The organism is Pseudoalteromonas sp. NEC-BIFX-2020_015, assembly GCF_012952265.1.
Lineage (GTDB): Bacteria > Pseudomonadota > Gammaproteobacteria > Enterobacterales > Alteromonadaceae > Pseudoalteromonas > Pseudoalteromonas neustonica.
The window spans coordinates 230687-288357 of the sequence record NZ_JABCJL010000001.1 but is presented as its reverse complement, the minus strand read 5'-3'; the positions used below and the strand labels follow the sequence as shown (position 1 = coordinate 288357).

Sequence of the window (57671 nt, the reverse complement as noted above, 5' to 3'; positions counted from 1 at the left end):
TAGTGCACTTTATATACTAAATTTTTCTGTCTTAGCCCTTATTGAATCTAAGCATAACTTGAAAGTAGCATCAAAAAAGAGTGCTAAATTGCTGCTTTTGGCATTGCCTATCGCTGTTTTTTTACTCTTATTTTTACCTAAACTTCCCGCTTTTTGGCAATTGCCTGGACCCAAATTGGCTAAAACAGGTTTGTCTGAAAGCGTAAATCCTTTCGATATTGCTAAGCTATCAAATTCAGATGAACTCGTTTTTAGAGCTCAATTTAATGATGAAAAGCCACCACAAGGCCCCTATTATTGGCGGGCAATTATCCATGATGAGTTTGATGGTAAAACGTGGCTGATATCTGATACTTTAAAACAAACACAAACTCATAAACCGATTAAGCATAATGTAGCGAATGAGTCATTACAGCGCTATCAGATATTCGCAGAACCGTCTTCGCAGCCTTGGTTATATGGATTAGCAGTGGCGACCTCTGAGCACGGCGATATTAAAGTTACTGAAGATGGCCTATTACTTCGTAGCCAATTTTTAAGCAACAGTATAAATTACAGCGTTAAAAGCGGCCCACTATCATCAATGCCTATATCTCGCTGGCAACGCTTGCAAAATATACAAATTGATTTAGCCGAAAATACAAACCAGCAGACTCAATCTTTAGCTAAAAATTTATTTTCTGCTAATGACAATGATCCACAACGCTTTTACAGTGCAATGTATAACTACTTTTCCAGTAATGGGTTTAGCTATACCTTAACACCGGATCCGATGACTGGAGATAACACGCTCGATCAATTCTTATTCTCCAATAAGCGCGGATTTTGCGGGCATTACGCGAGTTCTGCTGCATTTATGTTTAGATCTATAGGCATACCTGCACGTGTTGTATCCGGTTATTTAGGTGGTGAATATAATATAAAAAGTGGTTATATGAGTGTTTACCAATATGATGCGCATGCTTGGGTTGAAGTTTATATCAAAAATCGTTGGACCATTTTTGATGCTACTGCTGTTGTTTCACCAGAACGATTAAATGGCTCTCTCTCGCAACATCAATCACTTAGTGATGAATTTACCAGTAATCTAGGGTTTGGTTTACTGCGTTTAAGTAATATTGCCGGATTTAATTGGTTAAGGTTAAAACTTGAAAACCTCGATTATCAATGGACAAGCTGGGTGTTAGGCTTTGATCAACAAAAGCAATCTTCTTTCCTAAAAGACATTTTTGGTAATAAGCAGCTTTGGCAAATTGCATTGATAGCGTTAGCAACTGTTACCTTGATATTTATTGGCTATTTTATTTATTTAAGTTGGCCTTATTCATCTAAGTCATCCACCCATCCAATTGTTAATGATTATCTGAAAATAGAGCAATGGCTTATTAAAAAAAATATTAAACCTGAGTCAAATGAGACCCCATTACTGTATTTACAACGCGCTTCATATGCACTTCCTGAAAAAAGCAACTATATAGAACAGTTCAAGCAACTATATAGTGATGTCCGTTATCGCCAATTAGTATTTAGCGCTTATCGTAAAAAACGAAGCTCAGATCTGGTAAAATTAATTAAAACAAAAACAAAGAGAAAACAATGAATGCAGTCGTAATTGGCGTTATTTTGATGCTAGGCCTAACTTTAGCGCGGGTGAATGTGATTGTTGCAATGACTTTAAGTGCTCTTGTGGCAGGCCTAACTGCGGGTCTTGGGTTAACGGATACACTGAATGCTTTTAATGCTGGCCTCTCTGGCGGCGCAGAAATAGCTTTGAGCTATGCGATGCTCGGAGCATTTGCAGTTGCAATATCTAAATCTGGATTAACAAGGATTTTAGCAGCAAAACTATTACAAAAAGTGAACGATAACAGCGGCAAAAGTGAAAATCTACTTAGCTATTTTATCTTATTTATCATATTGGTCTGCGCGATATCATCACAAAACCTTGTACCTGTTCATATAGCCTTTATCCCAATTTTGATACCTCCCCTTATTGTGGTATTTAATAAATTAAAACTAGATAGACGCGCAATTGCATGTATTTTGACATTCGGTCTAGCGACGTCTTACATGGTTCTACCCTATGGATTTGGTGGTATTTATTTATATTCTATTTTGCATAAAAATCTTGTAGATAATGGCCTTGAAATTATTAATACCCAAGTGCCAATGGCAATGATTATACCGGCTTGCGGTATGCTCTTTGGCTTACTCATTGCGGTGTTCTTCAGTTATAAAAAGCGCCGTATTTATAAACAAGATGAAGAAGAAGAAAATGCAGTAAACGTTATTATAGAGCATCCTAAAAAAGTTTTGATCGTGGGTGTCACTGCTGTTTTAGCTTCTCTTCTGGCTCAAAATGTCAGTGGTTCGATGATATTAGGCGGGCTTGTTGGTGTAATGATTTTTAGTTTATTCGGGGTGGTTAAGTGGGAACAAAATAGCGACGTATTTAGTAAAGGTGTTGCTATGATGGCCATGATTGGTTTTATTATGATTTCGGCTCAAGGTTTTGCTGCTGTTATGAAAGCAACGGGGGATGTTGGCAGTTTAGTTCAAAGTGCAGCCCTTATTATAGATGGAAATAAACCATTAACCGCTGCTTTAATTTTATTTGTTGGTTTATTGATCACAATGGGAATTGGTAGTTCATTTTCGACCGTGCCAATCATTGCAACTTTATTTGTTCCTTTATGCTTAGAGTTAGATTTCTCAATTATGGCTACAGCTGCATTAGTGGGAACTGCCGGTGCTTTAGGCGATGCCGGCTCGCCTGCTTCAGATTCAACACTTGGGCCAACATCCGGTTTGAATGTTGATGGACAACATGATCATATTTGGGATTCAGTGGTTCCAACCTTCATTCACTTTAATATTCCACTTCTTATATTTGGTTGGATTGCAGCCATGTTGTTATAGTAAGTTCCTTAAATAGTACCGTTATCATATATTACTGAGTAAAGTACGTCTTGAGCGCTTTATTTAAATCATGAAAGCGTATAGGTTTAGTAAGCACCTTATCCATTCCAGCATCTAAGCAAGTCACCTTATCTTGGTTAGATGCATTGGCAGTTAAAGCAAATATAGGTATATTTAGCCCCAATTTATTGCGAATTATTTTTGTCGCAGTTATCCCATCCATGATAGGCATCATCATATCCATTAAAATTAAATCATAATGCTGATCATTTAATTTATCTAATGCCACTTGCCCATTATCCGCTAGTGTAACATCATGATTTAACTTTTCTAAAAAGGCCTTAACAAGAACTTGGTTTGTTGTATTATCCTCGACGACTAAAATAGACAGCGATTTTAATGTGAATTCCTTATCTGTGCTGTGGTCAACTTCTTCATATATCTGGTAAGGTATGCTAATTGAAAAAGTTGTTCCTATATTTAAAACGCTATCAACGTTAATAGTTCCATTCATTAATTCAATCAAACTCTTCGTTATGGTTAGGCCTAAGCCTATGCCCTGTTGCCCTCGGTTTACGCTGTTATCAGCTTGATTAAATGCATCAAAAATTGAATCTATTTTGTCATTAGAAATACCTTGTCCAGTATCACTCACCTCAAACTTTAAACAGTTCTCAGCACAAAATGCATGTAAGTGAATAGTACCTACTTCTGTAAATTTAAACGCATTGCCTAAAATATTAAATAAGATTTGTCCTAATCTAATATCATCAATTAACACGAGTTTAGGTAGTGTAGGTGAGATATCTGTATTAAAAACAATACATGAAGATTTCTCGGTAATTAAAAATTGCGCCGCAATATTTTTTGCTAATGATGCAACATTCGTAGGTCTAAGCTCTAACTCTGCAGTTCCTGATTCTATCTTTGAAAAATCAAGGACATCAGAAATAATACCTAATAATAAGTCTGCACTACTATTGGCGTAGTTTAACCAACGTGTTTGTTTTTGGGTCAACTCAGTATCTGACAGCAGCTCTAGCATTCCTAAAATAGCATTCATGGGGGTTCTGATTTCATGAGACATCACAGCTAAAAAAAGAGATTTAGCTGTGCTCGCTTCTTCGGCTCTTTCTTTGGCTTGCTGCAGAGCTTGCTCTCTATCTTTAGCAACGGTTATATCTTTAGCGATACCTAAATAGCCGATGTAATTTCCTTGCTGATCGTATTGTGGCTTTCCACTTAAGGAAACCCATGCATTTGGGTCGCTATCTATCTCGAATTCGAAGTCAAGGAACTCCTCTTTACACACTAATAAGTGATTAAACTGAAGCCATTTTTTGTGCTGTTTTTTTTCATTTTCAGTCACAATTCCATCAAAGGTTTTATTAGTAAATTTTTTATGATAAATCTTATGATAATTATCATTGCTCAGTACATTTAAAAATATATTATTGGTATCAGTACGCCAGAACCACTCACTTGCAAAATCTTTAAATAAGTCGCTGCGTAGTGAGTAATCTCGAAGCAAGGATTGTGAAATATCCATTTTTACTTTTGTACTTGCAGAGTGCTTTATAAATAAAAAAAACTGTTGCAATAAAATGTCGATAAGCTGAAGCTCAATAAATTGATACCAGCATTCTTTTAATACACAAGTAAAGACTAAAAAATCACGATGTGTAATCTCATAAAGAGCATTAACTTTCACAGCGTCAGCTTTTATTCGTGATCCTTTTGGATAAAATAATTCGGAGCTATCTATTAAATCATTAACCTTAAGAACGGTAGAATTACTATAAAGTACAGAGTAGCTGTTACCTTGTTTTCCTAATATGGCACACTTATCATAATCTATATAATTACAAAGAATTTTTTTTAAGTTGTCATATGCATCTTGTTCATCCTTGCTGGTTGTTATAAGTGCTAAATCGTCTTTGAGTCTACTTGAGCTATAGTTGTTTTTTATTTGCACTTATCACCTATTTATAATATGCATTGCACATTGCAAATATAGATGCTCTTGTTGTTTTTATCCACTAAGTTTAATAATTTTGTTCTTTAATTTTCATTAGCTTACAAAGTAACTTAATCATGGAATAAATAATGCTGTATATAAACAACATTATTAAGGTGATTAAATTATGAAAATAGTATGTTTAGGTGGTGGCCATGGTTTAGCGCAGGTCTTAAGTGCAATAAGACCATTATGCAGTCAGTTGTCAGCAATTGTTGCTACGACAGACAATGGTGGTAGCACTGGACGGATACGAGAGGCCCAAAAATGTGTAGCATTAGGCGATATTCGTAGGTGTTGTTTACAATTGACAGATGATCAGTCTCTTATTCATTCTATTTTCAAACATAGGTTTGATGGTGGTGAATTAGATGGCCATAGTCTTGGTAACTTAACCTTATTAGGGCTGACTCAGCTGACAGAATCACCAACTGAAGCGGTAGCTTGGTTTAATGCAATGTTAGGAAATGCTGAGACAATTTATCCAATGTCAGATCAACCAACAGATTTAGTCGCAACACTACAAAACGGTGAACGTATAGTCGGTGAATGTGAAATAGATGCTCTTACAGAGATACCGAATACCATCAGTTTGTCTTCAAACATAAAAGCAGCCCCAGGCTCAGTAGATGCAATTATGGACGCCGATCTTGTTTTAATTGGTCCAGGTAGCTTAATAACAAGTGTTATGCCTTCTTTGCTAATTCCTGAAATAGCCGATGCAATTAAAAAAACATCGGCATGCAGAATATTTATTGAAAACATCACTACAGAAAAAAGTGTTATGAAAAATATACCATTAAATGGCGTAGACTGGCTAGAAACCCAACTTGATTATCAGTTTTGTGACTTAAGTATTTCAGCGGAAGCAATAAACGATATTTTGCTCCATTTTAATGAAGAAATTAAAGTAAACGACCAACAGCATGATATTAGCCAGCTGAGTCAGGTATTTTCAGAGATTCTAAAGATACCTATGCGCGATCACAGTACATCAGCTACCATTAATTAGTCGCTCTGCGTGTTTAAAGGTGGTAAGACTTTGATGCTCAGCTTGTGAAATCAGGTTGCTTAATTGAGAGTCGAATTGTCGCTCGTTTGCTTTGACCTCAATTTGGCCGCAAAGCTTGCCTAATTCGAGCGCACCATAGCTTAGACTGCTGCTTTTTAAGCTGTGCGCATTAATTTCTATTTCTTGCTGTTTTGTTGGGTCTATTAGGTTATCGATTACTTTTTTAGACTCTGTAACATAGACTTGTAATAATTTTTTTGCCAGTTCAGGGCCAACATCTTGTTCGAGCTGCGAGAATACAGTGTTATCGATCATTCCTACTCCTTGGAGGTGTTATGTATTATAAAGTGTTGTTGTTAATAGATTCTTCACTGTTAGGTGGTGTAGAAACCCATATAATTGAGCTTAACAAACTTTTAAAAAAAAACCAGATAACATCGACAGTTTTATTTATTCAAGATCATAACAATGAACCTTTTTACGCGCTTCTAGATGACGCTAACATCAGCTATACATTTTCGGACGGCAGCTACACTACGACAGCCAGATTAGTAAATCAAATAGATATAAATACGGTTTTACATACACATGGTTACAAAGCGAGTATATACGGTAAGTTAATTTGCAAATTACATGGTAAGCGCTGTGTTTCTACCTATCATGCAGGAGAAGCTGGTAAAGGTAAAGTATGGTTATATAATCAGTTTGATACCCTTATGAGCTATTTTTCCATCAATTTTGCTGTATCTTCACTTATAAAAAACAAAATATATAAAGCACAATTACTCGAAAATTTTATTGAATTTAAGTCATCTAACGTACAAAAAATGAATGGCGGCATTTTGAATATTGGCTATGTTGGGCGCTTATCTTACGAAAAAGCACCAGATAAATTTACTCAACTTTCAGAGATGTTTAAAAACAACTTAGGTGTGCAGTTTCATCTATTTGGTGAAGGCCCAATGAAAGACAAACTGAACCTTAGCTATCTAACTTACCATGGCTTACAACCCCAGGATAAAATATGGAAAACTATCGATGTTTTATTAATTTGTTCTTTGGAAGAAGGTTTACCTATGGTATTGATTGAAGCCATTGCCAATAATGTTCTCGTAGTCAGTACGCCAGTTGGTGAAGTACCTAACATTATTGAAAATAACATTACAGGTTATTTACTCAAGAATCATACAGTTCAAGAGATGTATCGAGTATTGAACTTAATAAGCAAGCAGAGCTCAGTGGAAATTAATAAAATAAAAAACGCAGCATTAATATCAGCTAAACCGCGCTTTTGTGGCGATCTACAATTTAACTTATTACAACAGGCGTATAAAACTAGCTTACCGCGGACTCTTCCCAGCCTTTAATTTTTCTATAAATAGTCGATGGACTCACATCCAACAATGCAGCAGCCTTTGGGATATTGTTATTGCAAATTGAAATTGCATTTTCGATGTAGCGTTTTTCCACAACCCATAACGGCTCTATCTGGTTTTTATCATTTAGTTTTGCCGGTTTGTTTAGCTCTTCATTTATGTGCTCATGCTGATTGAAAGGCGAAACACTGTTAAGCTTATTAACCGCGTTATGAATAGGCGATGTAGATGGAAAAATTGGGATCATACTTATTTCAATAAACTCGGCATTATTCAAGACTATTATATTACGAATAGTATTTTCGAGTTGTCTTACATTTCCAGGCCACTCATAGCGTTCAAATAAGCTTTTAACTTCAGCAGACATACCTTTATAAACGCGACCTTCTTCTTTACTGATCTTTTTAAATAATGCATCTGCAACTTCTATTACATCATTCTCACGGTCCCTTAAAGGTGGCAATGAAATTGGAATTACATGTAAGCGATAATATAAATCCTCTCTAAAACGCCCGGCTTCTACTTCAAGCAATGGATCTCTATTCGTTGCACAAACAAAACGTACATCTACTTTTGTCTCTTTCTCACTGCCAACTTGTTGATAGCATCCAGTCTGAATAAAACGTAATAATTTACTCTGCAGATTGATATCCATTTCGCAAAGTTCATCTAAAAATAGAGTTCCGCCGTTCGCTTGGCCAGCTGCACCTTCTCTATTCGATATTGCGCCGGTAAATGCACCTTTTAAATGGCCAAAAATTTCGCTTTCGATCAAATCTTTCGGTATTGCAGCACAATTCAACGCTACAAAAGGTTTATTTGATCGAGGCGATGCTAAATGTACGGCTTTTGCGCATAACTCTTTACCGGTTCCACTTTCGCCAGTTATAAATACCGTTGCTTTACTTACCGATGCAGAATTAATTATCTGATAAACAGATTGCATAACACGAGAGCTACCAATTAAATCAAAATATTTTCCATTTTCATAAGTTGTCTTATAAGTTTTGACTGTTTGTTTTAATGCTTTTAACTTTAATGCATTATTAACTGTAATTCGAAAACGATCTGCTTCAATAGGTTTCTCTAAGAAATCACTAGCACCTAACTTAATCGCTTGTATAGCCATTTCTTTTGTCGCATGGCCAGTTAACACAATAACTTGAGGTGAATTTTCCGTACTAAAAGAAGATAAAATATCTAAGCCATTCATATCAGGTAACATTACATCTAAAATAACTAAATCAGGCTGAAATTCATCGAGGGCATCCAACGCTTGTTGACCCGTATGAGCAATCTTTGTATTAACACCTGTCGGAATTAAATAAGATTGGTACATAAGTGCTAAAGATTCTGTATCTTCTATTATTAAAACTTTAGGGGGCATAAAGTACTTCCTTTTGGTTACAACCAACTACAGAATATAGGATCTCTTACTACAGCTTAGTGTGTATTAGGTAGATTTGTAAACACTAATAGTAAAATGCTAGCTAATTACTATCAAAGACGCATCATCTATCTCTTTTGTTAACGATACTTGTGTACTACGCCAAAGCTGTTCTGCGTATTCATTATGCGCTAATTCCCCCCCGGGCAAATTTACACGCAGTGAAGTAATATCATCTTGCTGAGTTTCTCTATTCTCTAGCCACCCGTCAGTGTAAAGTAATATATGCTCAATATCGTCCATGGGATAATCAAACAACTTATAATGATGATCTTTTGACAAACCTAATAATGGATCTGTGCCTTTTAAATCAATTATCTCCCCTTTTTTAGTAATTATAACTGGTGATGGGTGGCCTGCATTTAACCAGTAAAAGCGATTATTGTTAATAAAGGCGATCAGTAATGTAACTATGCTTGATTTACATATTTTTTGATCATAAAGCGCTTTGTTTAAACTTGGTAATAATGAGGTAAGAGATGGATTACTAGATAAATAACCACTTATGAACCCTTTAACAGCAAAACTTTCTTTTAGTGCCTGAAGGCCATGTCCCATCATATCACCCAATACAATTGGCTGTAGTTCATGTTCAGGTAGCATACAAAAATCCCCCCCATTATTGGTCGTTATTGAACCAAAAACACGGGCTTTTCTATTATTTTCAATATCAATTACTGCTGGTGTTTGGTTATCGGATGTATAATATTTTAAAGCCGAGAAACGATGTATAACGCGCTCAATACTTTGTAATAGGCGCATCTTTTTTACTGGCTTAATTAAGTAATCATCAACACCAAGGTGATTAATTGTTCTTATAACTTCTTCACTATCATCCCCTGTAAGCATCACTACTGATAGTTGCATTTTTAAATTTGATTGGTTTAATTTTTTTAGCAGCGGCTCACATGTGCCTTGTTTTAGCTTGTGATCGAGTAATAAAATAGTGGCGCCCGATGTTAAAATTGCTTGCCAACCTGATTCAATATCAAGACAGGTAATAACCTGAAAATAAGGTGTTAAATAGGCCTCTAACAAAGCGAGTTGGCTTTTATCATCATCTATATAAATAAGCGTAGGACGCTTATCTATATTCTGTAATGTAAATGAGAAATAATTGTATTCTTCATAAGTACGATATGACGCTTTAGGATAGTAATGCCTTATAAGAGCAACTCCCATGCCCCCTTCAACAAGTTCCCCACTCCCTATATCCCAGTTTGAATCATTGTTAGCGAATAAATCATATGGCTCTAAATTATCAATGAACTCTAAAGTAATTTTTTTATCATCGCTGCGATATATCTTTAAAGTCAGGCTTTCTATTACATCACTCATATTATGACGAATTAGATTTGTTAAATATTCCGTACTCACCAAACCGGCAGAATCTATATCGCTATTACGTACCGATAAAGCAGTTAAAACATGTTTAAGTACTTGGCGTATTTCGCTTACTGCTGACCACTGTAATGTGAACTTTCGTTGATATAATGTATCCATAATTGGCTCAATAGGGATGAAATAACCATTGCTGGCGGTTAATTTTATTAATTAAAAAACGTGTAAGTCGTGGCCATTTATGCTGCCTTGCTTTTAAGGAAGCAATCATTCTAACGCCTAGTGGTGCAAATTTATGCTGGCCAATAATTATTCTTATATGTTTATGCGCCGCATGTTTTAAATTCTTAACAGCACTGCATAATGATTCTTCATCATTCACACCTAAAGCAACTGTAAGAAGTGTTAAGTCAGAGCATAAACTAAGCGCATGCAATGGAACATTCCCTCTGTTTCGTTTTAATGCAGGTGACATATCAAGTAAAATATAGTCGTATTCTTGTTTTAGTCTATCAATTCCATCGTTTAATATTTGCTTGTTTTTGACTGATTCAGTTTCACTTAAATTTTGCATCGTCAACAAGTCAACATGCTGATACTTAACAATGTTCAGTTGGCATGAAATATCGCTGAAGCACCATTCGTTGCTAAGAGATGGTAAGGAGTTCCCTATTTGAAAAGGATGTAACGGGTTTAAATCAATGATTAAAACTTTTGCTCCTTGTGCATTAAGACGTCTTGCAATACTTGCACATAGTGATGATGAGCCTTCTTCGCCAGATAATGACATAAAAGTTATGCATCGGGCTTGGTGGCTATTAATTTCATTACACACCTCTTCGAGCTCTTGATATTGAACAGGAATTAGTTTCATAGGCCAACCACTAAAGCAATTATTGTTACAAAATCAAGAAAGTTGGATCTAAACTGGCTAAGTAAGTCTTGACCTTTATCAGGTACATATAACGTATCGCCCGCTCGCAATACCGGTAAATTTACGGAGTTTGGGTTTTTAACAAAAGCTTCTAAATCAAATACCCTAGATTGCTCCTTGCAGCAAGAGTGATTTACAACGACTATTTTATCAATTAATGCCGAACTTGAAGGACCGCCAGCTTCGGCTAGTGCATCAAGAATACTCATTGTGTCATTAAAAGTATAACGCCCAGGTTTTTGAACAGCCCCCATAATTCTAACTACTTGTTCTTTGGGAGTACGCAACCAATCTTTATCTTTTTCTGGAACGAATATGGTGTCGCCTGGTAAAACGTGCGGAAACAATGTTTCATCGCCAGTCTCAAAATACAGGGCTAGGTCAAGTTTACTAACACGTGCTGTATTGCCATTTCGATGGGTGATTCTAATGTTACGAAGATCAGCGTTTGCGTTTGGACCATCCGCCGCAGCTAAAATATCAATAAAGTGCATGTTGTCATTAAATGCGTAGCGACCCGGAGAGCCAACTTGACCCATTATATAAATAGACTTGCTAGATTCTTGACGTATCCACTGTGACTTATTGTTTCCAGGATCGACGGGTAACTCTTCAACAATAATTGTGTCACCAGCAATTAATTGAGGTAATGTTAATTGGCCATCTGTGATTGTGTATTTTTCTAAATCGAAGCGCTGTGTCACATCACCATTTCGGACAATTTTTATATCATTAATGTTTGCGCCTTTAGTCGGCCCCCCCGCATGCGCTAGTAAATCGGTGAAGTCCATCTCTGTGCTCCATTCATAGCGACCTGGGGATGTAATAGCACCAATAATTTTGATTGCTCTTTTGGGTGGGATTTTAAGCCAGCTTTTTTCATTTTGATCTGTTTTTTCTGGAACAAAAATTACATCACCTGGGTTCAAATCTGGTACTGTTACTGACGTTAAGCCTTCACTATAACCTTGAAGGTCAAAAAGAATACTTTCCCCATCAGGTGTTAATATTTTAATTTGTCGAGTTTCAGCAAAACGAGTTGGTCCACCTGCATTAGCTAATATATCCAAAAAATTAGTGCTGTCAGCTGCCTCATAAGCGCCAGGTTTTTGTACTTCACCCATTATATATACAGTGCGTGAAGTTGTATTTACATCATCAACCATAATAGGGACATATACAGTGGAACCTGATTTTAACCTAGGCATGGTGTCATTATTAGGTTTATCAAGATACGCTTTTAAATCAAAAATTATGGGCGTTTTATCATTAATTACACGGATTTTAGTTACATCAGCGTAACGTGTTACCCCTTCAGCTCTCATTAAAGCGTCTAGTACGCTCATCTGTTCTTTGAAAGAGAAAATTCCTGGATTATGAACCTCTCCTAATAATGTAATTGCACTGTTATCGCTTGCGTCACCAGATGCACTTAATGTTTGTGCGTCAAAGTCAATTTGTACATTACCAAGTAATGGCGATACTGGCACAAATACTGTATCTGCACTTTTAAGTTTCGGCAGTAATTTGCTATTACCAGAATCAAGATACGCTTTGTAATTAAACTCTATAACTTCTTCACCTCGACGAATTTGTAGACGATCTAACTGAGCCCCTGGTTTTAAATCCCCCGCCGCAGATATAACCATTTGAATATTTCCATCAAATGGGATACTCACTTGTGAGGGAGTATTAACATAACCTAATACATTGATAATAATGTCACGAGATCTTACTTCCACGTAAAAATCTTCCATTGCCACATAAATATCGCTTAGGAGCGTTTTTAACTCACCTTCAACTTGACTTACTTGTTTATTAATAACAATCACCTTACCAATTTCAGGTAATAAAATGGTGCCGTCTTTATTAACTTCAAATACATTTTCGAATTCAGGTTCTCCAGGTAAATACAAAAATAATTTATTGCCCACTTCAATATTTCTAGTGTTATTTTCATTACTTAAGCAAACACTAGAATAGCTCAATAGAATAGTTAAAATGATCACAATAAACTTCATACTAATACTCCTTCGGACCATTTAATATTTTGGTCCAATTAGATAAAGATTTAGCTTTAGGGTTGGTAGATTCATCATCTGCTGTAATATCAATTACAATCGCTTCGACTCTTCTGTCAGAGTGACGTTTAGCAAATGAATCAGCATCACTACTATAAGGCTTTAGATTACCTTGAGTTAGGGTTGTTATGTATTCAGGATTTACACCATAAATACCAAGCCAATGCTTTACTGTTTCTGCTCTTTTGAGTGCCAGTTCAAAATTATCATTCCGAGTGCCGGATTCATCAGTATGACCAATTAATAATAGTGATATATTTTTAACTTGTTTAATTAAGTCTGATGCCTGTGCTAGCTGGGCCATGTATTTAGGCGTAATTTGAAAATCATCAACAGCAAATTGATTATCACTGTTAAGTAGGTTTTTAATTTGATCTCTAATTGACCGTGTTGCTTTTTCTTGAGCCTCAACTTTTACACCCGCACAAGATGTCATTTTGCTTACAGTTTCAAAATGATTACTCAACTGTGTTAGAGCATGATGATGTATTAATAAATCATGCTCTGCGTCTTGCCACATTTGTGCAGACACTAATCTTCTAATACGATTTTCATAGATTTGTGCTCTAAGCAATTGTCCTGGCATGCATTGTTGAATCCCTTGAGCTTTAAGTAAATCAAGTTTTAGTACTTGGTGCTCAAATTCACTAATAACGAGGGTTTCTTCTGATTGGAAGATCCTATCTTCTTGTTCATCCGTTAACGGGTAATTTTGATATCTTTCAGCCCATCCACCTTGCCCTTCATCTGGCCAAGAAGCACAGCCTCCCATTAATATTATTAAAACTAAACATATTATGTGCTTCAAATTCATAGTTTGTCCTTAAATTACGTCAGACTGCTCGATAAATGGAATTGTTTTATCTACACGTAACAAGCTCATCAGTTTATGGGGTTGCCCTGATACGTTTAGCAAAGCTAGTTTTTGTCCATTTTTTTCAATGCGCTTATATAAAAAGACCATCGCACCAATACCTGATGAATCAATAAATTCAGTTTTAGAGAAGTCTAAAATAATCTGCGGTTCAGGACTGTGAGCTAATTGCTCAAATTGATCTTTAAATGTATCGACGGTTAGGCCTGAGAAATCTGTGGGGAGTGCGATAATTTGAATATCGCTATTTTCATTAGTTGATGAAGTCATAATATTAACCTTTATGTTGTTAGCTAATTAAATATAGTACAACTTAAGTGCCAATGTTTAACTTATTGATATATAAATGATAAAGATTAAGGAATGAAAATAAATACGCAAAATGCAACATAACTATAGTCATCCTTTGCATTTTGCGAACTTGTTTGGCGGCTTTATTGCCCTTTCCCAGTAAAAACAACGATAAAAGTTTTAGTTAAAATTGATATTTCCATTTTTAACCAGGACATTGGCGACGATAAACTGAGTACATAGGCATAATCCCACCCTATTTTATTTCTCGCATCTTCTAAGGTTTCATCATAACCATTCATTACTTGCGCAAGGCCTGATATGCCGGGTTTGATGCCATAAGTTCGTTGACAAAAGTATGGGATCTCTTTTTCTAATTTACCGTAAAATATAGGCCTTTCTGGTCTTGGGCCTATTAAAGACATATCGCCTCGTAATACATTCCACAATTGCGGCAATTCATCAATTCGGGTTTTACGAATAAAGCGACCAACCGGCGTTATCCGAGGGTCATCTTTCGAAGCCCAGACAGCACCACTTACAGCTTCAGCATCAACAACCATCGAGCGAAATTTATAAACATTGAATAAAGAGACGAATGTATCTGTGCTTTCACCAACCCTAAATTGTTTAAATAGCACAGGCCCTTTCGACGTTGATTTAATAACTATGGCTGTAGTAAGCAGAATAGGAAGCACAAGAACTAACCCAACAATTGACCCAATGATATCAATTACTCGCTTAATAACTCTAACTACCGGAAATTTTTGTTTCGATAATGTATTTACACGTCGCCATGGCTTATTAAAACTACCAAATTCATATTTAATAATGCCTAAGAGCGCCATAAAATAGCTATTGATGATATAGATAACTTTGTCGACAATGGGGATTTTTTTTTGCACATTAAAAAGGCGTTTTATAAAGTCAATACTATGTATCGTTATTATTCCAGTACTTATTAATATAGCCCAAGGTGCATGGATAAGTATTGCAGCACAAAAAACGGTAATATAAATTGCAGCTAAGATTAGCGGCATCACCCCGCGCAGTACTTTATGCGAAAAAAAGTTAATAAACGTCCAGCCTAACCTAGGGTTGAGCAATGACATTAAAGATTTTATTTGCTGCCAGTTACCAGCCCCCAACCTCACGCGACGAGCATAGTCTTGTGCTTGTTGATCCGAGTCCAATTCATATATAACAATATCTTTATCGATGACTGCTTTGCCGCCACTTTGCATAGCTCGCATAGATAAGACAAAATCGTCATTAATTGTTCCATTCTCAAGCTCAAATGCATGATCAGATCTCATCGCAAACATTGCACCAGGCACTCCAATTACAGCACCACGTTCAGATTCCATCTGTTTAAGTTTATTTTGATATTGCCAGTAACCTTTTTGTTCATTTGTCGCTGCTTCATCAAGTGTATATAGCCCGGTGGTCACGGTAACATCAGGGTCTTCAAATTGGTTTGCGATTTTATTTAATGCATCAATGCTTAGTAATGCACTAACATCTGAAAACAATAAAATATCGTATTGTGAACGAGCAATATTTATTAAGGTATTAATACCTTTAATTTTCCCTTGGTTATCTGGGTTTACATGAAAAAAACAGTTTACTTGTTGATCAAAAAGAGATGCTTGAGCCTTTTGCGCTAAATCAAAGCTATTATCTGTACAACCATCGAAATAGACATGTATATCAAATTTTGTTGTCGGATAAAGTAAAGAAGCAAGGTTATGCAGCTTTTCACTTATATGTGCCTGTTCATTATAAACACACATTAATATTGCAATAGTGGGTAATTCATCCGTATTTACCGCAGTATTGTCTGTCGCTTTATCTTGAGGCTGCGAAGCAAGCTCTGGTTTTAATAACCTGAGTAGTAATGGATAGCCTAAGTGGTGGTATAATACGATACTCACCAACAAAATGAAGATAACCATAAATATTTCCATTTTTTATTCCTTAAACTGTCAAACCTGCATATAAGTTATCGTATTGGCTACTCATTCCCTTAGCATCTGCAAGAGCTATAACATGATTTCGAATTGGCATACCACTTATTAGAGTTGTTGCTTTAATCAACGCGGGAGCTAAATTATGAGGCTCTGATGCAGACACTAGAATACCTTGCTCTGGAGTTACTACTTCATGAATACCACCTACATCAGAGGCAACGATAGGTTTACCACATGCCATAGCTTCTAATATAGATAATGGCAGTCCTTCTCGTTGTGAAAACAAACACATAACATCAATACTGGAATAAAAGACTTCCATATTCTGAACGTTCCCTAGAAAGTGAACCCGTTCTTGTAAACCCATTTTCAAAGTCAAAGCATTTAATGTGCTTTTTAAACTCCCATCACCGGCAAAAACTAAATGATAATCGCTAGGAAGATCCAGCAAGCTCATGATTAGATCTTTATGTCCTTTACCTTCCTCTAAACGTGCAGAACATCCAATGAGTGTTGCAAATTTAGGTAAGCTGAATTCATATCGTGCATGATCACTGTCAATTGATGAAAACTTACAGCAATCAACGCCATTTAAAATAGTTGAGTCTGTGTTAATGGCTGTTTTTGAATGGAAGTCATCAGCAACAACTTTTGCATCGGCAACCCAGTGTACATTTGATAAACTATTTAGCGCTTTAGTAATAAAACGTTGTTTAAAGTTATTTAAATACCATGCATCATGTACTGTCGATAGGTGCTTAAGTTGGTTATTCTTAGCTGAAACACAGGCAAGACCTCCGTAAAGCATTGGTCCAATATGATGGCTATGAATAATATTAATATTGTATTGCTCAACTAACTCAACTAGTTTGTTTACAACATCCAGTTTAAAGCCAGGTTGTTTGTCTAAACAGATTATTTGTGGATTAAGCTCAGCAAGTTCAGGCCACGAAGCTATAGCGGTGTCTTTATCTCCTTCTAAAGCGACAATAATGCTACTTTGGCTATAACGACTTTTTTGTAATAAAGTGACGGCCATTTTTTCAAGACCACCAATTTTAAGATGTTGTACTAAGTGCATAACCTTCATGATAATTCACCCTCTTTCACCATATTTTGATCACTGTGTTCAAACTCAAAATCGTTATCAATAATTGGTAATACTGTAACGACTTCACAACATGCTAGCTTTTCAATAGTCTGTATATCCTTCAATCTACTATCACAAAGTACAGCAACGAACACACTCGCTATACCTGTAAAAATACCTAGAAACACTCCCACGATACTTGATAAAATAAGTGAAGTATTAATTGGCTGAGTAGGACTATATGCCCGCTCGATATTTTTAACTTTATCCGGGCCTTCATATTTAACTAACTTACCCGTGACTTTGGCCATTTCGTAACGGCTCAGCATGTCTTTATAAAGTGACTGCTTCACGTCATAGTCACGCTCTAATTTTCTTAATTGCTTTTCAACATCGCTCGTTACTAATAGCCGATTGCTAACCAGTTCAACTTGCTCAGAAAGCATCTCGAATTCCTGCTCTTGCTGAAGTACTTGATTCTTTGCCTCTTCAAGTGCTAAAAGTTGTGAAACTAAAACACTGGTTTCGTTATTTTTATCTGTGGGTAAGGTATTAACCATTTGCCAAAGTTGATCGATGTTCTCTATATCAACCTCTTTACTGGTTTCAAGTAAAGCCTGCTGTCGGTTTTTAAGATTCGTAAGTGCCCTTTTTTTTTCAACAACTTTACTGTGTTTGTCGGTATAGCGTGATCTTAATGTACTCAGTTCTGATTCAGTTCTAATTATTTTCTCTTCAATTCGTCCAAGAATGGGGTTTGCTTGTCCCATTTTGTTCATTAGTGCTTTAAGTTTAGCTTTAGCCCCTGAAAGTACGATAGATTTCTGTTGCTGATCTGATAGTAATTTATCAAATGTCTGACGGTTACTGTGTAAAACGGCTGGTAACGTGCTGCTATTTTTAGCTTTAAATTGAGCAAGCAACTCTTCAGATAGTTCCAGTTCATCTCTTAAACTCACTAGCTGTTGATAAAAAAATTGCTCAGATGTATCAAGTGAGGCTTTAGTTGGTGCAAGCAAGCTTTCTATAAATTTCTCAACGATTTTTTCCAGTACTGCTTTCATTTGTGTCTGGTCATGCCAAGTAAAATTAACACGTACTAATTCATCGCCAATTAAAGATAATGACAGCGCTTTTGCTAATTTTTGATGTATTTCTTCAACTTCTTTTGGCTTTGAGTTTTCATTAATTAGTTCAGTTTCCCTTGCTACAGTAATCAAGACTTTACGACTTATTACTAATGTGCGAAGTGCGGCCATACGGTCAGACAATTGAAAAGAAAAAGATAAATCATCTAAATAAGGATTTAGTAATGCAGATTCTTCAATTAAAATTGTTGCATGATTCATGTATTGCTTTTGTGCAGTTGCTGACATAACGAAAACGACAATAGGTACAATGCATAGCGGGATCATAAATAGTTTAGCGCGGGTGTACAGAGCGTACAGCGCCAAATAAAGTAACCTTTTAATTTGCTCTTTTACCAACATCTATTTACCACCGATATTTCGCATTTTGCTAATTCGTTTCTCGAATCTATTTGCATTTTGAGAAACTCATCTCTAAAACAAACTATTAAATTAATAGCTGCAGGTTGTGAGCCACAATGATGAAAAATTTAGAGGAATAAGCACACCAACAGTAAAATTTGAGGTTCAGATTAAATCAGGCAAATTTAGTCGCTGAGATTTACTAAATGGGATTCCACTAATGATGCTTTCGATTGCCAGCTGTGGTTACTTGCTAAGTTTGACTGTATCTCGCTGAAAGAGAATTCAGTTGCGCAGCTTAATTGAACTGCTATATCAACGCGTGTTATAAATCCATCATGATCATGAGCAACTAAAATAGTTTCTTGGTATTTATTTACAGCGGGAAAACTGGTGGCTACGATCGGAGTACCACATGCAAGGTATTCCTTTAGTTTGAGGGGATCACAAGCTCTTATTTGCTCATTATCTATAAAAGGGAGTAACGAAACTTGCCAATGTTGTGAAAATTGAGCAAGCCTAGCATGATCAACAGCATTTATATGCGTCACATTGGAAAGCGCCAACAAGTCGCTAAAATCATCGCTTATATTTCCAACAAGAACCAGCTCATATTGAGTACGACTGGTAGCTAATTTGTATAATAGCGCTTTATCTAGCCAAGCATTTAAAGAGCCATAAAAGCCTATTTTTGGTTTATTTATGCCTTTGAGCTCAATTGCTTTTACTGCTCTGTTATGAAATAAATCAAAATCAACACCATGAGTTAGTAATTCTACTTTTTCTTTGGGCATTTTATCAGCCAAAAAATCGCTAATAACGTAGATTAAATCAGCTTTTTTTATCAATGCAGATTCAAATGGCTCAACCATTTGATGATCAACCCCCGCTAATGCGCTAAAATCATCACCACAATAATAAACAACACGATCGATTCCTTTTCGTGGGGATATTAGAGAAATGGCAGTGGGTACGCTTAACCAATAAATAATAGGCTGTTCATTTAAGAATGAACAGCGTGAAAATAAATAACGGTTAAACATCCTCGCTAAATTAAAGTCATGCCATGGTAAAATAAATAAATTATACACTTTCATTAACTTATCGTTATCAGCAGACGTTGCTTGATTTTTTTTGTTCGTATTGCTGCTAAAGAGTTGCATAAACTTTTGGAGAACTCTTTTAATATCAGCAACTTTAATGCTTGGCTTCCTCATTCCGATTGAATTTATCCAATGCACTTCATGCTTTTCAGATAATTCTTTAAACAGGTGCTGAGTACTACTTGGGTGTCTCCCCCAATCTTCTCCAAAAACAACAAACTTCATATATCAGCCCTCTATATTTTTTACGACTTTAGCTGGATTACCCGCAGCGATAGTCATTGCTGGAACATCTTTGGTTACTACACTGCCTGCCCCAATTATTGCCCCGCGACCTATTGTTACGCCAGCGAGAATAGTAACGCCTGTGCCGATCCATGCGCCTTGTTTTATGACTATATCACCTACTTGAGACTCATCATCGGGTAAGCCTGCTGCGCGTTTATCACAGTCAATTGGGTGCCCTGGGAAACCAGCTAAAAAGACACGTCCAGCTAGGCGTACATCATCTTCAAGCACAATTAATCGACCTACTGAAAATGCATTTTGCCATCCAATATCAACGTTGTTTCCAATAATAAGTTTCGGCGTCATACCGTTACTCCCTCTTGCACAAAACGTACTTATTCCCGAAATGCGATTATTATTACCGCAACTAATTTCAATATTACCCAGTAGTTGCGGCATACCGGAATAAAGGAAGAGCCCTTGTTTTGAACCCTTAATTTGGCTTTTGAAAAGTGGCGTAAAATAAAAAATGCGCATTAATTCACTCAGCACTGCAATGAGAAAATTATGTAATTTATAGATCGCAAAATGCAAACCTGGAATGACGAACATTTGCGGATTTCGAATGGTTTTTGCGATTTTAAAAAGTGACTTAGCTAATGAACTATCACTATTTTTTAACCACATTTTGAAATTTAAAATCATGTTATAACTCCTTTTGACTTTCAAGTGCAAGCTTTTCTAATGCAATTGTCAGTGCTAAAATTATGTACAAAGGCCAAGTAAATGCTTGAGTTAAAAAGGTTCCAGATACCATAAAGCCAATTAAACCGGCTTTTAGTGCCGAAGCATTTATTGCAATGTTGTCGTTACGGTTAATTTTTATAAGCGTAAAAACTCGCGACAAACTTCTATAAATGCTGACTATAACTAGAATGAAAATACATAGTCCAACAAAGCCCGTTTCTCCTAATACTTGAAACCATGTACTATGCACTGCATGATTCTTGCCATCCCAATGCGGACTGTAAAAGTAATAATTAACAAAGAAGTTATTCACTCCAACCCCTGTTAAAGGATTAGCAAGCGCCATATTAATAGCCGCTTGCCATGCATAAATACGTCCCATTGCCGACTCATCAACGCCGCCTTCTTGAGCCCCTCCGCTTTGACGATCAGTAATACCGGCAAAAATCATAAGTACCAACATCCCCACTACGCCGATACCAGCAACGATTAGCGGATTTTTAATTTTTTGGTATAAGAAAAAACATATAATTGCAGCAATACCGAGTAACCCTCCTCGGCTTTGTGTTGCTATAACTCCTGATATTGCTAATAGCAAACCGATTGCAGCTAGCAATCTACGCAACGAGTGTGCATTTGTGTTAAACATCTCGGCGGCTAAAAAAGAGACTGGAAACATCAATACTAAAGACAAATCATTTGGGTCGCCTAATTGAGAGCGAATATCGCGAGAAATCGTAACCCGAGTGCCTTCTACTAGGCCAATACCATTGATTTTATTGCTTAAAGCAACAATTGCTATGGTAACCCCCGACACCATAATACCTAGGCGAACACTATTAAAATGAGAAAGAGATGTCATCCACCAACTAATAGCGAAAACCATAATTAGCACTTTGACCAATACACCTGACCAATATTCTATTGCGATCCCTTTATTTGAAGCACTAAATACACACACTGTGAGCCACACAAACCAAATTACAAAAATTAGATGAGTTGTACTCCAATGTGGCTTAAGTTTTTTTGAAATAAATAAATGCCACACGATCCCTAAAATAGACGCCAATGCTAAAAGCTTGGGGATCTTCAGAGGCATTAGCACAGGGAATGCTTCGTGTAGTCTAAAATAACTAAATAAAATAAATAAAATAATAAAGGCCACACTTACTTTAACTGCTGTAAATGCGGCAAAAGGTAGAATCAAAAAAGCAAATACAGCAATAGGACCCAGTTGAAGATACAACCCAACTACTAAAAATGTAACTAAGCTTGCATTAATAAGATGACTATTATTTTTATAAAATCGATGCATCAACATGCCTTGTAGGGAAAGCTTTAATTACTCGCTGAATATCTGTTTTATAGAGTAATGAAAGAAAAACTAAAAATGCAGTGAGGATACCAATATGTAAAACAAACCATTGTGGGTAAAAGACTACGCTACAGAACAAACAAGCAAGTGAAATCCAACTCACTATTAAGTCTTTGACGTTAATTTGTATTTTTTCAAGTCGTTGGCTTATCACAAAAAAACTGGCTGCTTTAAATAACTGCATTATTAACAATGCTAAAATTGCACCGTCAACACCTTCATTTGCAACCAAAAACCATAACCCAATCATTGCTATTACTGCTGCACATGCATTTATTAATGTTACGTACAAGCCATTTTTATGCATAAAACAGCCTATATTTAAAATATCGCTATGATGCCTTATTGCAACAATAATTATTAAGGCGGGTAACCACCAAGTGTTTGTTTGATATGCTGAAGGTAAAACCAGATTGAATAATATTGGAGCTAGTATCAACATAATAGCGCATAACGCTAAACCAATATTAAGACTGCGCACCGCACTAAAACTGTAGCTAACTTTGTCTTCTTTTATAAAGTCAAAACGCTTGGCAAACCACCACATTCTAATTGGTTCGAACGTGAAAGAAGTCATAACTGCAAACTGTACAGCAACATAATATTGGGCTAAGACGGCTTCTCCCTCATGCGCAACAATAAACCAGTTTTCAGCGCCATTGCCAGCGTACACACATAGTGACGATACTATGATAGCCAATAAAAAAGCGCTATGTTGTTTATTGAGTCGCCATGAAATGGATGCATAGGTAATTGTTAATTTTTTTATTACAAAAAATAGCGCAATGAGCAAAATCAGTAACGTGCTGATCATTCCTGAAAACATGACACCGGTGATGCCTTTTCCCAAAAGTAATAATGAGATCGTAACTACAGTTTGTAATAAACCATGGCAGACGGCTAATACGCAATAATGTTTAGCTAAATTGTAAACTCTAAAATATGTATAAGGTATTGCTAGTAAAGCGGATAAGGACAAGTTGATACATAACAGTTGAAAATCAAGTGGTGCTACATTAGCAGGTAAATGCACAATAATTTTATGTGTAAAAATCAAAGCAATTACAATAAATAAACTACAAACAACAGCGCTTAAAACTAAACAATCTCTAAACAAAGCAAGCTTTAATCGGTTGTCATTATACTGTTGTTTAAATAAAAGCTCTGGCAAACCTAAACATAGCAAAAGTGAACACACTGAGGAGACAGAAACCAAAAAGTTTAATTCCCCAAACTCTGTTAAATCTAAAAGCCTTGTAGTTACTGGCAGTAATAAAAACCCAAGTCCTTTAACAACGACAACAGATATACCAAAATATAGTATTTGCTTTAAGCCTGTCATAGGCTCTCCTATAGGGCTTGCACCCATTGTGAGAGTTTTTTTGCCTGATGCGTTGCATTAAATTGTTTAGCAACAAGTTTCTTTGCATTTTGGCCCATTTCAAAGCGTTGATGTGGTGTTAGCAAGTAAAACTTATAGATCATTTTTGTGATATCAGAAATACTCCCTGGTAAGCATTTATAACCTACTTGATTAGTTACTATTTCATTCGCCCCCATAAGGCTAGTGGTTAGTACGGGTACACCGCAGGCCATAGCTTCTTTTAATACAACGGGACCTGTATCACGGTCGCCATTGTTAGCAATGCAAAATGGAGCGATAAGTGCAGAGTATTCGATAGTATTTTGAGCGATCCAATCAGGAGACTTTTTGCCTAAAAATTTGATTTGATCTCGAATTCCTAGTTTCTCAGCCATATAAATCAAATCATTTAACATTGGGCCGTCCCCTACTACATCTAAAGTAATATTGAATTCATTAGGCAGTTGCTTTAAAGCAGGTAATAAAAATTGTAAGCCTTTTTTCTCCACTAAACGACCAATAAATAATAACTTAACAGACTCATTAAGTGATCTAGGTGAAAACCTAAATTGCTCAAGGCTGATACCACAATGAAGTAACTTGATAGAGTTTTTTGAGTATTCCTTAAATTGGTCAGCCATGTCTTTGCATACAGCAACAGAGAAATCGCACAATGCAACTTTTTGCTCTAAATCAGCTTTATTAACATACACATCGTGGCCATGACCTATAGACGATACAGTGATCCCAGCAATTTTAGCGCCGATGATCCCATAAGCTAATGGACCATGCATAAAGTGACAATGCAGATGGTTTATATTGAATTTATTAATTAAACGAGCAATCTCATTTCCATAAGCTAATAATGATGGTGTTGAAATAGATTTAAATTTATTTGAGTAATTCAGTGCTTTAAAAAGCGTAGGTAATTTTGTAGTAAAATTCGAGATGCTTATAATTGATGGTTTATCTATTGTTACAACATTAACATTGATATCTAAAGCTGTTACCAGCTTTGTTTTTTCAAACGTAATAACAGTCACTTTATGACCCGTAGCTACTAATGCGTTAATTTCAGTGATTACAAAAGTTTCAGATGCAATTGGAAAGCTTGGTACAAGGATGCCAATGTGTTTCATAGTTAATTCCCAAAGAATATATATTAACTATTAAGTGGCAATATCCGTGCCTTATAAAAAACCACTAAAACCGCTCATATTATCACCGCTTTGCAAAATACTTGCAAAATGCAATGCGTTTAACAAATTAAAACTTAAAAATAGTGTTTAAATGGGCATTAAATCTTGGCTTCGTAATTGCGTAGTATTACTTAAGGTAATTAAAGAGAGAATGGATATGAAACCTGATGTTAGCGTTATAATCCCAAATTACAATTGTATAGATTACTTAGCTAAATGTATCGATAGTATTGTTATGCAAAAAAACATATTAGTAGAGATTATTATTATCGACGACGGTTCAACAGATGGTAGCGTTGACTGGATAGAACATGAACAAAAAACTGTCCCTCAGATTGTACTGATCAAACAAAGCAGACAAGGAGTTGTTAATGCTAGAAACTTAGCAATTGAAAAAGCACAATCAGAATATATAGCTTTTTTGGATGCTGATGACTATTGGTGTGAGGATAAGTTATTTTCACAATTTAATTATATGAAAAAAAATATTGATTGTGTTCTCTCGTTTACAGATTACATGCACATAACAGAAGATGGCAAAGAGATTATTAAGTGCTTTGAGTATTGGCCTGAAGCTAATTTTTCTAAAAGTAAGTCTCTTATAAATGATTACAAAACCTTTGATGATGCGCTGAGTAAATTAATGTACGCAAACGTAGTCGGCACATCAACAGTCATGGTCCGTCGAAGCGCAATTATAGAGGCTGGATGTTTTGATAATAAACTAACCAGCGCAAGTGATTTAGATTGCTGGTTAAAACTAGCGAATATTGGAAATGTTGCCTATTCACAACAATGTGCTATGCATTACTTAATGAGAAGTAATTCAATCACAGCAAATAGACTTAACAGACTGACCGCGATGGTTGAAATTGTTAATCGTAATATCAAAAACTTAAGTTTTTTAGAAAATGCTAAAGTTAAAGCTAGAATTAATGAATGTTATGGCGAGTTTTACAGAGAAGTCGGCAAGCGAGGCAAAGCATTAATGTGTTCTCAAAAAGCATTTTATTTATTTCCTCATAAACGAAATTTTAAACACCTACTTTATGATCTTAAAAGCCTTGTAGGAAATAAATAATGTCACATACTATTGTGATAGTCGATGATGACGAAGCGATTTTACGAGCTTTAAATCGCTTACTCAAAGCAGACTTTATTCTTATTCTATTTACTAATCCTTTAGAGGCGATTAAGTATGCGAAAGAAAATGAAATAGATCTGGTTATTTCTGATTTGCTTATGCCAAATATTGATGGCTTGAATTTGCTAGAGCAGTTTAAACAGATCCAACCTGACTGCTCACGAATGTTGCTCACAGGTTATGCAGATTTAGAAACATCTAAGTCTGCGATTAAGCAAAACATTGCTCATTTGATAACATCCAAACCATGGGACAATTTTGAATTAGTGATGCTTATTAGGTTGTTAATTGAAAATAGTTGTTTACGTAAAAAAATGCTGTGAATATTATCTACCTTTCAATCATTTTAAATGTTAAAGAACGATGATCACTACCTTTTATTGTTGATAAATAGACCTCTCTAAGTTTAATGTTTTCACTTACAATACAGTGATCAATCGGTACCCCTGTAACTTCACTAAATAACTGACTAAAAGGAGACCAGCTAGAATAAATACCGTAGGCGTCAACGCATGTTTCACCGAGATCACTTGGAAAATAACGAGACCAGCTAACTGTATTTAAATCCCCTGTTATAAACCAACTACTATCAGTACTTGTAACAGCTGTAGTTAACACACGAAGTAACTGGTTCCGTTGCATCCAAAGCTCTTTTGAACGAGGTGAAGGTGGATGTAAAAAAAAGCCATACAGTACTTCGTCATTTTTTAAAAAACCTAACTTAATATAACCAAGCTTTCGATTTTCCTGTGTATTTAAATATCGAAATATAATTGGCAGTCTAGAAACAACCACAATACCAAACGGGGAGCCTTCTACTGAGTCATACCCATAGAGTGAAAATTGTTCATTAAACTTAGTTAATTCACTACGATGTGTATCATTAAACTCTTGAAGAACTAAAATGTCCCATGTATTTTCTTCATAAAAATCTTGTAGCACAGTTTTAATATGCTGATTATAGTAATGCAGGTTTATTAATTTAACCGTGATTTTATCTTCTTTTGTTATGTTAAATTTACTTTGAAATGGTGCATAGTGAGCTAAAAGCAAAACAAAAGAAATACTTAATAAAACCATAGCCGTTTTTTTAATCTTCAGAAATAGTAGTAAACTAATTGAGACCAAGCAATAAATTAGCTGGCCTCTAAAAGAGGCTATTAAATCCAACACATAGTTATCTATTTTGTTAAAAGCCAAGAACAATACAAAAATATAAACCCCACCGAGAAATATTGCCATAATCCCTCCTTTGATAATTATTTTAGTAAAGATTCACAGCAGGTGCTTATTATTATTTATTTAATAATTAAGTATGATGTGTTCTTTTTGTGTTGCGAATAAGCCCAATTTAAGCTTATTCGTATACTTTTTATTTATCGAAACCATAAATCATTTTGTCACATACAACAGGTGTCGGACGATGGTTATCATCAACAGCCACAAAGGTAAAACTTCCTGTAATTGCTGAGTGTTTGTTATCTTTATGCATAGTCTCTAAAAATATTTCAACATCGACTCTTAAGCTTGTATTACCAACGTGAACAACTTTTGAGATTAATTCAGCAAACGTTCCTGCAGGAATTGCTTCTTTAAAGTCGACTCGATCAGATGAAATAGTGACTAGTGGCTTTCGACAAAAACGAGTCGCTGCAATAAATGCGACTTCATCCATCCATGCTAATGCATCACCACCAAATAAAGTATTGTGGTGATTAGTCCGTCCAGGGAATACCGTTTTAGTAACAGATGTTGTTGAATCAATAATTCGCTGTGCAATAATCTTTTCACGATTAACTTCAGTTGTCATAGTTTCTACTTTTTGTTTGCTAATGTGTCTAACATCATAAGAGCTGGATCAAGGCGTTCGCCCTTCCAATTAAAACGCCAATCTAAATGCGGGCCAGTCACTCGTCCTGTAGCGCCTATTTCAGCTATTTTTTCCCCACGGATAATTTTATCACCTACTTTTACATCTAATTTACTCAAATGAATATAAGTTGATGTAACGCTATGGCCATGATCTAAAATCAAGGTCCCGCCAGAATAATACAAATCAACATCAGCAAAAACAACAGTACCGCTCACAGGCGCATATACTGGACTACCCGTTTTATTGGCAATATCTAAGCCAAAATGAGGCCAGCGGGGTTCTCCATTAAAGTAACGTTGACTACCATAAACACCCGAAATCCTTCCTTCGGCAGGTTTATAAACAGGATCTAAAAAGTAGGTTAGTTCTGAATCTACTTTTCGTGCATTACGAACAGCAACAGCTTCACGGCTGATACGTGCACTCACCTCTTTAGGTGGCGATACATATTTTTTAGCTACACCGGTGATTTTATCGATATTATAATCACGCTTGGTGATCAATATAGGTTGCTCGTGTGCCTTGCTGTTGCTATCAACCCACGATAAAGTGTGCTTAAGCTGCGAATCACGGCCAAAGCCAAATGCAAAAAAACCCTCCTTTGTTACTTTTAATGGCTCACCATTAAACTTTATCAAAGTAGCGTCTTCAAGCTGCCCGGTGACTAAACCACCTTGCGTTAAATGGCCTTTTAATTCGACTGCTTGGCTAAAAAAGCTTAATGTTGATAATGCGCCTACTAAAATAAAATTACGCATAACAAATTGACCCTTTAGCGACACCTTCATATGCCGTAACCTTTACATCATTATCAGGGTGTACTAATTTAACTTGTTCAGCTAAGTAAGCTGCAATACATTCAACGGTTGTATCTACGGGTAAAATATCGCAACGAACCTTACTCAGTACCATTTCGAAATAACCTTGGGCAGCCGTATATGCAAAACATAAATCATCTTTTTTTGCTGTGATGTGAATTAATTGCTCTGCTTTAATTTCATCTTCAGCGGTCGCTAAATAGATATCTTGCCATTTATCAGCCCATTGTTTTTGTAAACGAGGCATAGCCATACCATCTAATGCAATACCAATTTGTGACCGATGGCCATGAATAATACGCTGGCAATTCCCGTCATGCTTTTTAAGCCCATGACTGTAATGATAATAAAAGCTTTTACTATGCTCAGGCTTTAGTTCAATCTCGATTTTGTCTATGTTACTAGGCAGTTGCGGCATAATTGTAGCGATTAAAAAGTCGATGACTGATTGTTCATTAATAACAGGTGCATCGATCATACAAAATGCTTGATGCGGCGCACTCATCGCTAAGTGATGGCCGTCACCAAAAGTACAATCAAGTGTTCTATAGTCATCATATGCGACTACTTCACCTTGAATAATTGACGGTATCGCTAGCTTATGATCAATACAATCATCAATAATACCTTTGATCTGTTTTTTAACTAAACCAAAATCGAGAACCATCGACTCTTCATTTAATTGACCGTGCAACGTTAAATCAACAATCCAGCTTTCGCCAACTGCGCCTCGTTTATTACACAGATAAGAAAAATCAATTACTGTAAGTGCGTTAACAAAAAGGATCATAAACTTCCTTTATACTGGTTAAAAAATCAGGCTAATTATACCCAAACCACCTCAAGAAGCGAGTTTAGGTTTGAATTAAAAGCCATTTAACTAACGCATTAATGAAAATAAGACGTAATTAGATATATGCAACATTAAGTTTAAGCACATCCTTAATTTTTCGTCTATTTTTTTGAAGTTTCAATGACAGAATTTGATAAAAATTCTTTTATTTTAAACGTGAAATTAACATGTTATTTATCTTTTTAGATTGATTTACGTGCTAATAAACTATTTTTTAACTGCTCAGAGTTGTTTAGCGTACAAGTGTACGCTAAAGTACTCTGCAATTTCTAAGCGACGAAAAAGTGTTATGGAACCTAAAAATAGCTATACAAAAGAAGATTTGATCCTATGTGGTCAAGGCGATATGTTTGGTGAAGGCAATTGCCGCTTGCCAAGTGATAACATGTTAATGATGGATCGCATCATTTCGATCACTGATGATGGTGGTGAACACGGTAAAGGTGAAATAGTTGCAGAGCTAGATATCAACCCTGACTTATGGTTTTTTGATTGCCATTTTAAAGGTGACCCTGTAATGCCTGGTTGCCTTGGTTTAGATGCGATGTGGCAATTAGTTGGCTTTTTCCTTGGTTGGTCAGGTGGTCCTGGTCTTGGTCGTGCTTTAGGTGTAGGTGAAGTTAAATTTACTGGCCAAGTGTTACCTACCGCTAAAAAAGTCACCTATCGTTTAACGATGAAGCGCGTAATTAAACGACGTTTATTCATGGGAATGGCTGACGGCACCGTTGAAGTTGATGGCCGTGTAATCTATGAAGCAAAAGATCTTAAAGTAGGCCTTTTTCAAGATACTAGCGCGTTTTAATTTTAAAACATTGCTGCAAAAACGCCTCGCTATTTTAGCGAGGCGTTTTTGCTTAAATTTGATCTAACCTTTAGGTCTTATACAAGTTACGACTATCTATCGCCTCACGCCAACCACCTAACCATTCTGATTTAGGATCTATTTGTTGATAAGGGCAAAGGTCTTTTGAACGACCTGCTAAGCCTGCTTTAAAGCCTTGAGAATGAGCTCTTTCTAACCGATCTCTTTTCTGTCTCTTCATAGGTAAATCCTCACCTTTTATATTTATATATTTGTAGCGTTTATGACATCTACATTTAATGAATAGTTAATAAAACTGTTAAATTCAAATCACAAATGCAATTAAATAAATTGACATTAACTAAGCTGCTGATGCAAAAATGAATTAACATTTTAAAAAGCAATATGGTTATACCACTGACTCAGCGATTTATATTCATACAAAAATTACGGCAATCTAATCAATCAGAGGTACTCATGTGCTTTAATTATGACCAGTCAATATCTCTGATAGTTCCTAAAATAAATGTAATTATGACAATTTTATTTCAACTATTTAAATCTAAAGAAGTTCTTATATTTCTTACTTTGTCGAAAAAAACATAATCAATAAGTTAACAATCGCAATATTTTTACGAATAAAATTAATACTTGCACAAATAAATACGATCGGTCTAATATATGAATATGATAAAAAATACCGAACAGCAACCGCGACGTGGTCGCCCACCAAAAGCTAATCGCAGTAATGCCGACACAAAAGCATTATTGATTACAGCAGGCGTGGAAACTCTCACTGAATTTGGCTTTAGTGCAACAGGGCTCGATACAATTTTAAAGAAAGTAGGTGTGCCTAAAGGATCGTTTTACCATTATTTTAGCAGTAAAGAAGCTTATGGACTGGAGGTTGTTGATGCTTATAACAGCTACTTTATAGCCAAACTCAATCGCTACTTGTCGCAAAGTGATGCACCGTATTTAGAGCGCATTATTAATTTCACACAAAGTGCTGCACGTTCGATGCATAAATACGATTATAATCGAGGTTGCTTAATTGGTAACCTAAATCAAGAGTTAAACCATTTAAATAATGAATTTAACACTAAACTAGTACAATGCTACGAATCATGGCAAAGCCTTATACAGGTTTGTTTAGATCAAGCCCAGCAAAATAATGTCATTTCAAGCACTGTTAATACCCACCAAATGAGTGAGTATTTTTGGATAGGCTGGGAAGGTGCAGTAATGCGTGCAAAACTAACCAAAACCCCCTACCCACTAACGCTCTACACAGAAATGTTTTTACGCGCATTGCTTAGGTAATTGCGCATTTTATTTCCCAATTAAAAGACGATCGGTCTAAAAGGGTTCAACATGAAAAATGAATTTAAAGCCATTGTTATTAATAACATTGATAATACCTATACAGCCGCGTTGCAAACAATAACAACAGATCTATTACCCAACAATAATATTGAGTTAGACGTACTTTTTAGTACCCTTAACTACAAAGATGGCTTAGCCATTACAGGAAAAGGCCCTGTTGTACGTACTTTTCCAATGATCCCAGGGATTGATTTAGTAGGTAAAATCACCAAAACTACGTCTAATGAATTCCAAAACGGTCAACTCGTTTTGCTCAACGGTTTTGGTGTGGGTGAGAAACACTGGGGTGGGCTTGCACAGAAAGCATCGTTAAACTCAGAGTGGCTTATTCCACTCCCCGTAAAATTATCACCTAAACAAGCGATGCAGATAGGTACAGCAGGATACACTGCTATGCTCAGTATTATAGCACTTGAAAAACAAGGCATAACACCTGACTCTGGTGATGTACTCGTCACAGGTGCAAACGGTGGCGTAGGAAGCTTTGCCGTGTATCTATTAAACCTATTAGGATACAGCGTAGTTGCTGCGACTGGGCGCCTTGAACAAACAGATTACTTAAAACAACTTGGAGCAAAACAAGTAATTCATCGTGATGAATTATCAACTCCAGGTAAGGCGTTAGCTAAAGAACGATTTGCCGCGGCTATTGACTCTGTTGGCAGCCACACACTTGCTAATATTTGTGCATCATTAAAATATGGTGGCGTTGTGACAGCGTGTGGTTTGGCACAAGGTATGGATTTACCTGCGTCCGTAGCCCCATTTATTTTGCGCGGGATTTCATTAATGGGTATTGACAGTGTTATGCGCCCAAAACCTGACAGAGTAGAAGCATGGCAACGTTTAGCTGAGCTTGTAGAAAGTAGCTACTTAGATAAAATATCGACCGAAATTAGCCTACCTGATGTCATTGAAGCAGCTAATAACTTAATGGCAGGAACAATACGAGGTCGAGTTGTAGTTAATTGCCAAGCCTAACACTAACAAGCCGCAATACGATAATCGCGGCTTTTATAAATTAGCTCAACGTGCTTATGCACCTAAAGCGGCTAGCTTTTCTTTAAGCTCTTCTTTTGATATCAAATTCATTTCGTGTTGCTTTTTAACTTTACGGATAGTATCAAAATTATCTAATTTGAAGCGTGCTTTAGCTAGTCTCTCAGTCATTTCATCTACAGAAATCACATCAAGCTTTACTGCTTTTTCAAGCTTTTCTTTTTCTTGGTCATATTCTTTTTGAAAAAGTGCTTTTTCTTGGATTATAATTTGGTCTTTTAGCTTTTTTTCGATTTCTATCGCTTCATCTTCAAGCTCTAGTTTCTTTTCAAGTAAAGGCTCTACGCGATTCAATGATTCTTGTAATGCGGCGTCTATATTTTGACCTTCATTCTCTAATAGGTTCTCAACATATTTTTTACCAATATCTTGATAACCAATATTGAGTTGCCCTTCAATTGATGTTATTTCTGAGCGAATTGCTGATAATTTTGAATTTTCTTTAAGTGATGTGCTCATATCTGAGCTTAATTTTGACGTTGATTCGCTGATATTTGAACCAATTGATGTAGCTTGTGTTTTAATTTTGTTGAAAAGTCCCATGTATACTATTCCTTAAATCTATCATCCGATGTAGTTGGCGTCATGCCTAATCTTATTAAAGCTTCGTAAGCTTACCCATTCCTCTGACGTTTGTAAAATCGCAATTTTAGATATTAGTAATTTTCTTGTATCAAATTTTGCTCATAAAAATTATAATTACTTTATTAGATATTTGAAAAGAATGTACTTATGAGCAATGAAGATTTATTCGGAAATAACCCACTGCAAGGTGTAAAACTGGAGCAAGTTGTATCAGAGTTAGTCGATCAATACGGCTGGGAACTTTTACACGCTTATTTACAACTAAATTGCTTTAAAAATAACCCTGATATTAAATCAGCAGTTAAGTTTTTACGAAAAACTCAGTGGGCCCAAGATAAAGTTGATAACTTTTATCTTTATCGCCTAAAAAACCTACCAAAGCCTGATGACGTACAATATGAGCTCCCACCTCGTGATCGTATTATTCCTGAAGGTGATAAGCCTGGTGAACCTTGTGAACTAAGCTTTAGTGATGCAAAACGTATTCAGGCTAAAAAAGAAGCGAAAGACCGCGCTCGCACCCGTAAAAATCGCTCAAATGCAAGTAACCCTTGGGGTAACTAAGCCCTTATAATTATAAATCCGCTTTTGAATAAATCATAAAAGTCGGCAATCCTGACTTTTATGATAAGAGCAATTAAACTACTATACTTGGTGTTCGCTCAAGCTAACCAGTTTAATGCACCTCCGCTTTATTTTTAGACATAACGATTAGCACCAATCGGCTTAAATATTTAACTATTCTATCGGACTAAATAAAGCGCTAACTGCGTTAGCAATTTTCCATGTACGACTGCATGGATTCAGGAGGTAGAGCAATGCAGGAGCAATTGCCGAGAACAACACCATGTCAAAATTTCTGCCTTGTTATCACTGTATTTATCCTTCGCTATAAATGGTCATTACCTCAACACGATTGGTATAAAAACCAAATCCATCCTACATTTTATATCGCTATGCTTATTATACTGAAGCTATTGACTAGAAGCCTCTAACTTTGCGGATCACAATGCACTTACCTCTTGATTTAAACCTAGCTCTTTCTGCCTTTTTTTAGTTAACCCTAAAGAAACTAAGCGATATGATTCTTTAAGGTAATATTGAAGATCTTCTTTGTTTGTATTATTAAACTGCTGAATCCACTTCATTCCACGATTAGCAAAATATGGGGCTGGTTTATAGCCTTCACTTTCACTTAGAAAAACGAAATTTTGCTCTGAAGCTTTAAATGTAAAAGCTGGTGATTGATTATCTGACCAGCCACCTATAGCAAATACTTTACCGTCAACTTTCCAGACATGGCAATTACCCCATTGAATTATATAGGTAGTAGCTGGAAAGGATCTGCAAAACTGATTAAACTCTTCGTAGTTCATTATAAATCCTGAGCGTCATAATAAGTCACTAGAATGACTTATTTTACCTTGTTGATAAGCAAACCATAGCTGAGTTGCTATTTGGGTTCAATAACTTATACCAATCTGGATAGATATGGAGTCTATATAATGACAAAAAAATTGCGCTATAACGAGAGCCTGTTGACCTTTCGTGATTAATTTTGCAGCAATAATCTATTTGGTATTTAGGCAAGGCAGAGCCTGTGTATGTGGTTGTACCCCATGAATAGGCGATAACGCAGTATAAATGCCAAACATGCGCTGCCCAAAGGGTTGTTCCTAGGGGCGATTAACTCTTTGTTCCCTACACGGATGTAGGTAAGGGGCGTGAGCAGGACGCGGAAGCTTTGCTCGGTTTTTACTTATTCTCACATGGATGTGAGCTAGTAGAATAACGCAGGAGCAGTTATCGAGCCCGCTAGGTTACAAACCTCGCGCCGCGATTAAATCGCCCCTAGATTGAACAAATTTCAATCCACAAAGGTCAACACGCCCTAGGCAAAAAATTTTATATCTAATTGTTCTAAACAAAAATTTTTAACGAAGTTATAGTCTTGATTTAATTAGTTAAATTGTTCAAATGTTTATTCAGATTGGTATTAATAGCTTTTACGTTTTTACTTACCTTTAGTCGCTTCGTTATCCCTAAATTTAAGCTGGTACTACCTCGAAAAATCACTGACAAAAAAAACAATTTGAATTACCCTCATTTACAATCTAGTATCTAATACAGATACTAATTTAGTATCTAATATTATTATAATTTTAAGGAATGGAATAAAAATGAAAAAATTAATCTTAGCAGGAACAGTAATAGTATTATCGTGTATGAGCCACTCTGCAATATCATCAAATGGCGCTAATTTTTCTAGAGGTGATTGGGTTGTTGAATGTAGATTAGATAATGGCAGAGTTTGGCACTTTCAAAGTTCTGATTTAGGTGAGGCATTGGATAAGTCACTAGAATGCGAAGGCTCATCAACTGTATTTCAAATAAGGTTTTAAGATCTTTATTATAATAAATTGAAACTGATTCATAATTTATTAAGCCCAAATAGGCTTAATAAATTATTACGAGTCACTTAGTGAGTTGAAGTTAACCTACACTATTATATTTTTTAATTAACCCTAGGGCACCCCTTAGTTATCTTTTGGGTCAGTGGCATCACTGTCAAAACGTTTTGGATCTTTTGGGAAGTAAAATTCAGGCTGTTGATCACATAATGAAAACTCTCGAGTATTTTTATACGGTAACTTCATAAAGCCAGCAACTCCTACGTCTATAATCCCCACCGCATATTGCATCAATTTATTTAACAGCCGTTTAAATTCAGTTTCTTTGTTTGCATCCAATAAACGATAGTAATGATGTATTTTCATTCGATCTGGTAGAGCTTCAAAAATAATACACCCCGTATGATGGATCTGATTAAGCTCAAATACACATTTTATCACTTTATTTGGCAGTTTTAATTGCTCATCAGGATCTTTACCATCTTCAAAATAAGAATGCGGTCTCGTTACATCTGAACTTTTTAAATTCATAACTTCATAATCAAGTTCAGGAAGTTGTTCAAATTTAAATGCACCGGTGCCATCTCGCTCTAATTGAATCGTCTTACGTGCATCAAACAGGCAACACTTAAATAATCCTTTTTGGCTTATACCTTGCGCTAGCATCACCGTATTATTAATAGCTTGCGTGAATGCATGACCTAAATTCTTATCATGCATAATTAAAGATGATTCCACATACAACGAGTCTTCTTTCCAATGAAAGCTTAAACCTCCTACTGCGGGATATTTCGCTAATCGACTAATTGATGCTAAAAATGCTTTTTCAGTATCACCAGTATCAAATAGAAACTCTTTATAATAGCGATCAAGTTGGGCATCGTTTACATCTAATAATTGCTGATTATGATCTGCTTGGCGCAAAAATTGTTTTCGTGAGCTGTAAACAACTGTATCTGGGTGCTCATTATCACTGCCGTACCAAAATGGAATATGTGCTCTTAGCTCTTTATTTAAAGTTACTGGCGGTAAATATGCTTTTGCCATACTTGGCATGTTGCGTATAAAATAATCACCCGCGCGATCGCGTATTGCTTTGTCTTTTGACAGCATGCCATCAATTACTTTAGCAAGCTCTATAGGTAATCCTAATGAACTTGCAGGAATAACTTGAGCGCCAAACCGGCATGACTGTGCAGAAGCCAGTGCATATAAGGTAGAAGCCACCCCTTGTTCATCAAATCGTGGGGATGATTTGGCACCTGACATTTGCTCATCACCTATAAAGTACACATCCCCCATTCGCGCATTAGTAGTACTTAAATCACCAGACATTAGATCCATAAAATTACTGGCTATCGGGTTACCCGCACTGTCGACTTGGGCATACACAGAACTCCCCCAATCCACCAGCGATAACCCTTGGTTAGCTTCATCCCACACTAAGTTAGAAGGCTTGATATCACCATGAACTATAGGCTGAGGCGTTAGCCCATTTTTTTGATTACGTAGATCAATTAATACATTACGTAATTTAAGCGCAAGATCTGTAATTGCAGCAGCACTAAAACGCCCTCGTTTTAGTGATACCTTTTCTAAGTCTTCTCCTAAAGCGCGGGCCATCATTAAGATCCCTTGCTTTTTTATTCTCTCAAAAGCATAAAATTTCGGTACTAGTGGGTTATCAACCTGAGAAAGCATATACGCTTCATCTTCAAGCCTATCACGCACACTTTGAGCGAGTGTAATACGAGAAAATTTGAAAACCCAAGGTTGTTTTTTGTCATCTAGTCCTGCAAACACAAAGCCAAATGCGCCAGAGCCAATCATTTCTACATCAGAATAACCAAGTAAGGTAAGCTGTTTTATACAGATATTAAGCCATTGGCGATGTTTTTTAGCATCATGATGCGAAAGCAAATACACAGACTGCTCTTCATTGATGTAAAAATTACGGATTTCTTTGGCTTTCACTGAATATCTCAATAATGTGGTTTTTGATACGTTATGAGCTCAATTATTCTTTTTATAGCATTGAATTACAAGAAAACTCCACGACTATTTAGCACCTGCTGGCACAGCAGATTAAAAATCATTCAGCTCAGTGAGCAAATCAAGACATGACGTATGTAATCGAGCAAAATAGCAACCCCCCCTTAGTGAGACTTAAAGGTGTTAGCTTGGTTTTGTAAGGTGTAGCTAAGTATTTTATGCAGGCTTTATTAAGAGAGTCAATATAGTATATAAACCTAATTAACTGGTATTTAAACAGCTAGGGCGTGTTGACCTTTCGTGATTGATTTTGCAGCAGTATGTTTGGTATTTAGGCAAGGCAGCGCCTATGTAGTGTGGTTGTTCCCCATAAATAGGCGATAACGCAGTATAAATGCCAAACATGCGCTGCCTAAAGGGTTCTGCCTAGGGGCGATTGACTCTTTTTTGCTCGGTTTTTACTTATTCTCACATGGATGTGAGCTAGTAGAATAACGCAGGAGCAGTTATCGAGCCCGCTAGGTTACAAACCTCGTGCCGCGATTAAATCGCCCCTAGATTGAACAAATTTCAATCCACAAAGGTCAACACGCCCTAGTGCTCGCTGTTTAAATAATCAATTACATCCTCTTGTAGATCAACGTACTCATCATCATTCATATGTAAAACATCGAGTGCTTTCACCTCAATTGTATTCCATTCAGTTAAGGGGGTCCCCCGCTTAACTAAGTTGACTAAATTCTCTGACATCTTAAGGATTGCAAAGCTAATTTGCATATCACTGTCTGTAACATCGTCTAGAATACTCAAGTCATGGTGGTTGAGTATTAATTTACATATCTCTTTTGGTAAGTGCCAACTGTTTGCAAAATAATACCCAACAATCGCATGGTTTGTATTGTATAAACGCTCTTCAATCTCAGTGATACTTTCTTTACCGGATTGGTTAGATAAATGAAGTGCTTTTAAGTAGCTATCGTATTTAATAGCCATTGGCGGAACACCGCAATCATGAAAAAGACCTAAAGTGTACAAAGATTCAATGGCTATTTGCTTCTTAAATCGCTGACCAATCATCATATTTACATTAGCTATTTCTGTTGATGTGTCCCAAAATCGCTCTAAACTGATACAGCTATTTTCTGCAGCGAACATATGCTTTAATTTAAGCCCTTGTACCAGCGCGTTAACACCATCCCAACCAAGAAACATAACGGCTTGCTTAATATCTGACACAGTACGAGATAGACCATAGGCGGGGGAATTTATAATTTTTAGTATCGCTGATGAAATCGCTAAGTCTTTAACAACAACATCTGCTGCATCAGCAATAGAAGCATCATCTAGTGCTGCTAAATTTTGTAAATCACTGAGTATTTGCGGTTTTGGTGGGATAATAAAATTTCTGTTTATATCTGTTAATATTTGTTCATTAATTTCTATCATATATATTAAATCCCAAAGTCGATTATTAAATAATACCGAAGAACAAATAGAGTATTAATATTAGAAGGTGATCGAGACAATGGCAAATTGGCTTTAAATGTATAAATACAGCAAAAAAATACATGATTAGTAGCATTAGCATGGCACCCAAACAAAAATCTGTACATACAGTAAATTTGAATCGCGAGTATATTTGTACCAATCGTGTTAAGTTAATGACCATTTATAGCGAAAGATAAATACAGTGATAACAAGGTAGAAATTTTGACATGCAGTCGTACATGAAAAATTACTAACGCAGTTAGCGCTTTATTTAGTCCGCTAGAGTGGTTAAATTTTTAAGCCGATTGATATTAGCTACTGCCTTAAAAAAACGGCAAGCCAAGGCTTACCGTGTAATAATAACTATTGCTTGCTTAGCTTTACAAGCGTATACCACCATCAATTTCTACAACGCGACCGGTGAAAAAGTCATTTTCGATAATGTACTGCGCAGTATGGGCAATTTCCTCCGCTTCACCAAAACGCCCAACTGGCGTTACTGCTAACATGCGCTGCTTTGCCTCTGGTTTCATGGCGTCGGTCATTGCTGTGCGAATAACACCTGGCGCAATAGCACCCACTCGAATACCAAAACGGCCAAGTTCTTTAGCCCAGCCTGTAGTCATAGCAACAACACCCGCTTTAGATGCTGCATAGTTAGTTTGACCAATATTTCCAGCACGAGCAACACTGGACATATTTACAATCACGCCACCTTTGCCCGACTCAATCATGTGACACGCAGCTTCACGGCCCGCTAAAAACACACCGGTTAAGTTCACATCAATTACTGACTTAAATTGATCAAGTGCCATTTTAGCAACCACTTTGCCTTCTTTGGCTTTGATAAACATACCATCGCGTAAAATACCGGCATTATTAATTAATACCCCAATATGACCAAAATCATTGTTGATTGTATTAAACGTACTCACTATGGCGTCTTCATCCGTTACATTGGCAACGTATGCTTTTACAGTAGTGCCATGCCCCTCAAGTTCAGCCACTGCTGCATCAAGTAAGTCTTGCTGCATATCAATCAAGGCAATGTTAGCGCCTAATTGAGCAAATTTATGCGCCATTGCAAAGCCTAAGCCTTGTGCGCCGCCGGTGATCACTACGGTGTTGTTTTTAATTTCCACCTGTTACTCCTTTGAGAATAATTTAAATATGGCACTAAAATCATCACTGCCAGCACCTTGATGCTGCAACATAGTATAAAGATTTTTTGCCATTGACCCCATTGGGGTTGATGAATTACTTTGCTGCGCTGCTTCCATCGCAAGGCCTAAATCTTTTGCCATTAAATCAACCATAAAGCCCGGTTTATAATTGTTACTTGCGGGAGCTGTGTCCATTACGCCTGGACACGGGTTGTAAAGTTCAAGCGTCCAGTTGCGACCCGAGCTTGCCGTCATAATATCGCTCAGTACTTTTGGATCTAGACCATTATTAATACCCATTTGAATTGCTTCGCTGGTACCTGCCATTAAAATGCTCAGTAGCATGTTATTACAGATTTTTGCGACTTGCCCCGCACCGATATCTCCAGCATGAAAAATATTTTTACCCATATCAGCAAGTACAGGTTGTGCTTTAGCAAAGTGATCATCAGCACCGCCTACAATAAAGGTCAGTGTGCCTGCTGTTGCGCCTGCAACTCCACCCGATACCGGCGCATCTACAAAAGCAATGCCATGTTCACTAAGTTCAGCCCCTACTTCACGCGCCGATGCAGCATCAATGGTCGAGCAATCTATTACTAAGGTCGATTTTGCTAAAATATGTACAAGGCCAGTCTCACCTAAGTACAGTGATTTAACGTGCTTACTAGCAGGAAGCATACTGATCAACACATCAACATCACTTGCACAGTGTTTGGCGTCTGTCGCTTCAATCGCGCCCTGCTCGGCAAGTTGATTTACGACCGATTGGTTTAAATCAAACACCTTAACCTGATGGCCTGCTTTAACAAGGTTTGCAGCCATAGGGCCGCCCATATTTCCTAAACCAATAAAACCGATAGAAAGTGACATATCATTATCCTTGTGTAAGTTGTTTAAGTGGATGCGAGTCATTATCCCAGCGAGCAGTAAAGAAACTCTCAATTAATTGCGCAGGTAATTGCTCAATTGTTTTAAATTGCCAGTTGGGTGCACCGTCTTTATCAATCAGTAACGCGCGGATACCCTCTTGAAATTCACCGACTTCACCACAGCGAACCGACATAGCCAATTCCATTTGAAAACACTCGCCTAAGCTTTTACCTTTTGAGTTAGCAAGTTGGCGCTCAACTAGAGCACAACTTAATGGGCAACCATGCTTTAATGATTTTTGCGCACGTGTAATCCAAACGTCATCAGTGTCTAGGTTTAAAATGTAATTAACTTTCTCTTTTAAATCTGTAAACTCAGCGAGTTTTTGAATAGTCGCTAAATTAGCTTTTACATTTCCTTTTGGCATGCGCCCGGATATGTTATCAAGCTCGGTTAGTAATGTAGTGAGTTTATCGTGATTTAACGCAGCTGTTTTTCCCCACTTAATCGCAGCGAGTTGATCAATCATACTGTCGTACTTATCAGCTTTAACGTAGTGATCAGCCAACGATACAAACATCGCATCATCGCAATTAATAGACGCTGCGGTTAGCCCTAAAAACAAGCCAACATGCTGGGGCATTTTATGTAAAAAGTAACTTCCGCCTACATCAGGGTATAAACCAATTGTTAATTCTGGCATGGCAATACGGGATGTTTCGGTCACAACACGGTGGCTAGCACCCGCCATTAAACCAAGGCCACCGCCCATTACAATCCCGTTACCCCACACTAAGATCGGTTTGTCGTAACAATGGATTAAATGATCAAGACGATACTCTTGGGTAAAAAAATCTTCAATTAAGTTTGTCGGTTCGCCAGTTTTCATTGCGTTGTGTAAGCTAACTACATCACCGCCAGCACAAAAGGCTTTCTCCCCTGCACCTTTGAGTATAACTATGGCAATATTACTATCATCTGCCCATGCAGCTAGCTGTGGCTCTAAAAGTTTGATCATGTCAAAATTTAGTGCATTTAACGACTTAGGAGCGTTGAGTGTTGCAAAGCCAATCAAAGAGCCATTTTCTGCTCGCGCTGTTTCAAAAACAACGGGGGCATCCTGTGTGTTTAATAGCGTTAACTCAACCATTAGCCGTTCACCCAATTTGCCTTACGTTTTTCTAAGAAGGCATTCACGCCTTCTTGCTGATCTTCTGTATCAAACAAACCAACAAACAACTCGCGTTCGAGTGGTAATGCATGTGCCATGGGTTGAGTGCGACCTTTTTGTATCAACGTTTTACAAGCGCTTACAGCAACAGGGCTTTGATCGGCTACTTGGTTAGCAAGTTTAAGTGCTGCGGAAAAGCTTTCACCTTGTGGTACCACTTCTTCGACTAAACCTATTTGCAGGGCTTTATCCGCTTTTAAGCGCTCGCCACACAAAATCATCCGTTTTGCCCAGCCTTCACCAACAAGCCAAGCAAGGTTTTGTGTGCCACCAGCACACGGCAGTAAGCCAACTTTGGCCTCTGGCAATGCCATTTGTGCTTGCTCTTCCGCTATACGAATATCACACGCCAAAGCCACTTCTAAACCGCCCCCCATGGCATAGCCATTAATTGCAGCAATTGATACACCTCTAAACGCTGTTAATGCTTCAAATGCTTCGCCAAATACCTGCGACATGGTCGCTGCTACGCCTTTATCACCACCTGCGAATACATTTAAGTCAGCGCCCGCACTAAAAAACTTTTCACCTTCACCAGTGATCACTAATGAATAGACGTTTTTATTATCGTTTAGCTCATTTACCGTGTCTTTTAAGGCTATCAAGGTGTCTCTAGTCCAGGTATTCGCTGGCGGGTTAGACATGGTTAAAATCGCTACGTGGCCTTCAATGGTTAAATCAATACTTGGGTTTGACATTTCGCGTTCCTTATAGAATATCGGCTGCTGATTGCGCTAAAATACGACGAGCAATAATCACCCGCATAATTTCGTTAGTACCTTCAAGAATTTGATGAACGCGTACATCTCGTACATGGCGCTCAAGTGGGTATTCTTTGATATAACCGTAGCCACCATGAATTTGTAATGCATCATTACACACTGTAAAGCCTACATCGGTGGCAAAACGTTTTGCCATGGCGCAATAAGTGGTTTTTTCACTGTCGCCTGAATCGAGCTTAAACGCTGCTAATCGCACCATTTGGCGCGCTGCAACAAGTTCAGTATTCATATCGGCTATTTTAAATTGCAGTGCTTGAAACGCAGCCAGTGGTTTACCAAATTGCTCGCGTTCTTTTAAATATTCACGGGCTGTTTGTAGTGCGGCTTGGGCAGTGCCAATTGAGCAGGTTGCAATGTTGATGCGTCCGCCATCTAGGCCTTGCATTGCAAATTTAAAGCCTTCTCCCTCAGCGCCTAATAAGTTGTGTGCGGGTATGCGTACATCTTCAAAACTAATTAAGCGTGTAGGTTGTGCGTTCCAGCCCATTTTTTCTTCAGCTTTGCCATATTCAACACCTTTAGCATCAGCAGGGACTACAAAAGCAGAAATACCGGCAGCGCCATCACCGCCTGTACGTGCCATAACTACCAATACTTCGGTTTCACCTGCGCCAGAGATAAACATTTTTGAGCCGTTGATCACGTATTCGTCGCCATCACGCACCGCTTTGGTTTTCAATGATGCAGCATCTGACCCAGAGCCTGGCTCTGTTAAACAGTAAGACGCTAGTAACTCGCCCATTACCAGTTGGTCACAATATTGCTCTTTAGTTTGCTCAGTTCCAAAACTTGCGATCATCCAAGTGGCCATATTATGAATGGTCAACATCGCAGTGGTTGCTGTACAGCCCATCGCAAGCTGTTCAAAAATAATGCTTGAATCTAAACGCGATAAACCTAAACCTCCTGCTTCCTCTGGCGTATAAAGACCACAAAACCCTAATTGACCTGCGGCTTTAATGGTGTCTTTTGGAAAAATATGTTCGCGGTCCCACTTTGCTGCGTGTGGAGCGAGTTCTGATTCAGCGAATTGGCGAGCGGTTTGTGCAAATGCTTGTTGATCTTCAGTTAAATTAAAGTCCATAGCAGGCCTCTTATTTATAATTTGTTGTCGGTAAAATCTATTCGTGAAGAGCAGCGAAGGCTAAAAATGTGCCCGCCTTCGCGCCCCTCTTTTTTATTATGTGGAGTAAGTTAAATTAATTACTTAAGGTTGATACTCATATTAGGGCCTGACGCAATATCGTCTTCAAACCAGCGTGAGGTAATGGTTTTAGTTTCAGTGTAAAAACGAATGCCTTGTTTACCGTAAGTATGCGTGTCACCGTAAAAAGAACCTTTCCAACCAGTAAATGAGAAGAACGGCAGTGGCACAGGAATTGGCACGTTAATACCTACTTGCCCTACTTCAATTTCGTGTTGGAACTTACGCGCAACAGCGCCACTTGAGGTAAATAACGACGTGCCGTTACCAAATGGCGAATCATTAATAAGTGCAATGGCTTCATCTAGTGAATCAACAAACATACATGCCAGTACAGGACCAAAGATTTCTTCTTTGTATAAATCCATGTCAGTCGTTACATCAGTAAATAAGGTAGGTCCTACCCAGTTGCCTTGCTCAGAACCTACAACAGTAAAGTCAGAACCATCAATTAAACACGTTGCACCTTGTTCTTTACCTTGGGCAATCAATGATAAAATACGCGCTTTGGCAGCCGGTGATGTTTGCGGGCCGTATGCCGCATCTTTATCATCCCATACACCTGGACGAACATTAGCAAAACCTGCTTTAATGTCGTCAACCCAGTCTTTTGCTTGACCAACGAATACCGCCACTGAAATTCCCATACAGCGCTGACCTGCAGCACCAACAGAGGCACCAACGAGATTATTTACCACGTGCGAACGACTAGCGTCAGGCATGATCACCATGTGATTTTTTGCACCCACACACGCTTGTACACGCTTTAAATTTGCAGTGCCTTTAGAGTAAATGTATTCACCTACACCACAAGAACCCACGAATGAAATTGCGCGCACAGCTGGATCTTCTAATAAACGGTCGACCTGTGGCTTAGTACCATGTACCACTTGTAATACGCCTTTTGGCGCGCCCGCTTCAATAAACAGCTCGGCTAAACGCATAGGCGTTAGTGGATCTTGTTCAGACGGTTTTAAAATAAAGGTGTTACCGCACACAATCGCCAGTGGAAACATCCACAGTGGGATCATTGCAGGGAAGTTAAACGGCGTAATACCTGCGCATACACCCAGTGGTTGCATATATGAATATGTGTCGATTTTACGTGCCACATTCTCCATCGTCTCACCCATCATTAATGAGGGTGCATTCGCTGCTTGCTCAACCACTTCAATACCGCGCCAAACATCACCTTTAGCGTCTTCAAACGTTTTACCAAGCTCATGACAAATGATGGTCGCTAATTCGTCATGATGCTCTTTTAATAACGCAGCATATTTCATCATAATGCGCGCACGCTCAGTGATTGGTACGTCTTTCCACGTTTTAAAGGTGTCTTTAGCTGATGTAATCGCTGCATCCATTTCTGCGTCTGTAGCACACGGAACTTGCGCTAACACTTCTTGGTTTGCTGGATTAATAACATCAATAAGTTGATCTGATGTTGATTGAATAAATTCGCCGTTAATCAGTAATGGTACTTGGTGCATAACGCACTCCTCCCCAGAGGGTAATTGGTTAAGCCGCAGTAGTTATTATTAAAAGAGCCTGCGGCTGTGAGAGTTTAAGTTTTTTAAAAATTAGAGTGTTTCGACTGCTAAGGCTACCGCTTCACCGCCACCAATACATAAAGAGGCAACGCCTTTTTTAAGGCCGCGATTTTTAAGTGCGTGAATAAGGGTAACTAAAATACGCGCACCGCTGGCACCAATAGGATGACCCAGTGCACAGGCACCGCCATTAACGTTAACTTTGCTTTCATCAAGTTTTAACTCGTTGATAGCAAGCATAGTAACCATGGCAAAGGCTTCATTAATTTCCCAAAGGTCAACGTCGTTCGTTGTCCAGCCTGCTTTTTCAAGTAAGCTATTCATAGCGCCAACAGGCGCAAGTGTAAATTCACTTGGTTTTTGTGAGTGTGTGCTGTGCGCTACAATACGACACAGTGGCGTCAGCCCTTGTGCTTTAGCATGTGATTCACTCATCAAGATAAGTGCAGCGCCACCGTCAGAGATTGACGATGAATTTGCAGCAGTAATAGTGCCGTCTTTTTTGAATGCAGCACGTAGACTTGGGATTTTTTCTGGGCGTGCATTACCTGGTTGTTCGTCAATGCTAACTGTCACGTCACCTTTACGGCTACTCATAGTATGCGGTGTAACTTCGCTATCAAAATCACCATTTGCAATCGCTGCATTGGCTTTACTAAGCGAGTTAAGTGCAAACGCATCCATTTGTTCACGGCCAATACCGTATTCATCAGCAGTATCTTGAGCAAAACAGCCCATCGCTTTATTATCGTAGGCGTCTTCTAGGCCATCACTCATCATGTGATCTTTAATTTCACCGTGACCCATACGCATACCGCCGCGTGCCTTTGGTATAAAATACGGCGAATTAGTCATGCTTTCCATGCCACCTGCAATCGCGCTATTAATTGAACCCGCTTTAATTAAATCATGCGCGAGCATCGCCGCTTTTAAACCTGACCCACATACTTTATTAATTGTGGTAGCACCCGTGCTACGCGCAAGGCCTGCTTTTAACATGGCTTGACGTGCGGGTGCTTGGCCTAAACCGGCTGGCAATACACAGCCCATAATGACTTCATCAATAGCATTATCGCTTAATCCCGTATCAGCAAGCGCGCTGGCAATGGCTGTTGCACCTAACTCAGTGGCATCTGCACCGCTAAGGGCACCCATAAAACCACCCATCGGGGTACGTTTTGCTGCTACAATAACAACGGCTTCGGTAGTCATAAAAAAGGCTCCATTTTATAATTGGCAATATTCATGTGTGAGCGATAAGCCAAACACTGTATTTATAATCTGCTTATGAGCATACATAATATTTACGTTTACGCCAACGTAAATCTAAAATCAAGATTTATACGCTCAACAAAAGTGTAAACATATCTTTATTTTTCTGTAGTTCAATACAAACAGTGTAGCTTCAACCCCTGCTATAACTGATAACTGCCTTCAATACACTGCACATTATATTAGTCTAAAGTATAAGTTCTACAATCCACTTTACCTTTACGTAAACTTCACTTATATTGAAGTTATTCGAATGAGGTAAAAACACTATGAATCAAGATAATCAAACAAATTTTGCAAGTTCTGCCGCAGAGCCTGCAAGTAATGAACAAACTTTTAGTATCAGTGAACTGGCTAAAGAGTTTGATATAACCACCCGCTCAATTCGCTTTTATGAAGATCAGGGCTTAATTTCACCTGAGCGTAATGGCCAAACCCGTATTTATTCAAAACGCGACAAAGTGCGTTTAAAACTTATTTTACGTGGTAAGCGTTTAGGTTTTACTTTGGCTGAAACAGGCCGTTTGTTTGAACTTTATGATGCAGATAAATCCAGCGCTAAGCAGTTAGTGACTATGCTTGACTTAATTTCAGATAAAAAAGCTGATTTAAGCCAACAAATGGATGACATTAAAGTGGTCTTGATGGAATTAGTCACCGCAGAGCGTCGTTGCCGCGATACCTTAAATAAATTAGATGAATAAAAGAGCTTTAAACTATAACGATTAAATGACTATTCATTAACAGTCTCTCACACAGGAATGAATCATGAGCACTATTTCACTATATAAAGAAATGAACTTTGGCTTAGGCGAAACAGCCGATATGATCCGCGATCATGTTAATAGCTTTGCCAGCCAAGAAATTGCCCCTTTAGCAGAGAAAACCGATCTTGATAACACGTTTCCTAACCAGCTTTGGCCACAATTAGGCGAAATGGGTTTGTTAGGTATGACAGTATCTGAAGAGTTAGGTGGTGCGGGCCTTGGTTATTTAGAACACGTAATCGCGATGGAAGAAATAAGCCGCGCTAGCGCGTCTATTGGCCTAAGCTACGGTGCTCATTCAAACTTGTGTGTTAATCAAATTAATCGTAATGGCTCGCAAGCGCAAAAAGAAAAGTACCTACCTAAATTAATTAGTGGTGAACATATTGGTGCGCTGGCGATGAGTGAGCCTAATGCTGGCTCTGATGTCGTATCAATGAAGCTTAAAGCTGAGAAAAAAGGCGATAAGTACATTTTAAACGGCAATAAAATGTGGATCACTAACGGCCCTGATGCCCATACTTTAGTCATCTACGCAAAAACTGATTTAACCGCAGGCGCTAAAGGCATTACCGCATTTATTGTTGAAAGTGACTTCCCTGGTTTTTCTACGGCGCAAAAACTCGACAAACTGGGCATGCGTGGTTCAAACACCTGTGAACTGGTTTTCGAAAACTGCGAAGTGCCAGAAGAAAACATCCTTGGTAATTTAAATGAAGGCGTTAAAGTACTCATGAGCGGCCTTGATTACGAGCGCGTAGTACTTGCAGCAGGCCCACTGGGCATAATGCAAGCCTGTATGGACATCGTTGTACCGTATATTCATGAACGTAAACAGTTTGATACACCTATTGGTCAATTCCAACTTATTCAAGGTAAAGTTGCCGACATGTATACACAAATGAATGCAGCTCGTTCATACGTATACACAGTAGCGCGTTCGTGTGATCGTGGTGAAACAACCCGTAAAGATGCTGCTGGTGCAATTTTATATGCCGCAGAGCTGGCAACCAAAATGGCATTAGATGCAATTCAAATCCTCGGTGGCAATGGCTACATTAATGAATACGCAGCTGGACGTCTATTACGTGACGCAAAACTGTACGAAATTGGTGCAGGTACGTCTGAAATTCGCCGCATGTTAATCGGCCGCGAATTATTCACTGAAAGCCGTTAAGGATAAACGCGATGACTATTTTAAAATCAAGCGTTAACCCCCAGGATCCGCAGTTTTTACAAAACCATAAAAACATGGCTGCGCTGGTTGATGATTTACGCGATAAAGTAAGCGAAATTAGCCAAGGTGGCGGCCTTGCTCTTATTGAGCGCCATGAAGGTCGCGGTAAAATGTTTGTTCGTGAACGTATTAGCACATTAATTGATGAAGGCTCACCCTTTTTAGAAATTTCACAATTTGCAGCCTTTGGTGTATATGAACAAGCCATTCCGTGTGCGGGTGTTGTTGCCGGTATTGGCCGCGTAAAAGGCGTTGAATGTATGATCATCGCCAATGACGCCACAGTCAAAGGCGGAACGTATTTCCCGCTAACAGTAAAAAAACACCTACGCGCGCAAGATATCGCTGAGCGTTGTCATTTACCCTGTATTTATTTGGTTGACTCAGGTGGTGCAAACCTGCCAGAGCAAGACGATGTATTCCCAGATAAACTGCATTTTGGTCGTATTTTTTACAATCAAGCCCGTATGTCTGGAAAAGGCATTCCGCAGATTGCTGTGGTTATGGGCTTATGTACCGCAGGTGGTGCGTATGTACCCGCCATGGCTGATGAAAGCATTATCGTAAAAGAGCAAGGCACTATATTTTTAGCCGGGCCGCCGCTCGTTAAAGCGGCCACTGGTGAAGAGGTAACAGCCGAGGAACTTGGTGGCGCTGACGTGCACTGTAAAACATCAGGCGTGGCTGACCATTACGCTGAAAACGACGCTCATGCGCTATCAATTGCGCGCCAATGTATTGAACGCATTAACTATCAACGCCCTACTTCACCATTATTGGATGATGCGCTCAATAAAGTAAAAGCGCCACGTTACGACATTAGCGAGCTATACGGCATCGTCGGGACTGATCTGAAAAAGCCCTTCGATGTACGCGAAGTAATCGCCCGCACTGTGGATGACTCATCATTTGATGAATTTAAACGTTACTTTGGTGACACATTAGTCACTGGTTTTGCGAAAATTTATGGACACCCTGTTGGCATTGTTGCTAACAACGGCATTTTATTTAGTGAGTCAGCCCAAAAAGGCGCACACTTTATTCAACTGTGTGCCCAACGCAATATCCCCCTCGTATTTTTACAAAATATCACCGGTTTTATGGTGGGTAAAAAATACGAAGCAGAAGGTATTGCTAAACACGGCGCTAAAATGGTGATGGCGGTATCATGTGCTGATGTACCAAAATTTACCGTTTTAATTGGTGGCTCTTATGGCGCTGGTAACTACGGTATGTGTGGCCGCGCATTTGAACCTACCATGATGTGGATGTGGCCAAATGCCCGTATTTCGGTGATGGGCGGCGAACAAGCTGCAGGTGTAATGGCACAAGTTAAACAAGATGGTTTAGCGCGTAAAGGCCAAAGCATGACTGATGAGCAAGTTACTGAGTTTAAAAAGCCCATTATTGATCAATATGAGCAGCAAGGTCATCCGTATTACGCCAGCGCCCGTTTGTGGGATGACGGTATTATTGACCCCGCTGATACGCGCAATGTGCTTGGCTTAGCGCTAAGCGCAGCAGCTAATGCACCTAAACGTGATTCGCAATTCGGCGTATTTAGAATGTAAGGAAGTGAGTATGTCAGTAACACTACAAATAACTAAATCAAATGTGGCTGTCCTCGTTTTAAGTCGCCCTGAAAAGCGCAACGCCTTTAACGAGCAAGTAATCCAAGAGCTAATTCAATGTATTGAACACGCCAATACCTTAGACGTGCGCGCGTTGGTTTTAAAAACCGAGGGCGAGCACTTCTCGGCTGGTGCGGATCTCAATTGGATGAAGTCGATGGCAGATAATGACTTTGCTGAAAATCTTGCTGACTCAAAACAACTTGCCAAACTTATGCATGTATTAGCAAGTAGTCCACTGCCCACAGTCTGTGCCGTGCAAGGTGCCGCTTTTGGTGGCGCACTGGGTTTAATTGCCTGTTGCGATATTGCCATTTGCCAAGACAACGCACAATTTTGTTTAAGCGAAGTTAAACTCGGCCTAATACCTGCGGTCATTAGCCCTTATGTAATAAGAGCGATTGGCGAACGCGCTGCAAGACGATACTTTTTAACCGCAGAGATTTTTGATGCACACACAGCCAAACAGCTAGGCTTAATACATCAAGTAACGGGCAAACTTGAATGCGCCCTTGATCAGCTACTTGAAACATTGATCAATAACGGTCCTGTTGCCGTACGTGCTGCCAAACAATTAATTAACGATGTTGCCGGGCACGAAATTAATGGTCAAATTGTAAACTTAACCGCTGAACGCATTGCTGAAATACGCGTATCTGAAGAAGGCCAAGAAGGGCTTACTGCCTTTTTTGAAAAACGCCCGCCAAATTGGCAAAAATAGGGATCCCCATGAGCACACAATCATTACAAAAAATTCTTATTGCTAATCGCGGCGAAATTGCATGCCGTGTGATGCGAACTGCAAAACAAATGGGTTTAACCACTGTTGCGGTTTATTCAGATGCCGACAAAAATTCACAACATGTAAAGCTTGCCGACGAAGCCTACCATATTGGTGCAGCGCCAAGTAAAGACTCCTATTTAGTCGCTGATAAAATTATGCAAGTAGCGCTGGCTGCTGGCGCTGACTGTATACACCCAGGTTACGGGTTTTTATCTGAAAACAGTGAGTTTGCAACAGCTTGCGAAGCAAATAATATTGCCTTTATTGGCCCACCAGCCAGCAGCATTGAAGCCATGGGTTCAAAAACCCGTGCTAAAGAAATTATGGCAGCAGCCAATGTGCCCTTGGTGCCTGGTTACTATGGAGATAAACAAGATCCGGCCTTTTTGCAAGCAGAAGCTGAAAAAATTGGCTACCCAGTACTAATCAAAGCAGCCTTTGGCGGCGGCGGTAAAGGCATGCGTGTTGTAGAGCAAGCAAAAGACTTTATCAGTGCTTTGCAAGGCGCACAACGTGAAGCCATTGCTGGCTTTGGTAACGACTTAGTGTTACTTGAGCGTTACGTAAACAAACCGCGCCATGTTGAAGTACAAATTTTTGCAGATAACCACGGTAACTGTGTGTATTTAGGCGATCGTGATTGTTCATTGCAACGTCGCCACCAAAAAGTGATTGAAGAAGCCCCTGCGCCTGGTTTATCTGATGAACTACGTAAGGAAATGGGGGAAGCCGCTGTTCGATGCGCCCTTGCGATTAATTATCGTGGTGCGGGTACTGTTGAGTTTTTGCTGTGTGGCGATGAATTCTTTTTTATGGAAATGAACACCCGCCTGCAAGTCGAACACCCAGTGACGGAAATGGTGACCGGTATTGATCTAGTCAATTGGCAAATCAACGTAGCCGCTGGTAAAGCATTACCACTTGCGCAAAATGACATCCAGTTACAAGGTCACAGTTTTGAAGCGCGTATTTACGCAGAAGATCCAAGTAATGACTTTATCCCCTGCTCTGGCACGATTAATGGCTTGTATATACCAGCTCAATCTGAATATGTACGTATTGATACCGGTATTTTACAAGGGGATGAAATAAGCCCTTTTTATGACCCTATGATCGCTAAATTAATTGTTCATGATGACACCCGTGAACACGCATTAGCACGATTAAGAACAGCACTTGAGCAATTCCATTTAGCGGGCTTTAGCTGCAATGTAAGCTTCTTACATAACCTTGCTGATCACGCCACTTTCAAACAAGGTGCGCCAGATACGCATTTTATTGAAGAGCAAGGTGACACCTTACTTACAGTTGATAACAAGCAACGTTTGATAAGTACCGTAATCGCGGCATTTAGTTATTTATCTGGCTTAAAGAATACAGCCAATAGCAGCCCATGGGATCGTCTTTCTGGCTTTAAACTCAACATAAAAGCGGCAATTAACATCCCGTTTTCTAATCATATTATAACTGCAACCCCACAGCAAAACAGCTTTATAATCACGATTGACGGAGTTGACTATACAACCTCCGGCAGCATTGAAAATAGCGTATGCAGCATGTTTATTAATGGCGATAAGCACACATGTCATGTTGTAAACACTGACAATGTAATTACAGTGATGTACAAAGCGCTACAAAGCACGTTTGATGTAATAGACAAACATTATGTGAGCGAGCACGAAAGTGATGCTCTGCCACTTGCAGCGCCGCTCAATGGCACTGTCGTTAAACACCTAATTGACATTGGTAGCACAGTCACTAAAGGTGACGCTGTGGTTATCATCGAAGCAATGAAAATGGAATACACCCTCACCGCCCCGCATGATGGCGTGTTACAGAGTTATTGTTTTTCTGAAGGCGCATTGGTTAGCCATGGGGCCTTATTGGCAATTGTCACCGATGAGAGCTCAGCAGATGAATAACACACTCCCAAGCCATGTTCGCATTGTTGAAGTGGGCGCACGTGATGGTTTACAAAACGAAAGCGCTGTAAGCACCCAAGATAAAATAAAGCTTATTACAGCCCTTGCTGATGCGGGTATTACTGATATAGAAGCCGGGGCGTTTGTATCACCCAAATGGGTGCCGCAAATGGCAGACTCAAGTGAAGTAATAAGCGCGCTTACGTTACCTAATACAAATTTAACCGCGCTTACGCCCAATTTAAAAGGCGCAGCAGCCGCGCATGCGGTAGGTATTAAAGAATTTGCTATATTTACTGCCGCAAGCGAAGCATTTTGCCAAAAAAATATTAACTGCTCGATTGACGAAAGTATTGCCCGCTTTGAAGATGTAATGGCGTTTGCCAAAGCACATAATATTCGTGTGCGTGGGTATGTAAGTTGTGTACTTGGCTGCCCGTATGAGGGTGATATAGACCCACAACGTGTACTTGAAGTAAGCCAAAAGCTATTAGCCCTTGGTTGTTACGAAGTAAGCCTAGGCGACACCATTGGTATTGGCACAGCTAAAAAAGTAGACGAGCTGTTAGATGTATTATTAGCACACATTGACAAATCGTTGTTGGCTGTTCATTTTCACGACACTTACGGACAAGCGCTCACAAATATTTACACTGCCCTAAAACGAGGTATAGCAACGGTTGACAGTGCAGTTGCAGGCCTTGGTGGCTGCCCTTATGCAAAGGGAGCGTCAGGAAATGTTGCCACCGAAGATGTAATTTACTTACTCCAAGGGCTTGGCATAAACCATGGTATTGATTTACAAAGGCTAGCTCAAGCTGGTTGGGCAATTTGTACGGCATTAAATAAACAACCTGTGAGCAAGGTTTCCTTGGCACTTAAAAATCAAACTACTGATTAATAGTCTATATTTAACACGTTGATCAGCAGTCATATTAATAAAATGAGGAGTGGGCCCATGGCCGGTTTCGATAAAGTAGTTTCAAGTTATGAAGCTGCAATGGAAGGCTTAAAAGATGGCGATACTATTATCGCTGGTGGTTTTGGTTTATGCGGGATCCCTGAAGGGCTAATTAGCGAAATCAAACGTAAAAAAACCACCGACTTGACCGTTGTGTCTAATAACTGTGGTGTAGACGATTTTGGTTTAGGCTTATTATTGCATGACAAACAAATTAAAAAAATTATTGCTTCCTACGTGGGTGAAAACGCCCTATTCGAACAACAATTATTAAGCGGTGAAATAGACGTAGAACTAACACCTCAAGGCACACTTGCAGAAAAAATGCGTGCTGGCGGTGCTGGTATCCCCGCGTTTTATACAGCCACTGGTTATGGTACGCCTGTAGCCGAAGGCAAAGACGTTAAAGAATTTAATGGTCGTCCTTATATACTAGAAGAATCAATTACCGGTGAATTTGCTATTGTTAAAGCATGGAAAGCAGACCGCTATGGTAATTTAGTATTTCGCCACACTGCCATGAATTTTAACCCAATGGCCGCAACAGCGGGTAAAATAACCGTCGCTGAGGTTGAAGAAATTGTTGAACCAGGTGAACTTGAGCCAAGCCAAATTCATACCCCTGGTATTTTTGTTAATCGCGTGATCAAAGGCAGCTTTGAAAAACGCATTGAACGTGTCACCACTCGCGATTAAGGAGCAATAATCATGGCATTATCACGTGAACAAGTCGCAATGCGCGTTGCACAAGAACTACAAGACGGTTATTACGTCAATCTCGGTATTGGTATTCCTACTTTGGTAGCTAACTATGTACCAGATCATATTGAAGTGATGTTACAGTCTGAAAATGGCTTACTCGGCATGGGTCAATACCCAACAAAAGCAGAACTTGACGCAGATATGATCAACGCGGGTAAAGAAACCGTGACAGCAGCCAAAGGTGCGGCCATATTTAATAGTGCAGATAGTTTTGCAATGATCCGTGGTGGTCATGTAGACTTAACAGTCTTAGGTGCATTTGAAGTTGACCAGAACGGCAGCATAGCATCGTGGATGATCCCAAAAAAGCTGATTAAAGGCATGGGCGGCGCGATGGACCTTGTCGCTGGTGCAAAAAATATTATCGTTACTATGACTCATGCAAGTAAGCATGGAGATTCAAAACTTTTAGAAAGTTGCTCATTACCTTTAACTGGCGTTAATTGTGTAAAGAAAATAGTAACAGATTTAGCCGTACTTGAAGTTAGAGACGGCGCTTTTCATCTGCTAGAACGCGCACCTGGTGTATCTGTCGATGAAATAATTAGTAAAACAGCAGGTAAATTACTTGTTGATGGTGAAATCCCAGAGATGGTTTTTTAAACTAACTCTTAATTTCACTCTGTACCGACCTCATTCCCAGTGCCAATGGCGCTGAGTTACCCAAAATCCCTCGCAAGAGGGATTTTTTTTGTCTATTAATTTTTACAAATTCGTAATACTTAATACTAACGACTATTCACTGATATGATGATTCTCATATTTATCTGCCAAACGAGGGGGCGCTGACTGTTCATACAAGTCGATTAACTCATCAAGCGTTTTTTTAGTGGTAAGAAAAGCGGACAAGCTTTTATCTTTTAGTGTTTCACCGCCACTGTCTTTAATGCGAAGTGGATCGATTGCACGCCCATGCTTATGTATTTCATAATGCAGATGCCTAGCTTGGCTGAGTCCGGTATTGCCTAAATAGCCGATTGTTTGCCCTTGTTTTACGTGCCCCCCCTTTTTAATTCCCTTTGCAAACCCGTTAAGGTGCGCATATAAAGTCAGATAACCCCTTGCATGTTTTATTTTTACTACGTTACCAAAAGACCCTTCTCGGCCAGCTTTGGTGATTACACCTTTCCCTGCAGCAAAGATAGGTGTCCCAATCGGGGCTCCAAAATCAATGCCCTTGTGAATACGTGTATAACCTAATACAGGGTGCTTTCGTTTACCAAAGTAAGATGATAATCGCGCTCCATCTAAGGGGGTTTTCATTAAAAAACTACCCATTTTACGCCCAGCGTCATTATAAAAATCATTGTTACCTTGTTTATCAGCAAAGGCGTATAAACGAGAGGTTTTATTACCTAATACTAATTTTGTGAATTCAATACTTGCAAGTTTCGTTATCGCTGGATTTTCCACTAAAGCGTGTTGTTTATAAATAACAGCGAATTGGTCGCCCCTGCGCAGCTCACGTTGAAAATCGACCGTATACGAATACAGAAGTAGAAACTGCTGGATCACATTCACCGGTATATTATTTTCTAAGGCACTTTTATATAAGCTCGTTTCAACACGTGCAGTAACATAAATGGTGGCAGTTGTGGTTGCCAACTTTTGGGTTGTAACTTGCCAGTTTACAGCTTGCTTTTCTATCACAATACGCTTTGCAAACGCAGCAAAAAAAGTCACTTTTTGTAGAACCCCTTGCTCAAGATACACGGTAAATTGTTCACCTGCGTGTAATTTATTGGCTGGATAGACTGGCTCTAGTTGCTCAGCTATTTGCCAAATTTCTTGCGCAGTTAAACCATAAGGCGTGAGTAAATGCGCCAATGTATGCCCTTTGGCAAGCGCTATTGTCTGCTTAGTTTTTTTAACGAGCAATTTTTCTCGATTGTCATTCACGTTGTAATTATTCACTGATTTATCGCTGTGTACTGTGCAGCAACTCTTCTCAGGTACGCGATTAATACTGGGATCAGTACAGGCACACAAAAGTACCAAGCATATAAAAATAAAGCTTTTCATAATTCTCTCTATTAAATTTTGGGCGCAGTGATCCCCAGGGCATGCCCTGAGGTAATCATTATTAAAGCGCTACAGGTTTAAATATAAATTGGGATTGAGACGTTGATTATTTTCTAATAGCTCAAAATGTAGATGAGGCCCCGTTGTGCGCCCTGTTTGCCCTACCTTGCCAATTACATCGCCTGATTTAACCATCTGGCCGGTTTTAACATTAAGGGCACTTAAATGCGCATACAGAG

At 38.4% G+C, this 57671-nt stretch carries 53 protein-coding genes (2 of these 53 running past the window's edge); 19 read left to right on the top strand and 34 right to left on the bottom strand.

The features are described 5' to 3' along the window. Both HH219_RS01255 and HH219_RS01250 read left to right on the top strand, forming a co-directional pair. A protein-coding gene (locus HH219_RS01255) for a DUF3488 and transglutaminase-like domain-containing protein (RefSeq protein WP_169326395.1) crosses the window boundary here: on the top strand, nucleotides 1-1600 show its 3' portion. Its footprint begins 395 nt before the window's first position; only the last 1600 of its 1995 coding nucleotides appear in the window; its start codon lies beyond the left edge, outside the window; it ends in the stop codon at nucleotides 1598-1600. Beyond that, complete coding sequence (locus HH219_RS01250) at nucleotides 1597-2919, top strand: Na+/H+ antiporter family protein (protein ID WP_169326394.1); 1323 nt, start codon at nucleotides 1597-1599, stop codon at nucleotides 2917-2919. The genes HH219_RS01255 and HH219_RS01250 overlap by 4 nt, the downstream gene beginning before the upstream one ends. Nucleotides 2920-2950: 31 nt before the next feature. On the opposite strand, the gene HH219_RS21880 is transcribed toward HH219_RS01250, so the two are convergent. Further along, a complete protein-coding gene (locus tag HH219_RS21880; protein ID WP_169326393.1) occupies nucleotides 2951-4894 on the bottom strand; it encodes a response regulator in 1944 nt (647 codons plus the stop codon). A gap of 169 nt (nucleotides 4895-5063) precedes the next feature. On the opposite strand from HH219_RS21880, the gene yvcK reads away from it, so the two are divergent. After that, a complete protein-coding gene (yvcK, locus tag HH219_RS01240; RefSeq protein ID WP_169326392.1) occupies nucleotides 5064-5948 on the top strand; it encodes a uridine diphosphate-N-acetylglucosamine-binding protein YvcK in 885 nt (294 codons plus the stop codon). On the opposite strand, the gene HH219_RS01235 is transcribed toward yvcK, so the two are convergent. Next, complete coding sequence (locus HH219_RS01235; protein WP_169326391.1) at nucleotides 5931-6263, bottom strand: Hpt domain-containing protein; 333 nt, start codon at nucleotides 6261-6263, stop codon at nucleotides 5931-5933. The two genes, yvcK and HH219_RS01235, sit on opposite strands and share 18 nt — an antisense overlap. Before the next feature lie 20 nt (nucleotides 6264-6283). Between HH219_RS01235 and HH219_RS01230 the strand changes: the two genes are divergently transcribed. Next, entirely contained in the window at nucleotides 6284-7315 is a 1032-nt protein-coding gene (locus HH219_RS01230) for a glycosyltransferase family 4 protein (protein WP_054453560.1), read from the top strand. On the opposite strand, the gene HH219_RS01225 is transcribed toward HH219_RS01230, so the two are convergent. The 14 genes from HH219_RS01225 to HH219_RS01160 form a co-directional block, all read right to left on the bottom strand. Continuing rightward, nucleotides 7284-8711, bottom strand: a complete 1428-nt coding sequence (locus tag HH219_RS01225; RefSeq protein ID WP_054204586.1) for a sigma-54 dependent transcriptional regulator — start codon at nucleotides 8709-8711, stop codon at nucleotides 7284-7286. The genes HH219_RS01230 and HH219_RS01225 overlap by 32 nt on opposite strands. 99 nt (nucleotides 8712-8810) lie before the next feature. Then, on the bottom strand, nucleotides 8811-10274 hold the full coding sequence (locus HH219_RS01220) for a SpoIIE family protein phosphatase (protein WP_169326390.1): 1464 nt from the start codon (nucleotides 10272-10274) through the stop codon (nucleotides 8811-8813). 7 nt (nucleotides 10275-10281) lie between these two features. Further along, on the bottom strand, nucleotides 10282-10986 hold the full coding sequence (locus HH219_RS01215) for an AAA family ATPase (protein WP_054204584.1): 705 nt from the start codon (nucleotides 10984-10986) through the stop codon (nucleotides 10282-10284). Next, entirely contained in the window at nucleotides 10983-13067 is a 2085-nt protein-coding gene (locus HH219_RS01210) for an SLBB domain-containing protein (protein WP_169326389.1), read from the bottom strand. Before HH219_RS01210 ends, HH219_RS01215 begins: the two co-directional genes overlap by 4 nt. A 1-nt stretch (nucleotide 13068) precedes the next feature. Next, a complete protein-coding gene (locus HH219_RS01205; RefSeq protein WP_235575728.1) occupies nucleotides 13069-13941 on the bottom strand; it encodes an OmpA family protein in 873 nt (290 codons plus the stop codon). A 9-nt stretch (nucleotides 13942-13950) separates the two neighbouring features. After that, nucleotides 13951-14271 carry an STAS domain-containing protein gene (locus HH219_RS01200; protein WP_169326388.1) on the bottom strand — a complete coding sequence of 107 codons (321 nt, stop codon included), beginning with the start codon at nucleotides 14269-14271 and terminating at the stop codon, nucleotides 13951-13953. A gap of 164 nt (nucleotides 14272-14435) precedes the next feature. Beyond that, nucleotides 14436-16259 carry a sugar transferase gene (locus tag HH219_RS01195; RefSeq protein WP_169326387.1) on the bottom strand — a complete coding sequence of 608 codons (1824 nt, stop codon included), beginning with the start codon at nucleotides 16257-16259 and terminating at the stop codon, nucleotides 14436-14438. Between the two features lie 10 nt (nucleotides 16260-16269). Continuing rightward, complete coding sequence (locus HH219_RS01190; RefSeq protein WP_169326386.1) at nucleotides 16270-17352, bottom strand: glycosyltransferase; 1083 nt, start codon at nucleotides 17350-17352, stop codon at nucleotides 16270-16272. Beyond that, on the bottom strand, nucleotides 17349-18842 hold the full coding sequence (locus HH219_RS01185; protein WP_054453546.1) for a sugar transporter: 1494 nt from the start codon (nucleotides 18840-18842) through the stop codon (nucleotides 17349-17351). The genes HH219_RS01190 and HH219_RS01185 overlap by 4 nt, the downstream gene beginning before the upstream one ends. A 185-nt stretch (nucleotides 18843-19027) precedes the next feature. After that, nucleotides 19028-20170 (bottom strand): glycosyltransferase, encoded by a 1143-nt coding sequence (locus HH219_RS01180; protein WP_169326385.1) that lies wholly within the window; start codon nucleotides 20168-20170, stop codon nucleotides 19028-19030. A gap of 3 nt (nucleotides 20171-20173) precedes the next feature. Beyond that, complete coding sequence (locus tag HH219_RS01175) at nucleotides 20174-20878, bottom strand: acyltransferase (protein WP_169326384.1); 705 nt, start codon at nucleotides 20876-20878, stop codon at nucleotides 20174-20176. Nucleotide 20879: 1 nt separating this feature from the next. Beyond that, a complete protein-coding gene (locus HH219_RS01170; RefSeq protein WP_169326383.1) occupies nucleotides 20880-22235 on the bottom strand; it encodes an O-antigen ligase family protein in 1356 nt (451 codons plus the stop codon). Further along, a complete protein-coding gene (locus HH219_RS01165) occupies nucleotides 22219-23637 on the bottom strand; it encodes an oligosaccharide flippase family protein (RefSeq protein WP_169326382.1) in 1419 nt (472 codons plus the stop codon). Before HH219_RS01165 ends, HH219_RS01170 begins: the two co-directional genes overlap by 17 nt. Nucleotides 23638-23645: 8 nt before the next feature. Then, nucleotides 23646-24797, bottom strand: coding sequence for a glycosyltransferase (locus HH219_RS01160; protein ID WP_169326381.1), 1152 nt, complete (start codon nucleotides 24795-24797; stop codon nucleotides 23646-23648). A 151-nt stretch (nucleotides 24798-24948) separates the two neighbouring features. On the opposite strand from HH219_RS01160, the gene HH219_RS01155 reads away from it, so the two are divergent. After that, nucleotides 24949-25938 carry a glycosyltransferase family 2 protein gene (locus HH219_RS01155; protein ID WP_316244662.1) on the top strand — a complete coding sequence of 330 codons (990 nt, stop codon included), beginning with the start codon at nucleotides 24949-24951 and terminating at the stop codon, nucleotides 25936-25938. Beyond that, a complete protein-coding gene (locus HH219_RS01150; protein WP_054204573.1) occupies nucleotides 25938-26324 on the top strand; it encodes a response regulator in 387 nt (128 codons plus the stop codon). Before HH219_RS01155 ends, HH219_RS01150 begins: the two co-directional genes overlap by 1 nt. Before the next feature lie 7 nt (nucleotides 26325-26331). On the opposite strand, the gene HH219_RS01145 is transcribed toward HH219_RS01150, so the two are convergent. The 4 genes from HH219_RS01145 to HH219_RS01130 form a co-directional block, all read right to left on the bottom strand. After that, nucleotides 26332-27243, bottom strand: coding sequence for an endonuclease/exonuclease/phosphatase family protein (locus tag HH219_RS01145; protein ID WP_169326380.1), 912 nt, complete (start codon nucleotides 27241-27243; stop codon nucleotides 26332-26334). A 130-nt stretch (nucleotides 27244-27373) separates the two neighbouring features. Next, a complete protein-coding gene (locus HH219_RS01140) occupies nucleotides 27374-27811 on the bottom strand; it encodes an acyl-CoA thioesterase (RefSeq protein ID WP_054204571.1) in 438 nt (145 codons plus the stop codon). A 5-nt stretch (nucleotides 27812-27816) separates the two neighbouring features. Beyond that, nucleotides 27817-28632, bottom strand: a complete 816-nt coding sequence (locus HH219_RS01135) for a M23 family metallopeptidase (protein ID WP_169326379.1) — start codon at nucleotides 28630-28632, stop codon at nucleotides 27817-27819. After that, nucleotides 28625-29482, bottom strand: coding sequence for a 6-carboxytetrahydropterin synthase (locus tag HH219_RS01130; RefSeq protein WP_054204569.1), 858 nt, complete (start codon nucleotides 29480-29482; stop codon nucleotides 28625-28627). The genes HH219_RS01135 and HH219_RS01130 overlap by 8 nt, the downstream gene beginning before the upstream one ends. Before the next feature lie 352 nt (nucleotides 29483-29834). On the opposite strand from HH219_RS01130, the gene fabA reads away from it, so the two are divergent. Continuing rightward, on the top strand, nucleotides 29835-30350 hold the full coding sequence (gene fabA / locus HH219_RS01125) for a bifunctional 3-hydroxydecanoyl-ACP dehydratase/trans-2-decenoyl-ACP isomerase (RefSeq protein WP_054204568.1): 516 nt from the start codon (nucleotides 29835-29837) through the stop codon (nucleotides 30348-30350). A 70-nt stretch (nucleotides 30351-30420) separates the two neighbouring features. On the opposite strand, the gene rmf is transcribed toward fabA, so the two are convergent. Beyond that, complete coding sequence (gene rmf, locus HH219_RS01120; protein ID WP_054204567.1) at nucleotides 30421-30591, bottom strand: ribosome modulation factor; 171 nt, start codon at nucleotides 30589-30591, stop codon at nucleotides 30421-30423. Nucleotides 30592-31037: 446 nt separating this feature from the next. On the opposite strand from rmf, the gene HH219_RS01115 reads away from it, so the two are divergent. Beyond that, nucleotides 31038-31673, top strand: coding sequence for a TetR/AcrR family transcriptional regulator (locus HH219_RS01115; RefSeq protein ID WP_169326438.1), 636 nt, complete (start codon nucleotides 31038-31040; stop codon nucleotides 31671-31673). A 51-nt stretch (nucleotides 31674-31724) separates the two neighbouring features. Beyond that, nucleotides 31725-32717, top strand: a complete 993-nt coding sequence (locus HH219_RS01110) for an MDR family oxidoreductase (protein ID WP_054204566.1) — start codon at nucleotides 31725-31727, stop codon at nucleotides 32715-32717. A 54-nt stretch (nucleotides 32718-32771) separates the two neighbouring features. On the opposite strand, the gene HH219_RS01105 is transcribed toward HH219_RS01110, so the two are convergent. Beyond that, nucleotides 32772-33338 (bottom strand): hypothetical protein, encoded by a 567-nt coding sequence (locus HH219_RS01105; protein ID WP_054453531.1) that lies wholly within the window; start codon nucleotides 33336-33338, stop codon nucleotides 32772-32774. A 189-nt stretch (nucleotides 33339-33527) separates the two neighbouring features. Between HH219_RS01105 and HH219_RS01100 the strand changes: the two genes are divergently transcribed. Then, nucleotides 33528-33944, top strand: a complete 417-nt coding sequence (locus HH219_RS01100; RefSeq protein WP_169326378.1) for a VF530 family DNA-binding protein — start codon at nucleotides 33528-33530, stop codon at nucleotides 33942-33944. A 440-nt stretch (nucleotides 33945-34384) separates the two neighbouring features. Here the strand turns inward: HH219_RS01100 and HH219_RS01095 are convergent, their stop codons facing one another. Continuing rightward, the gene (locus tag HH219_RS01095) at nucleotides 34385-34756 is read right to left on the bottom strand and encodes an MmcQ/YjbR family DNA-binding protein (protein WP_054204563.1); all 372 of its coding nucleotides are present in this window, start codon (nucleotides 34754-34756) and stop codon (nucleotides 34385-34387) included. An 804-nt stretch (nucleotides 34757-35560) separates the two neighbouring features. Here HH219_RS01095 and HH219_RS01090 point away from each other — a divergent pair. Continuing rightward, the gene (locus HH219_RS01090; RefSeq protein WP_064435465.1) at nucleotides 35561-35782 is read left to right on the top strand and encodes a hypothetical protein; all 222 of its coding nucleotides are present in this window, start codon (nucleotides 35561-35563) and stop codon (nucleotides 35780-35782) included. 135 nt (nucleotides 35783-35917) lie between these two features. Here HH219_RS01090 and HH219_RS01085 read toward each other — a convergent pair whose 3' ends face one another. The 9 genes from HH219_RS01085 to HH219_RS01045 form a co-directional block, all read right to left on the bottom strand. After that, entirely contained in the window at nucleotides 35918-37765 is a 1848-nt protein-coding gene (locus tag HH219_RS01085; protein WP_054203675.1) for a phosphotransferase, read from the bottom strand. A gap of 612 nt (nucleotides 37766-38377) precedes the next feature. Beyond that, nucleotides 38378-39229 (bottom strand): HDOD domain-containing protein, encoded by an 852-nt coding sequence (locus tag HH219_RS01080; protein ID WP_054203674.1) that lies wholly within the window; start codon nucleotides 39227-39229, stop codon nucleotides 38378-38380. A 422-nt stretch (nucleotides 39230-39651) separates the two neighbouring features. Continuing rightward, nucleotides 39652-40413 (bottom strand): SDR family oxidoreductase, encoded by a 762-nt coding sequence (locus HH219_RS01075; RefSeq protein WP_169326377.1) that lies wholly within the window; start codon nucleotides 40411-40413, stop codon nucleotides 39652-39654. 3 nt (nucleotides 40414-40416) lie between these two features. Further along, complete coding sequence (mmsB, locus tag HH219_RS01070) at nucleotides 40417-41307, bottom strand: 3-hydroxyisobutyrate dehydrogenase (RefSeq protein WP_054453511.1); 891 nt, start codon at nucleotides 41305-41307, stop codon at nucleotides 40417-40419. A 4-nt stretch (nucleotides 41308-41311) separates the two neighbouring features. Further along, nucleotides 41312-42457 carry an enoyl-CoA hydratase/isomerase family protein gene (locus tag HH219_RS01065; protein ID WP_169326376.1) on the bottom strand — a complete coding sequence of 382 codons (1146 nt, stop codon included), beginning with the start codon at nucleotides 42455-42457 and terminating at the stop codon, nucleotides 41312-41314. After that, nucleotides 42457-43236, bottom strand: coding sequence for an enoyl-CoA hydratase (locus HH219_RS01060; protein WP_169326375.1), 780 nt, complete (start codon nucleotides 43234-43236; stop codon nucleotides 42457-42459). The genes HH219_RS01065 and HH219_RS01060 overlap by 1 nt, the downstream gene beginning before the upstream one ends. Nucleotides 43237-43246: 10 nt before the next feature. Then, nucleotides 43247-44404 (bottom strand): acyl-CoA dehydrogenase family protein, encoded by a 1158-nt coding sequence (locus HH219_RS01055; RefSeq protein ID WP_054203669.1) that lies wholly within the window; start codon nucleotides 44402-44404, stop codon nucleotides 43247-43249. 119 nt (nucleotides 44405-44523) lie between these two features. Then, nucleotides 44524-46014, bottom strand: a complete 1491-nt coding sequence (locus HH219_RS01050) for a CoA-acylating methylmalonate-semialdehyde dehydrogenase (protein WP_169326374.1) — start codon at nucleotides 46012-46014, stop codon at nucleotides 44524-44526. A gap of 90 nt (nucleotides 46015-46104) precedes the next feature. Then, on the bottom strand, nucleotides 46105-47286 hold the full coding sequence (locus HH219_RS01045; protein WP_169326373.1) for an acetyl-CoA C-acyltransferase: 1182 nt from the start codon (nucleotides 47284-47286) through the stop codon (nucleotides 46105-46107). 329 nt (nucleotides 47287-47615) lie between these two features. Between HH219_RS01045 and HH219_RS01040 the strand changes: the two genes are divergently transcribed. The 8 genes from HH219_RS01040 to HH219_RS01005 all read left to right on the top strand — a co-directional run bounded on the left by HH219_RS01040 (nucleotide 47616) and on the right by HH219_RS01005 (nucleotide 56013). Further along, entirely contained in the window at nucleotides 47616-48050 is a 435-nt protein-coding gene (locus tag HH219_RS01040; RefSeq protein WP_054203666.1) for a MerR family DNA-binding transcriptional regulator, read from the top strand. Between the two features lie 64 nt (nucleotides 48051-48114). Further along, nucleotides 48115-49290, top strand: a complete 1176-nt coding sequence (locus tag HH219_RS01035; protein ID WP_169326372.1) for an isovaleryl-CoA dehydrogenase — start codon at nucleotides 48115-48117, stop codon at nucleotides 49288-49290. 11 nt (nucleotides 49291-49301) lie between these two features. Next, complete coding sequence (locus tag HH219_RS01030) at nucleotides 49302-50921, top strand: carboxyl transferase domain-containing protein (protein ID WP_169326371.1); 1620 nt, start codon at nucleotides 49302-49304, stop codon at nucleotides 50919-50921. 10 nt (nucleotides 50922-50931) lie between these two features. Beyond that, on the top strand, nucleotides 50932-51702 hold the full coding sequence (locus HH219_RS01025) for an enoyl-CoA hydratase/isomerase family protein (protein ID WP_054203663.1): 771 nt from the start codon (nucleotides 50932-50934) through the stop codon (nucleotides 51700-51702). 8 nt (nucleotides 51703-51710) lie between these two features. Next, nucleotides 51711-53687 carry an acetyl/propionyl/methylcrotonyl-CoA carboxylase subunit alpha gene (locus HH219_RS01020; protein ID WP_169326370.1) on the top strand — a complete coding sequence of 659 codons (1977 nt, stop codon included), beginning with the start codon at nucleotides 51711-51713 and terminating at the stop codon, nucleotides 53685-53687. Then, nucleotides 53680-54588 carry a hydroxymethylglutaryl-CoA lyase gene (locus HH219_RS01015; protein WP_054453492.1) on the top strand — a complete coding sequence of 303 codons (909 nt, stop codon included), beginning with the start codon at nucleotides 53680-53682 and terminating at the stop codon, nucleotides 54586-54588. The genes HH219_RS01020 and HH219_RS01015 overlap by 8 nt, the downstream gene beginning before the upstream one ends. A gap of 57 nt (nucleotides 54589-54645) precedes the next feature. Further along, complete coding sequence (locus HH219_RS01010) at nucleotides 54646-55344, top strand: CoA transferase subunit A (RefSeq protein WP_054203660.1); 699 nt, start codon at nucleotides 54646-54648, stop codon at nucleotides 55342-55344. A gap of 12 nt (nucleotides 55345-55356) precedes the next feature. Then, a complete protein-coding gene (locus tag HH219_RS01005) occupies nucleotides 55357-56013 on the top strand; it encodes a 3-oxoacid CoA-transferase subunit B (RefSeq protein ID WP_054453488.1) in 657 nt (218 codons plus the stop codon). A gap of 132 nt (nucleotides 56014-56145) precedes the next feature. Here the strand turns inward: HH219_RS01005 and HH219_RS01000 are convergent, their stop codons facing one another. Together HH219_RS01000 and HH219_RS00995 are read right to left on the bottom strand one after the other, a co-directional pair. After that, on the bottom strand, nucleotides 56146-57432 hold the full coding sequence (locus HH219_RS01000; RefSeq protein WP_169326369.1) for a M23 family metallopeptidase: 1287 nt from the start codon (nucleotides 57430-57432) through the stop codon (nucleotides 56146-56148). Between the two features lie 69 nt (nucleotides 57433-57501). Then, nucleotides 57502-57671: the final stretch of a M23/M56 family metallopeptidase gene (locus HH219_RS00995; protein ID WP_169326368.1), read on the bottom strand. Its footprint extends 1237 nt past the window's final position; 170 of the gene's 1407 nt are visible here — the last part of the coding sequence; its start codon lies beyond the right edge, outside the window; its stop codon occupies nucleotides 57502-57504.

Bases quoted from the DNA above. Each gene is read 5' to 3' on its own strand.
- HH219_RS01250 (WP_169326394.1), top strand. From the start codon at position 1,597: ATGAATGCAGTCGTAATTGGCGTTATTTTGATGCTAGGCCTAACTTTA.
- yvcK (WP_169326392.1), top strand. From the start codon at position 5,064: ATGAAAATAGTATGTTTAGGTGGTGGCCATGGTTTAGCGCAGGTCTTA.
- HH219_RS01235 (WP_169326391.1), bottom strand. From the start codon at position 6,263: ATGATCGATAACACTGTATTCTCGCAGCTCGAACAAGATGTTGGCCCT.
- HH219_RS01230 (WP_054453560.1), top strand. From the start codon at position 6,284: ATGTATTATAAAGTGTTGTTGTTAATAGATTCTTCACTGTTAGGTGGT.
- HH219_RS01225 (WP_054204586.1), bottom strand. From the start codon at position 8,711: ATGCCCCCTAAAGTTTTAATAATAGAAGATACAGAATCTTTAGCACTT.
- HH219_RS01220 (WP_169326390.1), bottom strand. From the start codon at position 10,274: ATGGATACATTATATCAACGAAAGTTCACATTACAGTGGTCAGCAGTA.
- HH219_RS01215 (WP_054204584.1), bottom strand. From the start codon at position 10,986: ATGAAACTAATTCCTGTTCAATATCAAGAGCTCGAAGAGGTGTGTAAT.
- HH219_RS01210 (WP_169326389.1), bottom strand. From the start codon at position 13,067: ATGAAGTTTATTGTGATCATTTTAACTATTCTATTGAGCTATTCTAGT.
- HH219_RS01205 (WP_235575728.1), bottom strand. From the start codon at position 13,941: ATGAATTTGAAGCACATAATATGTTTAGTTTTAATAATATTAATGGGA.
- HH219_RS01200 (WP_169326388.1), bottom strand. From the start codon at position 14,271: ATGACTTCATCAACTAATGAAAATAGCGATATTCAAATTATCGCACTC.
- HH219_RS01195 (WP_169326387.1), bottom strand. From the start codon at position 16,259: ATGGAAATATTTATGGTTATCTTCATTTTGTTGGTGAGTATCGTATTA.
- HH219_RS01190 (WP_169326386.1), bottom strand. From the start codon at position 17,352: ATGAAGGTTATGCACTTAGTACAACATCTTAAAATTGGTGGTCTTGAA.
- HH219_RS01185 (WP_054453546.1), bottom strand. From the start codon at position 18,842: ATGTTGGTAAAAGAGCAAATTAAAAGGTTACTTTATTTGGCGCTGTAC.
- HH219_RS01180 (WP_169326385.1), bottom strand. From the start codon at position 20,170: ATGAAGTTTGTTGTTTTTGGAGAAGATTGGGGGAGACACCCAAGTAGT.
- HH219_RS01175 (WP_169326384.1), bottom strand. From the start codon at position 20,878: ATGATTTTAAATTTCAAAATGTGGTTAAAAAATAGTGATAGTTCATTA.
- HH219_RS01170 (WP_169326383.1), bottom strand. From the start codon at position 22,235: ATGCATCGATTTTATAAAAATAATAGTCATCTTATTAATGCAAGCTTA.
- HH219_RS01165 (WP_169326382.1), bottom strand. From the start codon at position 23,637: ATGACAGGCTTAAAGCAAATACTATATTTTGGTATATCTGTTGTCGTT.
- HH219_RS01160 (WP_169326381.1), bottom strand. From the start codon at position 24,797: ATGAAACACATTGGCATCCTTGTACCAAGCTTTCCAATTGCATCTGAA.
- HH219_RS01155 (WP_316244662.1), top strand. From the start codon at position 24,949: ATGGGCATTAAATCTTGGCTTCGTAATTGCGTAGTATTACTTAAGGTA.
- HH219_RS01150 (WP_054204573.1), top strand. From the start codon at position 25,938: ATGTCACATACTATTGTGATAGTCGATGATGACGAAGCGATTTTACGA.
- HH219_RS01145 (WP_169326380.1), bottom strand. From the start codon at position 27,243: ATGGCAATATTTCTCGGTGGGGTTTATATTTTTGTATTGTTCTTGGCT.
- HH219_RS01140 (WP_054204571.1), bottom strand. From the start codon at position 27,811: ATGACAACTGAAGTTAATCGTGAAAAGATTATTGCACAGCGAATTATT.
- HH219_RS01135 (WP_169326379.1), bottom strand. From the start codon at position 28,632: ATGCGTAATTTTATTTTAGTAGGCGCATTATCAACATTAAGCTTTTTT.
- HH219_RS01130 (WP_054204569.1), bottom strand. From the start codon at position 29,482: ATGATCCTTTTTGTTAACGCACTTACAGTAATTGATTTTTCTTATCTG.
- fabA (WP_054204568.1), top strand. From the start codon at position 29,835: ATGGAACCTAAAAATAGCTATACAAAAGAAGATTTGATCCTATGTGGT.
- rmf (WP_054204567.1), bottom strand. From the start codon at position 30,591: ATGAAGAGACAGAAAAGAGATCGGTTAGAAAGAGCTCATTCTCAAGGC.
- HH219_RS01115 (WP_169326438.1), top strand. From the start codon at position 31,038: ATGATAAAAAATACCGAACAGCAACCGCGACGTGGTCGCCCACCAAAA.
- HH219_RS01110 (WP_054204566.1), top strand. From the start codon at position 31,725: ATGAAAAATGAATTTAAAGCCATTGTTATTAATAACATTGATAATACC.
- HH219_RS01105 (WP_054453531.1), bottom strand. From the start codon at position 33,338: ATGGGACTTTTCAACAAAATTAAAACACAAGCTACATCAATTGGTTCA.
- HH219_RS01100 (WP_169326378.1), top strand. From the start codon at position 33,528: ATGAGCAATGAAGATTTATTCGGAAATAACCCACTGCAAGGTGTAAAA.
- HH219_RS01095 (WP_054204563.1), bottom strand. From the start codon at position 34,756: ATGAACTACGAAGAGTTTAATCAGTTTTGCAGATCCTTTCCAGCTACT.
- HH219_RS01090 (WP_064435465.1), top strand. From the start codon at position 35,561: ATGAAAAAATTAATCTTAGCAGGAACAGTAATAGTATTATCGTGTATG.
- HH219_RS01080 (WP_054203674.1), bottom strand. From the start codon at position 39,229: ATGATAGAAATTAATGAACAAATATTAACAGATATAAACAGAAATTTT.
- mmsB (WP_054453511.1), bottom strand. From the start codon at position 41,307: ATGTCACTTTCTATCGGTTTTATTGGTTTAGGAAATATGGGCGGCCCT.
- HH219_RS01065 (WP_169326376.1), bottom strand. From the start codon at position 42,457: ATGGTTGAGTTAACGCTATTAAACACACAGGATGCCCCCGTTGTTTTT.
- HH219_RS01060 (WP_169326375.1), bottom strand. From the start codon at position 43,236: ATGTCAAACCCAAGTATTGATTTAACCATTGAAGGCCACGTAGCGATT.
- HH219_RS01055 (WP_054203669.1), bottom strand. From the start codon at position 44,404: ATGGACTTTAATTTAACTGAAGATCAACAAGCATTTGCACAAACCGCT.
- HH219_RS01050 (WP_169326374.1), bottom strand. From the start codon at position 46,014: ATGCACCAAGTACCATTACTGATTAACGGCGAATTTATTCAATCAACA.
- HH219_RS01045 (WP_169326373.1), bottom strand. From the start codon at position 47,286: ATGACTACCGAAGCCGTTGTTATTGTAGCAGCAAAACGTACCCCGATG.
- HH219_RS01040 (WP_054203666.1), top strand. From the start codon at position 47,616: ATGAATCAAGATAATCAAACAAATTTTGCAAGTTCTGCCGCAGAGCCT.
- HH219_RS01035 (WP_169326372.1), top strand. From the start codon at position 48,115: ATGAGCACTATTTCACTATATAAAGAAATGAACTTTGGCTTAGGCGAA.
- HH219_RS01030 (WP_169326371.1), top strand. From the start codon at position 49,302: ATGACTATTTTAAAATCAAGCGTTAACCCCCAGGATCCGCAGTTTTTA.
- HH219_RS01025 (WP_054203663.1), top strand. From the start codon at position 50,932: ATGTCAGTAACACTACAAATAACTAAATCAAATGTGGCTGTCCTCGTT.
- HH219_RS01020 (WP_169326370.1), top strand. From the start codon at position 51,711: ATGAGCACACAATCATTACAAAAAATTCTTATTGCTAATCGCGGCGAA.
- HH219_RS01015 (WP_054453492.1), top strand. From the start codon at position 53,680: ATGAATAACACACTCCCAAGCCATGTTCGCATTGTTGAAGTGGGCGCA.
- HH219_RS01010 (WP_054203660.1), top strand. From the start codon at position 54,646: ATGGCCGGTTTCGATAAAGTAGTTTCAAGTTATGAAGCTGCAATGGAA.
- HH219_RS01005 (WP_054453488.1), top strand. From the start codon at position 55,357: ATGGCATTATCACGTGAACAAGTCGCAATGCGCGTTGCACAAGAACTA.
- HH219_RS01000 (WP_169326369.1), bottom strand. From the start codon at position 57,432: ATGAAAAGCTTTATTTTTATATGCTTGGTACTTTTGTGTGCCTGTACT.